The organism is Devosia indica (assembly GCF_003056405.1).
In the GTDB taxonomy this organism is placed as follows: domain Bacteria; phylum Pseudomonadota; class Alphaproteobacteria; order Rhizobiales; family Devosiaceae; genus Devosia; species Devosia indica.
Genome location: NZ_PYVZ01000018.1, coordinates 57,047 through 103,180, shown reverse-complemented (window position 1 = coordinate 103,180; position 46,134 = coordinate 57,047). Strand labels below are relative to the sequence as shown.

Annotated in this window: 42 protein-coding genes, 1 other RNA gene and 1 pseudogene (1 of these 44 running past the window's edge); 16 read left to right on the top strand and 28 right to left on the bottom strand. The window is 61.8% G+C overall.

All coding sequences use genetic code 11. From position 1 onward, the window contains the following. Positions 1-159: 159 nt before the first annotated feature. Positions 160-321: pseudogene (locus DDE76_RS19960) on the bottom strand (helix-turn-helix domain-containing protein); the annotation flags it as partial. A gap of 163 nt (positions 322-484) precedes the next feature. Here DDE76_RS19960 and DDE76_RS16280 point away from each other — a divergent pair. Next, positions 485-1,636: a toll/interleukin-1 receptor domain-containing protein gene (locus DDE76_RS16280; RefSeq protein WP_104893831.1), complete on the top strand. Its 1,152-nt coding sequence runs from the start codon at positions 485-487 to the stop codon at positions 1,634-1,636. A 791-nt stretch (positions 1,637-2,427) separates the two neighbouring features. On the opposite strand, the gene DDE76_RS16275 is transcribed toward DDE76_RS16280, so the two are convergent. The 10 genes from DDE76_RS16275 to DDE76_RS16225 all read right to left on the bottom strand — a co-directional run bounded on the left by DDE76_RS16275 (position 2,428) and on the right by DDE76_RS16225 (position 11,152). Then, positions 2,428-3,714, bottom strand: a complete 1,287-nt coding sequence (locus tag DDE76_RS16275; protein WP_104893830.1) for a saccharopine dehydrogenase family protein — start codon at positions 3,712-3,714, stop codon at positions 2,428-2,430. 45 nt (positions 3,715-3,759) lie between these two features. Next, entirely contained in the window at positions 3,760-4,860 is a 1,101-nt protein-coding gene (locus DDE76_RS16270; protein ID WP_104894979.1) for a carboxynorspermidine decarboxylase, read from the bottom strand. 147 nt (positions 4,861-5,007) lie between these two features. Then, positions 5,008-5,157 carry a hypothetical protein gene (locus DDE76_RS16265; RefSeq protein ID WP_157955861.1) on the bottom strand — a complete coding sequence of 50 codons (150 nt, stop codon included), beginning with the start codon at positions 5,155-5,157 and terminating at the stop codon, positions 5,008-5,010. Positions 5,158-5,291: 134 nt separating this feature from the next. Beyond that, an RNA gene (rnpB, locus tag DDE76_RS16260) (RNase P RNA component class A) lies at positions 5,292-5,675 on the bottom strand. Between the two features lie 32 nt (positions 5,676-5,707). After that, complete coding sequence (locus tag DDE76_RS16255; protein ID WP_104893828.1) at positions 5,708-6,454, bottom strand: J domain-containing protein; 747 nt, start codon at positions 6,452-6,454, stop codon at positions 5,708-5,710. A 90-nt stretch (positions 6,455-6,544) separates the two neighbouring features. Continuing rightward, a complete protein-coding gene (locus tag DDE76_RS16250) occupies positions 6,545-7,267 on the bottom strand; it encodes a hypothetical protein (protein WP_157955860.1) in 723 nt (240 codons plus the stop codon). Between the two features lie 129 nt (positions 7,268-7,396). After that, positions 7,397-8,290 (bottom strand): methylenetetrahydrofolate reductase [NAD(P)H], encoded by an 894-nt coding sequence (gene metF / locus DDE76_RS16240; protein ID WP_104893825.1) that lies wholly within the window; start codon positions 8,288-8,290, stop codon positions 7,397-7,399. Between the two features lie 3 nt (positions 8,291-8,293). Beyond that, complete coding sequence (locus DDE76_RS16235) at positions 8,294-9,253, bottom strand: ArsR/SmtB family transcription factor (protein WP_104893824.1); 960 nt, start codon at positions 9,251-9,253, stop codon at positions 8,294-8,296. Positions 9,254-9,754: 501 nt separating this feature from the next. Then, positions 9,755-10,531 carry an SDR family oxidoreductase gene (locus DDE76_RS16230; RefSeq protein ID WP_104893823.1) on the bottom strand — a complete coding sequence of 259 codons (777 nt, stop codon included), beginning with the start codon at positions 10,529-10,531 and terminating at the stop codon, positions 9,755-9,757. A 48-nt stretch (positions 10,532-10,579) separates the two neighbouring features. After that, positions 10,580-11,152, bottom strand: coding sequence for a carboxymuconolactone decarboxylase family protein (locus DDE76_RS16225; protein WP_108463710.1), 573 nt, complete (start codon positions 11,150-11,152; stop codon positions 10,580-10,582). A 100-nt stretch (positions 11,153-11,252) separates the two neighbouring features. Between DDE76_RS16225 and DDE76_RS16220 the strand changes: the two genes are divergently transcribed. Continuing rightward, positions 11,253-12,185, top strand: coding sequence for a LysR family transcriptional regulator (locus DDE76_RS16220; RefSeq protein WP_104893821.1), 933 nt, complete (start codon positions 11,253-11,255; stop codon positions 12,183-12,185). A gap of 116 nt (positions 12,186-12,301) precedes the next feature. On the opposite strand, the gene DDE76_RS16215 is transcribed toward DDE76_RS16220, so the two are convergent. Both DDE76_RS16215 and katG read right to left on the bottom strand, forming a co-directional pair. Then, positions 12,302-13,426: a DUF2336 domain-containing protein gene (locus DDE76_RS16215; protein ID WP_104893820.1), complete on the bottom strand. Its 1,125-nt coding sequence runs from the start codon at positions 13,424-13,426 to the stop codon at positions 12,302-12,304. 206 nt (positions 13,427-13,632) lie between these two features. After that, positions 13,633-15,819: a catalase/peroxidase HPI gene (gene katG / locus DDE76_RS16210; protein WP_104894978.1), complete on the bottom strand. Its 2,187-nt coding sequence runs from the start codon at positions 15,817-15,819 to the stop codon at positions 13,633-13,635. Between the two features lie 97 nt (positions 15,820-15,916). Here katG and DDE76_RS16205 point away from each other — a divergent pair, with 97 nt between their 5' ends. Further along, a complete protein-coding gene (locus DDE76_RS16205) occupies positions 15,917-16,819 on the top strand; it encodes a hydrogen peroxide-inducible genes activator (RefSeq protein WP_104893819.1) in 903 nt (300 codons plus the stop codon). Here DDE76_RS16205 and rarD read toward each other — a convergent pair. Further along, entirely contained in the window at positions 16,816-17,760 is a 945-nt protein-coding gene (gene rarD, locus DDE76_RS16200; RefSeq protein ID WP_104893818.1) for an EamA family transporter RarD, read from the bottom strand. The genes DDE76_RS16205 and rarD overlap by 4 nt on opposite strands. 197 nt (positions 17,761-17,957) lie before the next feature. Here rarD and DDE76_RS16195 point away from each other — a divergent pair, with 197 nt between their 5' ends. Continuing rightward, positions 17,958-18,407 (top strand): host attachment protein, encoded by a 450-nt coding sequence (locus DDE76_RS16195; RefSeq protein ID WP_157955859.1) that lies wholly within the window; start codon positions 17,958-17,960, stop codon positions 18,405-18,407. Positions 18,408-18,566: 159 nt separating this feature from the next. On the opposite strand, the gene DDE76_RS16190 is transcribed toward DDE76_RS16195, so the two are convergent. From DDE76_RS16190 to ettA, 5 genes are all read right to left on the bottom strand, one after another. Further along, entirely contained in the window at positions 18,567-19,409 is an 843-nt protein-coding gene (locus DDE76_RS16190) for an alpha/beta fold hydrolase (RefSeq protein WP_104893816.1), read from the bottom strand. Then, positions 19,406-19,744, bottom strand: coding sequence for a hypothetical protein (locus DDE76_RS16185; RefSeq protein ID WP_104893815.1), 339 nt, complete (start codon positions 19,742-19,744; stop codon positions 19,406-19,408). The genes DDE76_RS16190 and DDE76_RS16185 overlap by 4 nt, the downstream gene beginning before the upstream one ends. Positions 19,745-19,868: 124 nt before the next feature. Further along, positions 19,869-20,237, bottom strand: coding sequence for a response regulator (locus DDE76_RS16180; protein WP_245892012.1), 369 nt, complete (start codon positions 20,235-20,237; stop codon positions 19,869-19,871). Beyond that, entirely contained in the window at positions 20,230-21,672 is a 1,443-nt protein-coding gene (locus DDE76_RS16175) for a sensor histidine kinase (protein WP_158672413.1), read from the bottom strand. The genes DDE76_RS16180 and DDE76_RS16175 overlap by 8 nt, the downstream gene beginning before the upstream one ends. Before the next feature lie 160 nt (positions 21,673-21,832). Beyond that, a complete protein-coding gene (gene ettA / locus DDE76_RS16170) occupies positions 21,833-23,488 on the bottom strand; it encodes an energy-dependent translational throttle protein EttA (RefSeq protein WP_104893812.1) in 1,656 nt (551 codons plus the stop codon). A 148-nt stretch (positions 23,489-23,636) separates the two neighbouring features. On the opposite strand from ettA, the gene DDE76_RS16165 reads away from it, so the two are divergent. Together DDE76_RS16165 and DDE76_RS16160 are read left to right on the top strand one after the other, a co-directional pair. Continuing rightward, the gene (locus tag DDE76_RS16165) at positions 23,637-24,458 is read left to right on the top strand and encodes a sugar phosphate isomerase/epimerase family protein (RefSeq protein WP_104893811.1); all 822 of its coding nucleotides are present in this window, start codon (positions 23,637-23,639) and stop codon (positions 24,456-24,458) included. A 66-nt stretch (positions 24,459-24,524) separates the two neighbouring features. Beyond that, a complete protein-coding gene (locus tag DDE76_RS16160; protein WP_104893810.1) occupies positions 24,525-26,156 on the top strand; it encodes an alpha-amylase family protein in 1,632 nt (543 codons plus the stop codon). Here DDE76_RS16160 and DDE76_RS16155 read toward each other — a convergent pair. The 8 genes from DDE76_RS16155 to DDE76_RS16120 all read right to left on the bottom strand — a co-directional run bounded on the left by DDE76_RS16155 (position 26,153) and on the right by DDE76_RS16120 (position 37,148). Beyond that, entirely contained in the window at positions 26,153-26,836 is a 684-nt protein-coding gene (locus DDE76_RS16155; protein ID WP_157955858.1) for a DUF2461 domain-containing protein, read from the bottom strand. The genes DDE76_RS16160 and DDE76_RS16155 overlap by 4 nt on opposite strands. After that, positions 26,833-29,004 (bottom strand): FdhF/YdeP family oxidoreductase, encoded by a 2,172-nt coding sequence (locus DDE76_RS16150; RefSeq protein WP_198650935.1) that lies wholly within the window; start codon positions 29,002-29,004, stop codon positions 26,833-26,835. Before DDE76_RS16150 ends, DDE76_RS16155 begins: the two co-directional genes overlap by 4 nt. Before the next feature lie 65 nt (positions 29,005-29,069). Further along, entirely contained in the window at positions 29,070-29,885 is an 816-nt protein-coding gene (locus DDE76_RS16145) for an ABC transporter permease (protein WP_104893809.1), read from the bottom strand. Next, a complete protein-coding gene (locus DDE76_RS16140; RefSeq protein ID WP_245892010.1) occupies positions 29,882-30,673 on the bottom strand; it encodes an ABC transporter ATP-binding protein in 792 nt (263 codons plus the stop codon). The genes DDE76_RS16145 and DDE76_RS16140 overlap by 4 nt, the downstream gene beginning before the upstream one ends. 137 nt (positions 30,674-30,810) lie before the next feature. Next, complete coding sequence (locus DDE76_RS16135; protein ID WP_104893808.1) at positions 30,811-31,842, bottom strand: ABC transporter substrate-binding protein; 1,032 nt, start codon at positions 31,840-31,842, stop codon at positions 30,811-30,813. A 141-nt stretch (positions 31,843-31,983) separates the two neighbouring features. Continuing rightward, positions 31,984-32,487 (bottom strand): Lrp/AsnC family transcriptional regulator, encoded by a 504-nt coding sequence (locus tag DDE76_RS16130; RefSeq protein ID WP_104893807.1) that lies wholly within the window; start codon positions 32,485-32,487, stop codon positions 31,984-31,986. A 376-nt stretch (positions 32,488-32,863) separates the two neighbouring features. Continuing rightward, positions 32,864-33,793, bottom strand: coding sequence for a response regulator transcription factor (locus DDE76_RS16125; protein WP_104893806.1), 930 nt, complete (start codon positions 33,791-33,793; stop codon positions 32,864-32,866). Further along, positions 33,780-37,148 (bottom strand): hybrid sensor histidine kinase/response regulator, encoded by a 3,369-nt coding sequence (locus tag DDE76_RS16120; protein WP_104893805.1) that lies wholly within the window; start codon positions 37,146-37,148, stop codon positions 33,780-33,782. The genes DDE76_RS16125 and DDE76_RS16120 overlap by 14 nt, the downstream gene beginning before the upstream one ends. A gap of 235 nt (positions 37,149-37,383) precedes the next feature. Here DDE76_RS16120 and urtA point away from each other — a divergent pair, with 235 nt between their 5' ends. The 5 genes from urtA to urtE all read left to right on the top strand — a co-directional run bounded on the left by urtA (position 37,384) and on the right by urtE (position 43,300). After that, positions 37,384-38,679: an urea ABC transporter substrate-binding protein gene (gene urtA / locus DDE76_RS16115; protein ID WP_104893804.1), complete on the top strand. Its 1,296-nt coding sequence runs from the start codon at positions 37,384-37,386 to the stop codon at positions 38,677-38,679. Between the two features lie 164 nt (positions 38,680-38,843). Then, the gene (urtB, locus tag DDE76_RS16110) at positions 38,844-40,463 is read left to right on the top strand and encodes an urea ABC transporter permease subunit UrtB (RefSeq protein WP_104893803.1); all 1,620 of its coding nucleotides are present in this window, start codon (positions 38,844-38,846) and stop codon (positions 40,461-40,463) included. A 169-nt stretch (positions 40,464-40,632) separates the two neighbouring features. Further along, positions 40,633-41,844, top strand: a complete 1,212-nt coding sequence (urtC, locus tag DDE76_RS16105; RefSeq protein ID WP_104893802.1) for an urea ABC transporter permease subunit UrtC — start codon at positions 40,633-40,635, stop codon at positions 41,842-41,844. A 5-nt stretch (positions 41,845-41,849) separates the two neighbouring features. Then, positions 41,850-42,599, top strand: coding sequence for an urea ABC transporter ATP-binding protein UrtD (gene urtD, locus DDE76_RS16100; RefSeq protein ID WP_104894974.1), 750 nt, complete (start codon positions 41,850-41,852; stop codon positions 42,597-42,599). Continuing rightward, on the top strand, positions 42,596-43,300 hold the full coding sequence (urtE, locus tag DDE76_RS16095; protein WP_104893801.1) for an urea ABC transporter ATP-binding subunit UrtE: 705 nt from the start codon (positions 42,596-42,598) through the stop codon (positions 43,298-43,300). Before urtD ends, urtE begins: the two co-directional genes overlap by 4 nt. A gap of 56 nt (positions 43,301-43,356) precedes the next feature. Here urtE and DDE76_RS16090 read toward each other — a convergent pair whose 3' ends face one another. Then, a complete protein-coding gene (locus DDE76_RS16090; RefSeq protein WP_104893800.1) occupies positions 43,357-43,692 on the bottom strand; it encodes a hypothetical protein in 336 nt (111 codons plus the stop codon). Between the two features lie 78 nt (positions 43,693-43,770). On the opposite strand from DDE76_RS16090, the gene DDE76_RS16085 reads away from it, so the two are divergent. From DDE76_RS16085 to DDE76_RS16065, 5 genes are all read left to right on the top strand, one after another. Then, the gene (locus DDE76_RS16085) at positions 43,771-44,613 is read left to right on the top strand and encodes an urease accessory protein UreD (RefSeq protein ID WP_245892008.1); all 843 of its coding nucleotides are present in this window, start codon (positions 43,771-43,773) and stop codon (positions 44,611-44,613) included. Between the two features lie 9 nt (positions 44,614-44,622). After that, positions 44,623-44,925 carry an urease subunit gamma gene (locus DDE76_RS16080; protein WP_104893799.1) on the top strand — a complete coding sequence of 101 codons (303 nt, stop codon included), beginning with the start codon at positions 44,623-44,625 and terminating at the stop codon, positions 44,923-44,925. Between the two features lie 11 nt (positions 44,926-44,936). Further along, on the top strand, positions 44,937-45,515 hold the full coding sequence (locus DDE76_RS16075; RefSeq protein ID WP_104893798.1) for a HupE/UreJ family protein: 579 nt from the start codon (positions 44,937-44,939) through the stop codon (positions 45,513-45,515). 10 nt (positions 45,516-45,525) lie between these two features. Next, a complete protein-coding gene (locus DDE76_RS16070) occupies positions 45,526-45,831 on the top strand; it encodes an urease subunit beta (protein WP_104893797.1) in 306 nt (101 codons plus the stop codon). Between the two features lie 94 nt (positions 45,832-45,925). After that, positions 45,926-46,134, top strand: partial view of a hypothetical protein gene (locus tag DDE76_RS16065; protein WP_104893796.1) — the 5' portion only. Its footprint extends 193 nt past the window's final position; 209 of the gene's 402 nt are visible here — the first part of the coding sequence; it begins with the start codon at positions 45,926-45,928; the stop codon falls past the right edge of the window.

Genomic DNA, 46,134 nt, shown 5'->3' with positions numbered 1-46,134 from the left:
AAAATGCCGCCACGTGAATGGTCCATGGCCAAGGCGCAGTTCGCTGTAATCTTCGGCGAGCGCTTCATCCGAGCCATGGCGGCGTAATATGCAATCGCCCGCCACACACGAAATTACTGACAGTCCCTGCTCCAGCGCCACCGGGGTCTGGCGTGGGCTCGTATGGGGCCGGCGTGAACGATCCTGAGCACCTTCCCCGGCTCGCAACCGCGCCAGCCAGACGTAACCCGTTTGCCGACTGATGCCAAAGCGCTGGCACAACGCCGACACATTGGCTCCTTCCAATTCCGCCAACTGGCAAAACGCCACCCGCTCATCCATGACAGACCTCGCCAACCATGCCATCGACACCTCCAAACACTGCGAACAGTGTCAGGCATGTCTGAGAACATCTGTCAGGTATCTATCAGGGCTGAACACTTGAGCCGAGGGCTCTGCACTTTGTTGGCAGGTATGGGGTGGGCAGCGGACTGGCGGCTTGTGGATGAGCCACCCGCAACAACAGACATTAAGCGGCGGGCAAAGCGGAGCCGGCTCTCATGATTGGCTTGGCCGCGCCACGTGTGATTTAACTACGCGCGAACAGCGAACATGCGGGGCACTCTTGAGTAAATCGGTATTCGTAAGCCATGCGACCAAGGATACTCCCTTGGTCGCTTCACTCGTTGACCTCATAGAGGACGGCATTGGCGTTCCCGAGGGAGAGATATTCTGCTCCTCGTTGCCAGGGTATGGCATCCCAGCAGGGGAAAACTTCGTCGGCTACATGCGGGATCAGATGGTCGCACCTAATGTCGTCGTCCTTGTCCTTACCCAGAACTATTTCCAGAGCCATTTCTGCCTAAGCGAACTTGGCGCTGCGTGGGTCAAAGGTCATAAGATTTTCCCTATCCTCGTCCCTCCCCTAAGCTATTCAGACGTAAAAGACGTGCTCCTTGGAACTCAGGTGATCCGGGTAGACGACGATGTCGCGTACAATCAGCTACGGGAAGCGTTGGAGGAACACGAGCTTGCAAATAAGTCCGACACGAAGTGGGACACGAAGCGAAAGCTGTTCCTCCAGAAATTGCCCGACCTGATCGCATCACTACCGACCCCGACGGCAATAGACCCAGCAGAGCACGCTGCTGTGCTGGCTAAATTGAGCGAGGCGCAAGATGAACTTTTGAACTACGAGGCGGAGGCCGACAAGCTAAAGCAATATATTTCGCAGCTAGAAAAAGCCAAAGACGCCATCAGCGTGGCGACATTGAAGGCAGAACTAAGCGATACTGATCCACTACTGGACTTCGATAATGCGACTTCCGCAGTTGCTAAGATGTATTCCAAGGTCGGAGGTACGGAGGTTCTTAAGGCAATGATCGCGGACCACTACGGACACCACTATGCGATAGACATGTTGAACTTCGGCCATGAGTACCAGGAAGCTGCGTTGAAGCAGTTGGTCAATTTGGAAACAAGGCAGGTGCTCTGGCATGCAGCCAGAGCGAAAGAACTCGCGAAGCATCTAGCTGCTGTTGACGCGATGCTAGATGATCCTGACGCATATGCGGTGATTGCCAAAGAGTTTTCCAGCAAAGACGTTCCACTTGAGCCAGGCAATCTGGAGTTTTGGCAGGAATTTTACGGGGTGTAATGAGTTGACTTGGCATCCCGCAAGCACCTTTGCTTGCCCGATACGGACTGCTTTAGCGGCGGCTTTGGACCGATGGCAAAGTCGGCTAATTGGGGACTCAGTAAGCAAGTGGAACGACCATAATGGGGTCGGTTTCTGCCTCTCGGCGGCACGAGGCACCCCCACCCGGCCTCCCCCTGAAACAGGGGGAGGTTAGGTGGGGGTATTCACTAGAAATGATGTCGCGGAACTCGAAAACGACAACCCCCACTGACTGTCACCCCGGGCTTGACCCGGGGCCCATCCTGAAATGCTTTCCGACCCAATGCGAGCGGTGACTGGATACTAGGTTTCAAGATAGGTCCCGGCCAGAGTTTATCCTCGGGCGCGCGGCGACCCGGGGGCCGGGATGACAAGCGGTGGTTGGGAGCAGAATGTGCCCCACAACTTTATCCCCGCGCCCAAAACCTCCCTTATCCTCCCCCCATCTCTCCCGCGATGGGCGGACTGCAGCGAACAGTTGCGGGAGGAGCCGGTGAGACTGGATTCGCTCCAGGGCTCGCCTGCCAGTCGGGCCACCTTGCGACGAGCGATCAATAGGGGCCACGACGGCAGGAGAAACCCGGTATCCCGAGGCGGCGACGTCTCTATTACTTAGTTTTACTGAGACGCACGCGCCTCGGGATACGTCCACTTCAAACCCGGAGGCTCAGGGCCATCCGGCCCTTCGGCATGCCCTGACGCATCGCGGAACGCTCTTTGAATACATGCAGAAAAGAAAAAACGGCCGGGAAAACCCGGCCGCTTCGATCTTAAGCCTGGCGCACCTTTGGCCGCGCCTGTCGGGTCTCGCCGAACTCGGCGGGATCGAACGCGCGATCACCCTTTTCGTCGCGGATGCGGGTCGGCAGGCCGATCCGGCCCAACAGGTCCAGGAACGGCACGGGCGGCAGTTCCTCGATATTGGCCATGCGATGGCATTCCCAATCGCCCTTGGCGATCAGCATCGCCGCGGCAATTGCCGGAACCCCGGCAGTATAGGAAATCGCCTGGCTGTTGGTTTCGGCAAAGGCGTCTTCGTGGTCCGAGATATTGTAGACCAGCAATTCGGTCTCGATCCCGTCGCGCTCGCCCTTGATCAGGTCGCCGATAAAGGTCTTGCCGGAATAATCGGGCGCCAGCGACATCGGGTCGGGCAACACGGCCTTGACCACCTTGAGCGGCACCACTTCAAGGCCCTCGGCGGTGGTGACAGGCTGCTCGGAGAGCAGGCCGAGCTTGTTCAGCACCGTGAACACGTTGATGTAGTGCTCGCCAAAGCCCATCCAGAAGCGGATATCGGGCACGCCAAGATTGGCCGAGAGCGAATGGATCTCGTCATGGCCGGTCAGATAGGTCGTGTGTTCGCCCACCACCGGCAGATCGTCGGTGCGCTTGACCTCGAACATCTTGTTCGCCGTCCACTGGCTCTGTTGCCAGCTCCACACCGTGCCGGTGAATTCCCGGAAATTGATCTCGGGGTCGAAATTGGTCGCAAAATAGCGGCCATGGCTGCCCGCATTGACATCGATGATGTCGATGCTGTCGATCCGGTCGAAATAGGCATTGGCGGCCAGCGCGGCATAGGCATTGACCACACCGGGGTCGAACCCGGCGCCCAGAATGGCAGTCACGCCCTTGCGCTCGCAGTCCTCGCGGCGCTTCCACTCGTAATTGCCGTACCAGGGCGGCGTCTCGCAGATCTTTTTGGGATCCTCGTGAATGGCCGTGTCGATATAGGCAACGCCCATGTCGATACAGGCGCTGAGCACGCTCATATTGAGGAAAGCCGATCCTGCATTGAGAACGATCTGGCTCTTGGTCTGCCGGATCAGGGCCTTGGTCGCTTCGACATCCATGGCGTCGAGCTGGTGGGCGGCCAGAATGCCCGGGCGCTTGAGCGCCTTTTTCTCGAGAATGCCGGCGACCAGCGCCTCGCATTTCGCGACCGTGCGGGAGGCAATGTGAATGTCTCCGAGCACATCATTGTGCATTGCTGCCTTATAGGCAGCGACTTGCGCGACACCTCCGGCGCCGATGATCAACAGGTTCTTTTTCAATTGGCACGAAACACCTTTTTCTTGGGTGACGGGATCAGCCTGCCACTATGACAGACTGGCGACATAGTCGGCATAATCGAAGCTTTGCACAACCTCAACTGCGCCGTTTTTTCTGCGGATGGCTATAGCGGGCATTGCCACGCCATTGAACCAGTTTTTCTTCACCATGGTATATCCCCCTGCATTCAAAAGGGAAATACGGTCACCGACCGCCAGTGGATTAGGAAAATCGAAGGTGCCGAAAACATCGCCGGCAAGGCAGGACTTCCCGGCAATTTGATAGCGATGCGGGCCCTCATCGGGCGCAACGGCGCCGCTTTCACGATAGACCAGAAGATCCAGCATATGGGCTTCCACGGCACTGTCGACAATGGCCACGGACATTTCGTTCTCGACGATATCGAGCACGGAGACTTCCAGCGTGGTGGTGTCGGTCACCACCGTATCGCCGGGCTCGAGATAGACCTGGACCCCGAATTTTTCGGCAAAGGCCTTCAGCCGGGCCGCCAGGCCATCAATATCGTAGCCGTCCTTGGTGAAGTGGATGCCCCCGCCCAGGCTCACCCATTCGAGGCGCGACAGCAGGTCGCCAATCTTGTCCTCGATCTGGTCGAGCAGGGTAGAAAAGGCCTCGACCGAGTCGTTCTCGCAATTGCAGTGCAGCATGAAACCGGAGACCCGATCCATCGCCGCTTCCACTTTCGCCCGATCGCTCTCGCCGAGCCGGCTGAACTTGCGGGCCGGATCGGCCAGGTCAAAATGGGAATGGCTGACGCCGGGATTGACGCGCAGGCCAACTGGCAGGTGGGCGGCCTTTTCACCGAAGCGGTCGAGCTGGTTTGCCGAGTTGAAGATGATCTTGTCGGCATTGGCGATGGCTTCATCGATTTCGCCGTCCGACCAGGCAACCGAATAGGCATGGGTTTCGCCGCCGAATTTTTCGCGGCCCAGCTTCAGCTCATTCAGCGAAGACGACGTCGTGCCATCCATATGCGGCGCGATCTGCGGAAAGGTTGACCAGGTCGCAAAGCACTTGAGTGCCAGCAGGCACTTCGCGCCCGATGCAGCGCACAGCGCATCGACACGCTCGAGGTTCCCGGCCAGCGCGGTTTCGTCGATCAGATAGTAGGGGGTGGCCAAAGGCATCGCGCTGACGTCAAGCTCCATAAGCGGAAAGCCGCACGATGTAGCGGCCTCGCCCGTCATGATCAAGGCCCTTCAAAACAGGCAATCCCCGAGGCCAGGCCTCGGGGATAAGTCATGTTCAGAGATTGCAGGCGCGGGCGCGCACAATCAATCGTCAGAGGTGTCGTCCGTCAGCGTCACCACGTCGCACATCGATTTGTCGGAGAACGGGCAAGTATCGCCGGTCCAGGCAAAAGCAGGGGCTGCAACACCGGCGACGATGGTCAGGGCGAGAATGGCAGAGAGGATCTTTTTCATTGTGGGGCTCCGTGTTGTCTTGAACACGAAGGAACTTGCCATCACCCGCATTGCGGCAACATTGCCGCGAGCTATCCGTTGCTTGCCGCTGCGTTAAACTACGGTCATCAAACGGAAAGTCACACCCGGGAGGCAACGCCAGTTGACCTGTAAGCCGGGTTCTGTAGGGCCGCGTTGCCGCGACGTGGTGACCATTCATCTGAGGCGGCTGTTGCTAGCGCGCTCGTGCAACCAACCCGGACAACATGGCCTCGAAACAGGCTGGGCCGAAGCCCGCGTCATCCCTATTTGGTCTTGCTCCCGGTGGGGTTTACCGTGCGGTCCCTGTCGCCAGGCACCCGGTGCGCTCTTACCGCACCCTTTCATCCTTACCCCGGCATGCCGGGGCGGTTTGCTTTCTGTGGCACTTTCCCTGGGGTCGCCCCCGGCGGCTTTTCGCCGTCACCGTGTTTCGATGGAGCCCGGACTTTCCTCCAGCGGACAGTTACCCATCCGCCAGCGGTCACCCGGTCAACTGGCGCCGCCTATGTGCGGGAGTGGCGCCGCGCCGTCAAGCCAGCAGCGGTTGCGGCTTGGGCCGCGTGATCGCCTGATAGGCCAGATTGATCGCCGACATGCGCGCGGTGGCCACGTCGATCAACTCCTCGGGCACGCCCTTGGCGATAAGCCGGTCGGGGTGATGCTCGGCAACCAGCAGGCGATAAACCCGGCGCACTTCCTCGGGCGGGGCGTCGTGGCTGAGGCCCAGGACGGTATAGGGATCAACGCCGTCCTCAAGCATGACGTGCTGAGCAGCAATCTGTTCGAACCGTGCGTCGTCGAAGCCGAAAATTCCGCTGACCTCGCGCAGATAGTCCAGTTCCGCTTCGTGCACGAGGCCGTCAGCGGTGGCGATGAAGAACAGGCTGTCGAGCACGTGCTCCAGCGTGTCCGGCGTATCGGAGAAGAAGCGGGCGACCCTGCGGGCATAGGCGTCGTAGCCGGCCACATCCTGCTTGGCGAGGTTGAACAACTTTTCCACCTGCTGCTCATTCCCCTTGGTGACTTCCACGGTCGCGTTGAAGGCACGGACTTCGGAAGCTGTTACCGCGCCATCGGCCACGGCCATCTTGGCGGAAAGGGCGATCAGGGCTAGGGTGAAGGCGGCATCGCGTCCCCCTGGGAGCCAGGTGTCGGGGTCCAGAATATTGGCGACATGACCGGCCACGCCGGTGCGCTGGGAAAAAGATCCCAGGAAGGCAGCGAATTTCTGCCAGACGTCACGATTGTCTTCGGCCTTGCGGACGCAACACAGCATTTTCGGGGCTTCCCTTTCCCGCCGGGCCATCAGAATTACCCCGTCTTGCCGTTTTGGTCCATGGCCCGCGCGGCATGGCGGCTCTGCGGATCACTCAAAGGCATAGTCGTCATAGCTATAGGCCCGTGGAAAGCGGTTGACCCTGGCGCTGGAATTCGGGCCCTCGTCGAGGAAAAAACCGTCCGGATCGTAGTCGGACGGGACCGGCGCTGGTCGAGCCTGCTGGCGGGCGAGAAACTCCGAGAGCGGACCACTCTCCCAGTCTTCAAGGTCCTCGGCCGTCACCACGATTTCTGGCTGATCGATGACCAGCGGTGGCTGAGTGATGACCGCGCTGCGGGGAACGGGCGCTGGGCGCTGGGAAACCGGGGTTGGGAAAGTCACGGCCTTGGTGGGCAAAGCCGCAACAGGCTCAGGCTCGGGCGTGGCTGCTGGCTCGGCCACGGTCTCGTCGGCGGATGTCTCGGCTGGGGTGACGGCAGCAGTTTCGGTGCGCTGCCCTCGGTTGCCGTCGCTGATATAGCTGGGCAGGTCGCGTCCCGATTGGAGGAAGCTGTCCACGGCATCGCTTTCGGCAGCTTGCGGGCTGGCAGTGGCGGTCGATACCGGATCGGGTTCGGGCTTTGGCTCAGGTGTTTCGACGGGTTCCGGCTCCACGGCAGGCGCGGGCTCGGGCTGTTCCTCGACCACGGCGATCTGCGGGGGGTCGTTTGGGCCGAACTGGCGCAATGCGGCGTCTGCGGCCGGTATGGCAATAACGAGCACGGCGCCAGCCCAGGCCAGGCCATTGGTGATACGGCGATCAATCTGCATCGAAAAGGTCTTCCAACAAGCTCCGCCCGAGCGCGGGGACATCGCCCCTTTTCATGGCCATAATATGAAAGGCCAATTTGCCACGAGCCTGAACCCTGTTGCCTGAACGCAGGCTGAACGGCGCTCCCCTCAGGTCCGCCGCCCCAGGAGCCGCGCCAGGGCGAGGACCAGGTTGGAGCGGTTGAGGGTATAGAAGTGGAACTCGGTGACGCCCTCATCGAGCAGCTCGGTGACCTGCTCGGCGGCGACGGCAGCGGCCACCAGCGCGTGGGTTTCCGGGTCGTCATCGAGGCCCTCGAAGCGCTCGGCCAGCCAATCGGGGATGGAGGCGCCGCAGCGGGCGGCAAAGCCGGCAATCTGCTTGAAGGAGTGGATGGGCTGAATGCCCGGCACGATGGGTGCGGTGATGCCGGCCTTGCGGGCGCGGTCGAGATAGCGCAGGAAATCGGTATTGGAAAAGAACATCTGGGTGATGGCGCGATCGGCGCCGGCATCGATCTTGCGCTTGAGATTGTCGATATCGGCGTCCCAATCGGCGCTTTGCGGATGCTTTTCGGGATAGGCGGCAACCGAAATGTCGAAATTGCCCAGGCGGCGAATGCCGGCCACAAGATCGGCCGCGTTCTGATAGCCATCGGGATGCGGGGTGAAAGGCTGGCCGACGCCTTCTGGCGGATCGCCGCGCAGGGCGACGATCTTGTTGACGCCGGCCTCGGCATAGCCGCGCACCACTTCATCGACCTCATCGCGGGTGGCACCGACGCAGGTCAGGTGCGCCGCGGCGGGCACGCCGGTATCGGTGGTGATGCGGCGCACCATGCGCAGCGTGCGTTCGCGGGTCGAGCCACCAGCGCCATAGGTCACCGAGACGAAGCGGGGGCTGAGCGGGGCGAGCTTGGCAATGCTGTCCCAGAACCGCTCTTCCATGGCGTCGGTCTTGGGCGGGAAGAATTCGAAGGAAAGCTGCAGGTCGGGGCGCTGGTCAGCAGTCTTGCGGCTGGCGCGCAGATTATCGTCGATCATGGTCTATTCCGTCTTGCTGCGGTCGCCGAGGTGCCAGAGGCACACGGTGAGCCCGCGATCCTTGCTGTCACTGGGAAATTCGCGCGCGGCGCGCACATCGAGCCCGGCCAGGGCCGCCCAGTCGTTCATCTGCTCCCGCGACAGGCCAAGCCGCCGATGGGCGTGCTCGGTGCGCAGGAATTCGAGTTCATGAGGGGCAAAATCCACGATGAGGATTTCCCCGCCCGGCTTGAGCAGGCGGCGCGCCTGGGCCAGCATGCGGCCCGGATCGTCGAAATAGTGCAGCACCTGGTGGATGACGATGACATCGGCCAGGCCGATGGCCGGATCCAGCCCGCCAATATCGCCCAGGCGGACCTGTGCATGGCTGATGCCGGCAGCCGCCAGGCGCGAGCGCGCCACGGCCAGCATCTCGCGGCTGGAGTCAACGCCAATGCCACGCGCATAGGCAGGAGCGAGCACTTCGAGCATGCGGCCGGTGCCGGTGCCCAGGTCGACCAGCAGATCGACCTTGCGCCCACCCAGCTCGGCCAGTACCGCCGCTTCCACCGCGGCCTCGGGCACATGCAGGGTCTTGAGCAGGTCCCAGCTTTCGGCGACCTTGGCGAAATAATCGGCGGCCTGGGCCTGCTGGGCGGCGCGCGCCTCGGCCTGGCGGGCCTTGTCGCGCTGACGCTCGGGCGCATCGGGATCGACCCGCGCGGTCAGCCAGCGCGCCAGATCCGCCCCTTGCCCCTCCGGCGCCAGCCGGTAATAAGCCCAGGCCCCTTCGGCGTGGCGCTGCACGAGGCCGGCATCGGCAAGGAGCTTCAAATGACGCGAGACGCGCGGCTGGCTCTGGTCGAGGATTTCGGTGAGATCCTTGACCGAATGGTCGCCATCGGCCAGAAGCGCAAGCAGGCGCAGCCGGGTACTTTCCCCCGCCGCCTTCAAGACCCCGACCAGTTTGTTCAATCCGCTCATCGCACCCTCAGATATAAAGATATCTTTATATCTAATTCCAATGTGAGGTCCAGCGCATTCTTGCGGGCGTGAACGCGCGCCGCCCCGGCTTTGCTGCCCTGCGGTTGTGGCATTGGACGTGTTCCGAGGCGCGTGCGTCTCAGTAAAACTAAGTAATAGAGACGTCGCCGCCTCTCGCCATTCGAGCGTAGCTCTCATGGCCTTCTCACTTCAAATCTCTCCGCCGGAGAGATTTGCCCTGTCGGGACAGATCGAAGCGGGTTTCTCCTGCTGTCGTGGCCCCTATTGATCGCTCGTCGCAAGGTGGCCCAACGAGCAGACGAGCCCTGGAGCGAATCCAGTCTCACCGGCTCCTCCCGCAACTGTTCGCTGCAGTCCGCCCATCGCGGGAGAGATGGGTGGAGGATAGCGGAGGTTTTGGGACCGTGGATAACTGTCCGCCTGACCTCCTCCACCTTAGCTTTTGCTCCAGCAACCGCCTCCCTCAATATGTGCAGCTCCCTACAATCCGGTCTGGATTAGCGGCAAACCGACCGCCCGGCGCCCCACATTCGTTTTCAACGAGAAGTCCAAACCGAGATACGGGTCCGCTTCCGCCGTTGTCAGCCAGGCGATCGCTTTCGCGACCCATGCGGCGGGAATGTGTGCGGACCAGTCGAGCTGACTGACCGGATTGATGCCTGAGGCACGGATCTGCTCCTGCATCTTCGTCGCCACCGTTCCGGGACTGAGGCCAATGACGCGCAGGCCCTTGTCGCGATATTCCTTGTCCGCCACACCGGTCAAAGACAAGACTGCCGCCTTGGTCGCGCAGTAGTGGCTCCATCCCGCAAGAGCCGAGGTCGCCGCCCCCGAAGAGATATTGATGATCGTGCCACCGCCTTGATCTACCATCAACGGGATTGCATAGCGCAGCCCGTAATAGACGCCCTTGAGATTCACATCGACGATCCTGGACCACTCTTGCGGTTCGCTGTCGGCCAACAGCGCTATTGGATCAATCAGCCCTGCATTGTTGACCAGCAGGTCGAGCCTGCCGGATATGCCCTTGGTCTCCGAGATCAGACCCATCACCTGCCCAGGGTCAGACACGTCACAGGAGACAGCGTGCGCGGAGGCGCCCTGCGCCCTGAGCGCCATCGCAATCTCTCCGATACGGCCTGCGCTTCTGGCAGCCAGAACGACATGTGCCCCCAGTGACGCAAAGTGCATCGCAGCAGCTTCGCCAATACCGCGACTGGCTCCGGTTATCACGACCACCTTGTCCTTGAAATCCATTCTGTTTCTCCCCTTGAGGACCGGGATGTCGCCACCCCGGTCCGGCTGTCACTCGGCAGCGATTGCCACTGGTGCGGTCCACGCCAGGGCAGGATCCGACATGAAGTCTTCGTTGGGTACACCAGCAAGAGCTGCGCTGTAATTGGCGATCACCTTGGTGGCGATGATGGCAACCACGTCGAGAACATTGGCCTTGGTGAAGCCTGCCGCCAGAAAAACCGGGACGGTCTCACGCGCCTCTCCCCGCGCCGCTGCGACAGTGCGCGTGAATGTCCAGAGTGCAGCCAGCCTGCGGTCCTCCGGCGGCTCACCAGCGCGCAGTCGGGTGATGGTTGCCTCGTCCATGCCGGCCTGCCGCGACAGGAAGGTATGGCCCATCGTGCAGTAGCCGCAGCGATGGAAAACGTTGACGGCCTGATAGGCCACCTGTTGTTCCACAGCATTCAGCGTCGAATTTGCAAGCTGCTCCCAAAGGGTCTCATAGCCCACCAGAGCGCTTGGACTCTCCGCCAGGGTAGCGTGCATTTTGGGCGTGAAGCCCCATGCTGCCCTAACTGTTTCGAGCGTGGCTCTGGACCCTTCGGGAGCAGTTTCAGGGGTGTGCAGTGTAAAGTCTGGCATCGGTGTCTCCTGTTGCCGCGTTGACCGAGAACAGGTTATTGCAGCCTCTAGGGCGGATAAACGACGTGACTATCCGTATATTGCTGCATATTCTGCAGGAATGAATTTTGCAGATTTGACACTGATTCAGGACGTTGCGCGTCATGGCAGCTTCGCGGCAGTGGCCCGCCAACGCGACGTGGATCCTTCTTCCATCGGGCGGATCATCGCGGCAATCGAGGAGGAGCTTGGCTTCCGTCTCTTTGCGCGAACGACACGGCGGATGGAGGTAACCGAGGCCGGGGCCCTCTACCTTTCCCGTATCGGTCCGCTGAGCGAGGAACTGGAACGGGCCGTCGACGAATGCAGGGCGATGCAGGTCGAACCACGAGGCACCCTGCGTATCTCGGCGTCTGCGACCTTTGGCCAAAGATTCATCGTGCCCCGCCTGTCAGCATTCAGGGAAGCGTATCCGGCTGTGTCAGTCGAGGGGATTTTTTCCGATGATACCATCGACTTGGTGTCGGAACGCGTCGACCTTGCCATTCGTCTGGCACCGTCGATCGATGGCGATTATGTCGTAAGCAAGCTCATGGACACCCGATACAGCGTGGTCGCGGCGCCGAGCTATCTGCGCCAAGCGGCCCCTTTGGAAAGACCCGAAGACCTGGCGCATCACAGGGCCATCCTCTTTCCTTACCGGGACTACAGGTCCAGATGGACCTTCCGCGACGCCGATGGGACCGTCACTGAGCAGAATGTCGAAGGCGACCTGATTTTGTCTCCAGCAGGCGCCATAAGAGATGCCGCACTGGCCGGTCTTGGACCGGCGCTGCTCCCCGACTGGCTGATCTCGGACGATGTCGATCGGGGGACACTGAGGACCTGCATCACCGGCTGGAATGTTACCGCGACAACCTTCGATACCGCCGCCTGGCTGATTTATCCTAGCCGCAGTTTTCTACCCGCAAAGGTGCGGGCGATGATTGAGTTTCTCCGCGGCTCAATGGGCAAGGGCGCATATCGAGAGACCCCACATCCGCCAAAGCCATAGAATTGCCTCATCCGGTTCAAGGTCCGACACCCATCCATCAGTGGGCAACCGACAACAATACACCCTCGGAAAACTCCCGAGGGTGTCGTAATTCTGGTTCTGTGAGCCGCCCTGCCCTAGGCCGTCTGGCGGTCTTCGCCCATGGCGCGTTTACGGAAGGAATGGGCGCGCCAGAGTTCGAAAATGTGCTTGGCATCGTCCCGGTCGAGGGCGTCGAAGCGGGAGAGAACCATTTTCTTGTCAGCGTCGCTGGGCAGGTCGCGCCAGGGGAGCGTGGCGACGATGGCCTCGAACAGGTCGGGTGCCATGCCGGTGGCGCGCAGGGCCACGATGACAGCGACATAGTCCTGCCCGGCCAGCCATTTGACGACGATTTCCGGGGCCACCTGCAGCATGACCGCCATGGCGGCGGCGGCGTGGTGGCCGTAACCGAAGCGGGCGAAACGCGCCAGGGCACGGTCGTCGAGCTGCTTGCGGTCGGCCAGGCCCTTGACCTGGTTATAGGCCACCTTCCACTCCTGCGCGTTGAAGCCGGCGCGGTTGCGGATGCGGTTGTAGACGACAGTGTTGATCTTGCCGGCGGCGACCGGATCGACCTGGCGGTCGAGATTGCCCAGGGTCTGCAGCACCTTGCCGGCGACCTGGTCGATTTCGCCGCGCAGCGACTTCCAGTCGATATCGCTGCGGCCGCGCAGATCGGAGGCGATCTCGGCGTCTTCGGTGGCGCGCTTGACCAGCTTTTCCAGCGTCGCGCGGTCGAACTCGGCCTTGGGATTGCGCACCAGCCGCACCACCGAGGCCGTCTCGCCATGGTCTACCAGCGCATCGCCGACCCGCTCGGTGAGCATGGACCGGCCGGCAATGGCCACCCGATGGTCTTCGGTCTGCCTGGTGATGATGTCGATCAGATCGTCGTCGCTGAGCACGTTGGAAAATTCGAGCAGCGGCCGGGCCACCTCGATGACGTCATTGGCCAGCTTGACGATGACCGTGCCGGGCGCCCTCTCGAGCGGGGCCAGCAGCTTGGCCACATGGACCCGTGCCTCGACCTCTACCAGCTCGGCGAGCTGGCACAGCACCTCATCATATTGGGCAACCTGGTCGTCGTCGCAACGGTCCGAAACGTAGCTGAAAAGCTGCGCCGTGGTGCGGAACAGTTGCTCGCGTTCCATCTGATTGTCGTCGCCATTGAGAACGCGGAAATTCGCGAACGCACGGTGGCTTTCATCGAGCTCTGTCATGGTCGATCTCCCGGCTTCTGCCGCTTGGTTCGGGTCAGACTGACGCCGACATGCTTGTGGGGGCTGAAGGCGGGAGATCGGATTTGATTCAAATTCTATGCAATTGCCGCTTTGCCCTTGTGCACCTGACCTTTTGCGCGATGCGCGAGACAAAAAAGCCCCGGGGAAAACCTCCCCGGGGCCGGCAGGACTGACCCTGAACGGATTTAGCGCAGGTCGAAGCGATCCGCGTTCGTCACCTTGGTCCAGGCGGCCACGAAATCCCGGGTGAACTTGGGCGCCGAATCGGCCTGGCCATAGACTTCGGCAAAGGCGCGGAGCTGGGAGTGCGAGCCGAAGATCAAATCGACTCGTGTGCCGGTCCATTTCAGCTCGCCGCTCTTGCGGTTCCGCCCCTCATAGACACCCTCTTCATCCGCCTTGGGCGCCCAGACAATGTCCATGGTCAACAGGTTGCGGAAGAAGTCATTGCTCAGCGTTTCCGGGCGATCGGTGAGAACACCGTGTGCGTTGAGTCCGGTCTTGAGCACGCGCAGGCCGCCGAGCAGGACGGTCATCTCCGGACCGGTCAGACCCAGGAGCTGGGCGCGATCGACCATGGCCTCTTCGGGTTGCATGAAGGTGCGCTGGCTGTAGTAGTTGCGGAACGCATCGGCGCGCGGCTCGAGCGCGGCAAACGAGGCCGCATCGGTCTGCTCCTCCGAAGCGTCCATGCGACCCGGCGTGAACGGCACGGTGATGGCCTGGCCACCGGCATGTGCGGCCCGCTCGATCGCGGCACAACCCGCCAGCACGATCAGATCGGCCAGCGAGATCTTCTTGCCGCCCGCGGCCGAAGCGTTGAACTCGGCCTGAATGGTTTCGAGCTGTGCCAGCACCTTGGCGAGCTGGGCCGGCTGGTTGACCTCCCAATCCTTTTGCGGGGCGAGACGAATGCGCGCGCCATTGGCGCCGCCGCGCTTGTCCGACTTGCGGAAGGTCGAGGCCGAGGCCCAGGCAGTCGAGACCAGTTCGGAGACGGACAGCCCCGAAGCCAGCACCTTGGCCTTGAGATCGGCGATATCGGCGTCGTCGACCAGCGGATGATCGACAGCCGGGATGACGTCCTGCCAGATCAGGTCCTCGGCCGGCACTTCCTTGCCCAGATAGCGAACCTTGGGGCCCATATCGCGGTGGGTCAGCTTGAACCAGGCGCGGGCAAAGGCGTCGGCGAACTGATCCGGATTTTCCAGGAAGCGGCGCGAGATCTTCTCGTAGGCCGGATCGAAGCGCAGCGACAGATCGGTGGTCAGCATGGTCGGGCGATGCTTCTTTGAGGCATCGAACGCGTCGGGGATGACGGCATCATCGGTCTTGGCGACCCACTGCTTGGCACCGGCCGGGCTCTCGGTGAGCTCCCATTCATAGCCGAACAGGTTCTCGAAGAAGAAGTTGGACCACTGCACCGGGGTCTGCGTCCAGGTGACTTCCGGACCGCCGGTGATGGCATCGGCACCAACGCCAGTGCCGTGCGTGGACTTCCAGCCCAGGCCCTGATCTTCTAGATCTGCGCCTTCCGGATCAGCACCCACCAGCGATGGATCGCCGGCGCCATGGGTCTTGCCGAAGGTGTGGCCACCGGCGATCAGCGCTACGGTCTCTTCGTCGTTCATCGCCATGCGGGCAAAGGTCTCGCGGATGTCGCGCGCCGCCAGCACTGGATCTGGATTGCCGTTCGGACCCTCGGGATTGACGTAGATCAGGCCCATCTGCACGGCAGCCAGTGGTTCCTCAAGCTGGCGTTCGCCCGAATAGCGGCTATCGCCCAGCCAGGTGCCTTCCGGGCCCCAATAGAGCTCTTCGGGCTCCCAGACGTCGGCGCGGCCACCGGCGAAACCGAAGGTCTTGAAACCCATGGATTCGAGCGCGACATTGCCGGTCAGGATCATCAGGTCGGCCCAGGAAATGGCGTTGCCATATTTCTGCTTGATCGGCCAGATCAGGCGCCGGGCCTTGTCCAAATTGGCATTGTCCGGCCAGGAATTGAGCGGCGCAAAACGCTGCTGGCCCATGCCGGCGCCACCGCGCCCGTCGGTGATACGATAGGTGCCGGCGCTGTGCCAGGCCATGCGGATGAACAGGCCGCCATAATGCCCGAAATCAGCCGGCCACCAATCCTGGCTGTCGGTCATCAGGGCACGGAGGTCTGCCTTGACCGCATCGAGATCGAGCTTGCTGAATTCCTCGGCATAGTCGAAATCCGGGCCCATCGGGTCGGACAGGGGCGAATTGGTGTGCAGCACCTGCACATCCAGCGCCTCGGGCCACCAGTCGCGATTCTTCGGGCCACGCCCTGCACCACCGTGCGGGAACGGGCACTTGCCGGCTTCGGGTTTGGGATTGGGATCGGTCATGGCGGGGGCCTCCTGAATAGACATGAACGCGTTATAGGGGGGTGACAACCATTAGGCCAATCGATAATTCTTCCTAATCCAATAGGAAAAACTAATTGTGACGATCACCCTGAAACAGATGCGCTATGCGGTCGCTGTCGCCGAGGCCGGTCACTTCGGCCGCGCCGCCGAGGCGTCATCGGTCACCCAACCGGCATTGTCTCAGCAAATTCTGACGCTTGAAAGTCTTTGCGGCACACCCCTGTTCGACCGGCTCAAGGCGGGGGTGCGCCCCACCCCGTTTGGGCGGGAATTCGTCACCATGGCCCGCGAAACCCTCAAAAGCGCCGAAGCGCTCGAGGCCTTCGCCATTGGCCGCACCGGCAAGCCTGCCCGTGCCCTGCGCTTCGGCCTGATCCCGACCGTCGCGCCCTACCTGCTGCCGGAAATCTTTCCCGCCCTCACCCGCGATCTGCCCGGGCTCAAATTCACCATCAGCGAAAGCCGCACCGAGGCCCTGCTCGATAGCTTGCGTGATGGAAGCCTGGATATTGCCCTGATTGCCACCGAACCGGGCGGGGCCGGGCCGCGCCTCGTGGACGCACCGCTGTTCGAGGACAATTTCGTGCTGGCAACGCCCAGCGGCGAAACGACGAAGCTTCCGGTCAGTCTGGCCGCCCTGCCCCCGGAGCGCATCTTGCTGCTTGATGAAGGCCACTGTTTTCGCGATCAGACAATCTCGGCCTGCCGGCTGGACACCGAGCGCGGTGCCAAGACCTTTGCCGCAACGTCGCTGTCGACCATCGTGGAATTCGTCGCCAATGGTCAGGGCGTGACCCTGCTGCCCCAGATTGCCCTGCGCAAGGAAGCCAGCGATCCGCGCATCGCCGTGCATCCGCTGAACGACCCGGCAGCAGGCCGGCAATTGCGGCTGGTCTGGCGCGAGGCGACGCCCTTTGCTGCGACCTTCCAGCAGATCGCCGATGTGATCCGCAGCATGCGCGGCGAACCGGCAGGCTAGGCAGTCATGCGACGGCGCTGGCTATAGCTGTCCCAGGAAAACACGATCAGCGACACCCAGATCAACGCAAAGCTCAGCAGGCGCAGCGCATTGAGCTCCTCGCCGAACATCAGGATCGCCAACAGAAACTGGATCGAGGGCGCCAGGTACTGGAACATGCCAATGGTGGTCAGCCGCAGCCGCCGGACGCCATAAGCAAACAGCAAGAGCGGCACAGCCGTTGCCGGGCCGGTGGCGATCAACAACAGCATCAGGGTGGGATCAGCGTGAACACCCACACCATTGCGGACGATGTCGAAGATGACATAGCCCATGGCGAGTGGCGCAACCACGAGAGTTTCAGCGAACAGCCCCGTCGCCGGGCCGGTTTGTGCGGTCTTGCGAATGAAACCATAAAAGCCGAACGAGAAGGCCAGGCCCAGGGCAATCAGCGGCACGCGCCCGATGCCGGCGGCCTGGATCAGGATGGCCACGATGGCAATGGCAATGGCGATGGTCTGCATGCGGTTCTGCCGCTCGCCCAGGAAAACCATGCCGATGGCCACGCTGACCAGCGGATTGATGAAATAGCCGAAGCTGGCCTCGAGCACCTGCCCGGTTTCCACCGCCCAGACATAAAGCAGCCAGTTGCACACCAGCAGCAGCGCCGACACAGCGATCACCCGCATGCGCCGGAAATCCATCAGGACCGACCGGATTTCCGCAAAACCCGCGGTAACGGCGAGAACAATCGCCAGTAGGACCAGCGACCACAAGGTCCGCTCGGCGACAATCAGCACCGAGCCGGCCTGGTCGAGAAGGTGAAACAGGATCGGCAGAAAACCCCAAAGCAGATAGGCGGACAGAGCGGCAACAACGCCTTTTCGCGTCTCGGCGGCATCGGCCTGCCGCTGCGTGACGGTCTCTGCAGCCAGCTCGGGCGCTTGTTCTGGAAGGGTCATGGCGGGACTCCGCACCACGATGCGGGTGCCCGTTCCTGTACCAACCCGAAGGCGCCATGGCCAATCAGAGTTTGTGATCGGCAACCCTTGCAAAGGTGATGGCGAAGTTCCAACCTTTGCCGGTGTCGGACGTTGGCCTTGAGAAGCGCCGGCAATGCTCGCGCGCTTCGGACCCGTCCCTATACGAGGAGCAGCAGATGAAAAAGACAGTGACCTGGATCCTGATCGCCGATGGAACACAGGCCCGCGTGGTGGAGCACCTGGGTCCCGGTAAGGGACTCACCACCGTCAAAGGTCTTGATTGGTCCATTCGGCCGCTCCAGACTCAGGATATCAACGCTGATCGACCTGGCCGCAGCTTCTCTTCGGTCGGACCTGGTCGCAGTGCGATGGAGCCCAAGACAGACCCCGCAGATCATCGCGAGGCCGAATTCGTGCGCTCGGTCGCCCATGTCATGGAAGACAAGGCCAAGGCCGGAGCCTATGACCGATTGATCATCGCCGCCGCGCCAATTGCACTGGGCAATCTGCGCAAGGCGCTGTCCGATCATGTCAAGAAAACCGTTGTGGCCGAGCTCGACAAGGATTTGACCAATGTCCCCACGCCACAATTGGACAAGCATCTGGACGGCATCATCGCCGTCTAGGCGGCGAGCGTAACTTCTTTAACGAATTACAGAGCCTTACCGCGCTTTCCGGAATCAGTCTCGACAAGAGTTGAATCAGATTGTCAGGGCGCAGATTCAATCTCTGAGGCACTTGAATCAGAACCAAAGCCAGGCGGCGCGATCTCTTGCATCGCGCCGCTAGTCGTCTGTTTCGTCGTCGCTTTCCTCGCCCGAAAAGGCATCGAGAAACTGTAGCAGCACCGAATTGACCAGCCCCGGCTTCTCAATGCTGGGAATGTGCGCCGCTCCTTCCAATACCACGCCGATGGCGTTGGGCATGGTCTCTGACAGGGTCTCGTGCCGCTCGACCAAGGCGGTAAAATCCTCATCCCCGACAATCAGCAGGGTGGGCGCCGCCACGGTCTCCATCCGGCTCCAGGCGTCCGGCGAAACCTCTTCCTGGGTCAGCTCCGGCTTGCTGAGCACAATAGCGTTCATATCCAGGAACAGCTCGCGTACGGCGCCACCAACTCGGCCATTCTGGCTGCGTGGCCCATCGAGCCATTCATGGGCCTGAACGCGATTGAGCAGATCAATGTCGCCGCGTTCCCAAGCGTCTTCCTCGGCCATTTCGATGGCGCTTTCTTCCGCTGTGGCACTCCAGGGGGCACCGTTGATCGACGTGCCTATCAACACCAGCCCGATCACGCGCCCGGGATAGGCGAGTGCAAAATCGACGGCCAGCCCGCCACCCATGGAACATCCCACCAGAATGGCGGCATGGATATCCATTTCCTCGAGCAGGGCCTCAAGATCTTCGAGATGGCTGAACGGCTCGTCTTCACTGGTGGTTTCGCCATAACCGCGCCGGTCATAGGCAATGGCGTGCCAACCCCTGGCGGCGACCGCGTCCATCTGGTCGAGCCACATGCGCTTGTCGCAGACACCGGCATGGAGGAACACGACCGGAAGCCCCTCCCCCTGTTCGAGACCGCTCAGCGTAGCGCCGCCGATCTCCAGAGTGAAAGGCTCGGTGCTCATTGCTCCAGGGCCGCGCAGAATTTCGTGCCGTCCTTGTCGCCCAGCCAGCAGCCTGGCTCGCCCTCGACGGGCACAAACCGGCCCAGTTCCTCGGGGTAACGGCCCGGTTGTGGTTCAGCGGCAATGAGATAGCCCAGGCCCTCGCCATCGGCTTCATGCGCAAACACGAAAGTTTCTCCACTCGGCAGGGCAAAGGTAATGCCACCGCCATCGACAGTCACGTCGCAATCAAAAGGATCCAGGCCCGTGATTGAGCATTGCCCCGGCGCAGCAAGTGCCGGAACGGCGAGGGCAAGGCTGACCAGCAGCACCGCCCCCGTCACCAAATTCTTCATACAGTCCCCCAAGAACCGATCTGCAAGGAGCTTGGCTCCATTCAGGGCACTCTATTGCAGAAAGCCCAACAAACCCAACGCTTTTCACATGTCAATGGAGGATTGGTAAAGGCCGGCCGGCAAGTTAGACGTCTGCCCCGAGCAGACGATCCAGCGCCCGTTCAATATCGGCCTGGCTATAGGGCTTGGCGATGACGGCATGATCCTGCCATTCCGGCGGCAGGCCGTCGCGTCCATAGCCGGTGGCAAACAGGATCGGCACCCCGCGCTCGCGCAGGATTTGTGCTGCAGGGAACACCTTGGCGCCGCCGATATTGACGTCCAGAATAGCGACATCGAGGGCTTCGACACTGCTGGCCAGCCGCTCAGCTTCGGGCAAGCGCATGGCCTGAGCCGCAATGCTCCAGCCGAGTTGCTCCAGAATATCCTCGAGATTGATCAGAACCAGCGTCTCATCCTCGACGACAAGTACGCGGCGTCCGGCACTAGTCAAATCGTGCCTCCTGCTCAGCATAGGCCGTCGCAGGGATCGACAACCGCGCCCGAAGTCCGTTCTGATCATAGTTCAAATCCAGGCCGCCACCCAATTCGCCTGTTACGACCATGCGCAAGAGCCGGGAGCCGAAACCTTGCCGCACCGTCTCGGCCGGTGTTGGCCCATTGCGCTCTATCCATTCGAGGACGAGCTGCCCCTCTCCGTCCCGATGCCAGCGAACAGCCAGATTGCCCTCGGGCACCGAAAGGGCACCGTGCCGGGCCGCATTGGCCGCCATTTCGTGCAGCACCAAAGCCAGCGCCACGGTCGTCTTGGCGTTCACCACCAGCGCAGGGCCGCCATAGTCGACTTGTTCGTCGCCAAAAGCACTCAACTCCTGGCATACCAGGTGCCCGAGTTCGGCATCATGCCAGTGGCGATCGCTCAGCATGGTATGGGCGTTGGAAAGCGCCATGATCCGGGCCTCGAGCGATCGCCGTGCCTGGGCGAAATCGCTGGTGCTGCGCAGGGTCTGGCTGGCAATGGACTGTACGGTTGCCAGGGTGTTTTTCACCCGGTGGTTCAACTCATCAATCAGCAGACGCTGCCGGCGGGCGGCCCGCACCGCCTCGGTACGATCCATGCCCTGCACGAAAACGCCGGTAATATTGCCCGCGCCGTCGCGGATCGGATTGTAGGAAAAATCGAGGAAGGTTTCCTTGGCCGGCTGTCCGGGTTCGTTTTCCAGCATCACGCGCGCGCTTTCGGCGGCGTGCACGTGGCCTTCGGCATAAACCCGGTCGAGCAGCGCTACAAAACCCTGCTCGACCACCTCGGGCATGGCCTGCGCAATGGCCTGGCCAATCACGTTCCGCCCCCCGATCAGCTTGATGTAGGAATCGGAGGTGAAGGTGAAGACATGGCTAGGGCCGGACAGCACGGCAAAAAAGGCCGGTGCCTGCTGGAACAGCCGGCGGAACTCGGCGCTGGACGCCTCGGTCTCGCGCGTGCGCTCGATCAGGCGCGTGGCCGCCGAAATCGAGCCATAGGGCAGCGTCGTCGCTTCGCGCATTCGCACCAGTTCGGTGACATCCACCGTATTCTGCATCACATGCTGCACGGTGCCGTCAGGACCGGTGAGCGGCACATGCACGGCAGTCCAGTAGCGATTGGTGACAGTGCCGTCGGCTTCGGTGATAGGATAATTGATATAGGCCAGCGTGTCCGGCTCGCCTGTGGCCAGCACCCGCTCGAAGGATTGGCGCAGGCGCTTGCCGGCTTCGCCCTCATTGGGAAACAGCGCAAACAGGTTTTGCCCCTTGAGGCGGTCGAACGGCGTTCCCACCACCTGCTGGTAAGCCGCATTGGCGGCGACGTAGCAAAGATCGCGATCCAGGATCATGAACGGGCTGGGCAGCGCCTCGAATATGCGCGCGAAATCCAGCTCAGCCATATATCGGTTATCCCCCATATGCATGCCGGGAACTGCATCCCGATCAAGGCAATTGAACGCGGCGGCATCCAGCTGGTTCCATCGTGAAGAAGATTTTCTTCCCGGCACTGGGATGATGGCAAGAAAACGGAGCGCAGCTTTCGCCGCGCCCCGTTGTGATTTACCGCGTCAGCGGCTTGTAGGTTGCCCGCCGTGGATTGACGGCATCGGCGCCCAGGCGACGGACCTTGTCGGCCTCGTAGTCCTGGAAATTGCCCTCGAACCATTCGACATGACTGTCCCCTTCAAAGGCCAGCATGTGGGTGGCAAGGCGATCAAGGAACATGCGATCGTGGCTGATGATGACGGCGCAACCGGCGAATTCCTCAAGCGCTTCTTCGAGCGCGGCCAGGGTTTCGGTGTCCAGATCGTTGGTCGGTTCGTCGAGCAGCAGGACGTTGGCGCCGGACTTGAGCATCTTGGCCAGGTGAACGCGATTGCGCTGCCCGCCCGAGAGGTTGCCCACCTTCTGCTGCTGGTCACCGCCCTTGAAATTGAAGGCCGAGGTATAGGCGCGGCTGTTCATCTCGCGCTTGCCCAGCATCAGGATGTCGTCGCCTTCGGAGATTTCCTCCCAGACCGTCTTGTTGGGATTGAGCGCATCGCGGCTCTGGTCGACATAACCCAGATGCACGTTTTCGGCGACAGTGACGGTGCCGCTATCGGGCTTCTCCTGGCCGGTGAGCATCTTGAACAGGGTCGTCTTGCCAGCGCCATTGGGGCCGATAATGCCCACAATGCCGCCGGGCGGCAGCTTGAAGGAAAGATCATCAATCAGCAGCCGGTCGCCAAATGACTTGGATAGGTTCTCGACCGTGATGACATTCTGCCCGAGCCGCTCGCCGGGCGGGATGATGATCTGTGCGGTCTGGGACTGGGTGCGGGCCTCGTTGAGCTTGACCAGCTCGTCATAGGCCTTGATACGCGCCTTGGACTTGGACTGGCGCGCCTGCGGGGACTGGCCCATCCATTCGCGCTCACGCTCGAGCACCTTGGCGCGGGCCGCGTCCTCGCTCTTTTCCTGCGCGAAGCGCTTCGCCTTGGCCTCCAGATAGGCCGAGTAATTGCCTTCATAGGGCACGCCGCGGCCGCGATCGAGTTCGAGAATCCAGCCCGTGACATTGTCGAGGAAGTAGCGGTCGTGGGTGATGATCAGCACCGCGCCCTCGAACTCGCGCAGGTGCCGTTCGAGCCATGCCGTGGTCTCGGCGTCCAGATGGTTGGTCGGCTCGTCCAGCAGCAGCAGGTCGGGCTTGGACAGGAGCAGCGCGCAGAGCGCCACGCGGCGCTTTTCACCGCCCGAGAGGTTGGTGACGTCGGCGTCGCCGGGCGGGCAGCCAAGTGCCTCCATGGCAACCTCGACCTGGGATTCGAGATCCCACAGATTCTGCGCGTCGATGACGTCCTGAAGCTGGGTCGCCTCGTCGGCGGTCTCGTCGGAATAATTCATCATCAACTCGTTGTAGCGGTCGACGATGTCCTTCTTTTCCTTGACGCCCATCATCACATTGCCCAGCACGTTGAGCGCCGGATCAAGCTGCGGCTCCTGCGGGAGGTAACCAACCTTGGCGCCATCGGCAGCCCAGGCTTCGCCCGAAAACTCGGTCTCGATGCCGGCCATGATCTTGAGCAGGGTCGACTTGCCCGAGCCATTGGGGCCGAGAATGCCGATCTTGGCGTCGGGGTAGAAGGACAGATGGATATTATCCAGCACCTTCTTGCCACCGGCATAAGCCTTACTCATTCCGTGCATGTGATAGATGAACTGGCGCGCCATGGGCGATGAACCTCTTGAAGGGTGTTCGGGGATTGGCGCCTATGTAGGCCAAGCGGCCTTGCGGAGCAACGGGGGCCATGTGGTCACGGAGGCGTCATCTGCGCCCACTAAGCAGGTCCCGCCCGACACACTGCTCACGAGCCTTGCCATGACCCGACCGTTGCCCACAATTGGCGCCGCCCTTTTTGTCGACGATCTGGAAACGCTTGCGCCCTGGCTGATCGAGGGGCAGCGCGACGTGGAAATCCAGGACTTCATTTTTCCCGAGCGGCTGGACGGCGACTGGCAGATGCAGGTCGATCGCGCCCGCACTCTGCTTGACGGGCATACGGGCCGCCTGGGTATCCACGGCCCCTTCATGGGCTTTTCCATTGCCACACCTGACCCCGCCATTCGCGCGGCGGTAAAACAGCGCCTGCGCCAGGGTCTCGACATCGCCGTGGCCCTGGGTGCCACGCAAATGGTCGTCCACAGCCCCTACACCACCTGGAGCTACAACAATCTCGACAAGGATTTCGGGGCCCGCACGCGGATGACCGAATATTGCCACCTGACCATGGGCGATGCTGTCAGGCAGGCGGAAGACCATGGCATTACCTTGGTCATCGAGAATATCGAGGACAAGGACCCGATGGACCGGCTGCATCTGGCCAATAGCTTCGAAACGGACGCGGTTGCTGTCTCTATCGATACCGGCCATGCGCACTATGCCCATGGCACCACCGGCGCGCCCCCGGTTGACTATTTCGTGACGGCGGCCGGTGACCGTCTGGCCCATGTCCATGTGCAGGACGCAGACGGCTATGCCGACCGCCATTGGCGGCCAGGCATGGGCACGGTCAATTGGCACGCGGTTTTTGCGGCCCTTGCCACCCTGCCACAGTCGCCGCATCTGGTGCTCGAACTGGCCGATAACAGCCAGTTGCGCGCCGGGGCCGACTGGCTGATCGCGCAGGGGCTGGCGCGCTGACAGCAAGGCCAGGTGGAACAAATCCACCCGCGCGTCGGTTTGTCCTGAAAGCGTCAGGACCTATGCATGGCCAATCTCTGGTACAAGAACGCAATCGTCTATTGCGTCGATGTCAAAAGCTTCATGGATGCCAATGGCGACGGCACCGGCGATTTCGTCGGGCTGGCCGACAGGCTCGATCACCTCGAGCGGCTGGGCGTCACCTGTATCTGGCTCAATCCATTCTACCCGTCACCACGACGCGACAATGGCTACGACATCTCCGACTATTACGGCATCGACCCCGCGCTTGGGACGCTGGGGGATTTCGTCGAGTTCATCGAAGCGGCCAAAGATCGCGGCATGCGGGTGATTGTCGACCTTGTCGTCAACCATACCTCCGACCAGCATCCCTGGTTTCAGGCTGCCCGGACCGACCCGAACTCGCCCTACCGCGACTGGTATGTCTGGCGCGACGAAAAACCGGACAATATCACCGACGGCATTGTCTTTCCCGGTGTGCAGAAGGCCACCTGGACGTATGACCGGACCGCCAAGGCCTGGTACATGCACCGCTTCTACAAGTTCCAGCCGGACCTCAATACGGCCAATCCCGCCGTGCGGCAGGAAATCCTCAAGATCATGGGGTTCTGGCTGGCGCTGGGCGTGTCAGGCTTTCGGGTTGATGCCGTGCCGTTTCTGATTGAGCCGCGCGGCGTGCTGACGGACAAGCCGGTCGTCGACCCCCATGCCATGCTGACCGAGATCCACGACTTCCTGTCCTGGCGCAAGGCCGAAGCCATTCTGCTGGCCGAGGCCAATATCAGCTACGAAGAAGCACCCGACTATTTTGCCGCCGGAGACCGCATGACAATGGTTTTCGACTTTGTCGGCAACCAGCAATTGTTCCTCTCCCTGGCCCGCAAGACCGCCGCTCCCCTGCGCCGTTCGTTGGCCGCGCGGCCCGACCCGCAAGGCATGGGCCAATGGGCCGTCTTTCTGCGCAACCATGACGAGCTGAACCTGGGGAACCTTACCGAACAAGAGCGCGAGCAGTGTTTCGCCGCCTTCGGGCCCGAACCGGACATGCAGATCTATGACCGCGGCCTGCGGCGCCGGCTCGCCAGCATGTTCGATGGGGACGAGACGCGCCTGAAAATGGCGTTCTCGCTATTGCTGGCCCTGCCCGGCACACCTGTCATCTGGTATGGTGACGAGATCGGCATGGGGGAAGACCTGGCCCTGCCCGAACGCGAAGCCGTCCGTACGCCGATGCAATGGTCGCCAGGGCACAATGGTGGGTTCTCGGAGGCGCCGAAAGACGAGCTTGTCCGGCCGGCGATCGACAGCGGCAAGTTCGGCTATCATCACATCAACGCCGCGATGCAGACCCAGCACCGCAATTCGTTCTTCCATGCCATTGCCGATATGGTGTCGGCACGCCGCTCGTCGCCGGAAATCGGCTGGGGTGGTGTCGATATTGTTGATGTGGGGGACGATGAATTGCTCGTGCTCTCCAGCCACTGGCGCGGCAATCGAGTGATCACCGCCCATAATTTTGCCGGCACGCCCAAATCATTTCATCTGGCCGATGAAGGTATCGAAGAACTCATGCCGATGCTGACCGATTCACCGACCGGACCGATCAAGGGCGATGGCGAAATCGCGCTGTCCGCCTATGGCTATTGCTGGCTGCGCTGCAATGGCGAGCGACGCTAAAGTTCGGTCTTGAGCCACTGCCCGATCGGCCAGGTGGCAGCGAAATGCTGCGCGCAGAGATCGGCAAAGCCGGGCGCAAAGGCTACCGCGCCGGGCAAGGTGATGGTCGCGGTCAGCCCTTCAAACAGCAGATATTCGGCCCGGTCCGGATCGGCCTCGAAACCGCGCGGCGGCCTCTTGCGGGTTTTCTCGCCAATCTCATACGCGCCTGCGGCCCGCACCGCCGTGATGGCGGCCTGCAGCGCTTTGCCCGAGCGAGGCAGCACCACGGCATGGCGGAAGCTGTCGAGCGTGTCCTTGTCGAAGTGGTGCATGCCGGTACCCAGCAGCACCTGGTCGGGCGTAATGCGCAGATAAAAGCCGGGATTGGCCCAGCCCTTCTTCTCGCCATGCCAGAACCAGAAATCGAGATGGGTCTTGTAGGCCCGCTTGTCCTTGGAGAACCGCACATCGCGATTGACCCGCATGATCGAGCCATTGATGCGCGGCTCGGCATGAACCTCGGGCGATATCGCTTTGAGCCTTGGCGCCATTGCCTGAACGAACGCCTTGCCCGCTTCCACGTAGCTCGTGTCGTAGAGCGCCCGGTTTTCCTCAAACCAGGCCTTTTCATTGTGGTCCGCGATGCCGACGAGAAACTGTCTCGTCTCCTCGGGAAAATGCTCGAACTGCGCGCTCACCCTGCCGATACCTCCACGGGCACGGACTTGAAGGCGGGGGTCTTGCTGCGCGGATCGACCGCCTGCCCCACCAGGACGTTGGCTTCCGGATAATAGGCCAGCACAGAGCCCGGCGGCAGATCGAAGCGGGTGGCAATGCCGCGCATTTCTCCGGCGTCCGACCGGACCATCACGGCCTGCCCCTCGACCAGTCCGCGCGCGGCCATATCCTCTGCACTGAGAAAAATCGATTGCCGCCCGGCCTGGCCACGATAGCTGTCGGTTTCCTCGTAGATGATCGAATTGAACTGCCCCTCGCTGCGCATGCTGGCCAGCATCAGGCGGCCAGGCCTTTGCTCGGGTACAGGGGTCACCACGAAATGCGCCTTGCCATCTGCCGTGCCGAATGTCGGCGCATGCAGCACCCGATTGCGAATGTGGAACTCGCGCTTGGCCACATCGATATCGGCCAATTCCTCCATGCCAGGCACAATGGCAGCGATGGCATCGCGCAGTTTTGCATGAGCGGAGAAGGCAGAAAAATCTATGGGCGAATGCGGCAGCATGCGCTTGCCCAACTGACCCAGGATCCAGCTTTCCGGGCGCACGGTTTCGATGCGCCGAATGCCGCCATCGGACAGGCGCACGAAGTTGAACATGGATTCCTGCGTGGTCGGCTCCCATTCCTCGTCGCGCGCCGTGACCGGCAGGATCATCATCTCCCCCTCGCCCACGCCATGCACATGGCCCTGATTGAGCGTGGTGGTGAGAAACAGCTTGAAGCCGATATTGGCCATGGCGCGGCTGGAAAATGCCGTATCCGGCGTCGCGGCCCAGAGATTGCCACCCATGATGACAGCGGCGTCGATCTCGCCGGCAGCGGCCTTTTGCATGCAGGCCATGGTGTCGAGCCCCTTTTCCTCTGGGAAGTTGACACCAAAGGCCTCCTGCATGCGATCGAGCACATCGCGCGCCAGCACCGGCTTGACGCCAATGGTGCCGATGCCCTGCACATTGGAATGGCCGCGCAGGGGCAACAGTCCGGCAAAGCGGCGCCCGATCATGCCGCGCAGCAGCGCCAGATTGGCGATGGCCTCGACATTGGCGACGCCATGGACATGGTGGGTCATGCCCATGCCCCAGGCAAACACGGCATTGTTGGCGCGGCCATAGGCGGCGGCCACGCGTTCGATTTCGGACCGGTCGAGGCCACAGGCGGCGGTAATTGCATCCCAGCTCAGCGCATCCAGATCCGCCTTGAAGCCCGCGAAATCCTCGGCGTGCGCCGATATGAATCCGCGGTCTTCCGTCCCCTGTTCGAGGACGGCCTTGCAGAGGCCCTTGAACAGCGCAATGTCGCTGCCGATGCGCGGCTGCAGATAGTCCGACGCGATCTCGCTGCCGCCCTTGAGCATGGACATTGGCGATTTCGGCACAGCGAATTTCACCAGCCCCGGCTCCTTGGCCGGATTAATGACGATGACCTGCCCGCCCCGCTCGCGGCAGTTCTTGAGCATGTGGATGAAACGCGGATGATTGGACGAGGGATTGGCGCCGATGACGAAGATCAGGTCGGCGCCGGTCAGGTCTTCGAGCTCGATGGTCGCCGTGCCGGTGCCGATCGTTGTCTTGAGCCCCTCGCTGGTGGCTTGGTGGCAGTAATAGGAGCAATTGTTGACATTGTTGGTGCCATAGGCCCGGGCGAGAAGCTGGAACAGGAAACCCGCCTCGTTGGAGGAGCGGCCCGAGGAATAAAAGAAGCTGCGCTGCGGATCGGTCTCGGCCAGCCGATGGGCGGCATGGTCGAGCGCCGCATCCCAATCCAGTGGTTCGAAGCGACTGGCGCCGGCGCGCCGGAACAACGGCGTGCCCAGTCGACCCAGAGATTCCATTTCCTTGCCGGTCAACTCGGCCAGATCGTCAATCGTATGCTCGAAAACCAGCGCGGGAATGGGCGGCTGGATATCGGTGGACTGGGCCTGCACCGACTTGTTGCAGACCGACGGAAATTCGCCCAGCTCATTGGTCATGCCACCCTGCTGACCGCCCATGCCATAGGCACAGGCCTTGCAGGTGTTCCTGGCGGTCAGCGCCTTGGTGGCCTTGCCCACCCCGATCCGGTTGATGGTCGAAAGGGTATAAAGCACCTTCTTGGGGCCGCCGCCCACGATATGGCTGGTATCGGTCAAATCATTTCTCCTCGCCCCATTGTTCGCCAGCGGCGGGCATTGGGGCAAGGGAAATGCTTGCGCGATCAGTTCGACATTGTCGAGCGGTGGGCCCAGCCGGTCATGCGTTTTTCGATCCAGGCCATCAGCGCATACATGGCGATGCCTTCAACGGCCAGCATCAACAGGCCCGCAAAGACCAGCGGCACGTTGAAGTTGGACTGCGCCGACGCCATCATCTGACCCAGCCCCGAATTGGACGCGACTGTTTCGCTCACCACCGAGCCGACAAAGGCCAGGGTGATCGCCACTTTCAGCGAGCCGAAGAAATAGGGCATGGAGCGCGGTATGCCGACCTTGAGCATGATGTCGAGCTTCTTGGCGCCCAGCGCCCGCAACACGTCTTCGGTTTCCGGCTCGATGGTGGCGAGGCCCGTGGCGACATTGACCACGATGGGGAAGAAGGAAATCAGGAACGCGGTCAGCACCGCCGGCACCGTGCCGATGCCGAACCAGATCACCAGGATCGGTACCAGCGCCACCTTGGGAATGGCATTGAACCCCACCATGATCGGGTAGAGCCCGGCATAGATGGTCTTGGACCAGCCGATGAACAGGCCAATGCCGAGCCCGGCCACAATGGCAATGAGGAAGCCGAGCACGGTGGTGTACAGCGTCTGCACCGAATTCTTCCAGATCGGCGACCAATATTGGAAAATGGCTTCGAACACCCGCGTGGGGGTGGGCAGGATGGTGTGCGGCAGGCCGGAAATGCGCGCGCCCAGCTCCCAGATGACGAAGAGGCCAATGGTGTAAATGACGGGGGACAACCGCACCCAGTCTATCTTGAGGGCCGGCTTTGGCGCCGCCGCGACAGGCGTTGTGGTTTCTGTTGAGCTCATGCTGCGGCCCTCGCGGTGGCAATTTCCCCGTGCAGCTTCTGCACCATGTCGTTGAAGGCCGGCTCATAGAGCAATTCGAGCTGGCGCGGCCGCTCGAAAGGCACGACATGCTCGGAGATGATGCGGCCCGGACGCGCGCTCATCACCACGACCTTGTCGGCCAGAAACACGCTTTCGCGCAGATCATGGGTCACCAGCGCAATGGTGACATCCTGGGTCGCATGCAGATCGCGGATGACGCACCACAATTCTTCGCGGGTGAAAGCGTCGAGCGCGCCGAAAGGCTCGTCGAGCATCAGGAGTTCGGGTTCATGGATCAGCGCGCGGCAAAGATTTGCCCGCTGCTGCATGCCGCCGGACAATTGCCAGGGGAATTTTTCGCCAAAGCCCTTGAGCCCGACGGTTTCGAGCAGTTTTTCTGCCTTGGCGACATATTCCGCCTTGTGCGCACGCAGGCGGTGGCGATGTCGCTCGACGATCTCGAGCGGCAACAGGATGTTTTCCAGCGTCGTGCGCCAGGGCAGCATGGTGGGGTTCTGGAACGCCATGCCCACGATCGAGACCGGCTTGGTCACCTGGCTATTGGCCACGATGACCGACCCAGCTTGCGGAATATGCAGCCCCGTCGTCAGCTTCATCAGGGTGGACTTGCCGCAGCCCGAGGGGCCGACAACGGCGACGAACTCGCCGCGTTGTATTTTGAGATTGAGCCCACTCACCGCCAGCGTGCCATCGGGCCCGCCATAGCGCATGTCGACATTTTCAATTGAAACCAGTGGCGAGGCCATAGGCGTCTCCAGTCAAGGCAGAACAGGTCCAGTCAAGGCAGAACAGGACCGCCCCGAGACCATTCCCGTTCCCTCGGAAGAATGGCTCGGGGCGGATGACCCGGGCGTCCCTTATCGCCCGGGAATGCAGGCCGCCATCAAGGCAGCATGCGTTCCTCTGCCGGGGGCAGATACTGCGCATCGAAGATGTCGGCGGCAGTCACATTGCCCTGCAGTCCCATGGAGATCTTGAGCGTTTCGATCGACGCAGCCAGGCGCGCCTCGTCGATGCCGCCAAAGCCGTTCTCGACCACATAAGGGGTCTTGATATTCATCTCATTGGCCATGACCAGGCGCTCGGTTTCAGTGTCGATATTGAGCGTCTCATTGCGCATCAGGACCGCCGCAGCACCGGCGGCCGGATCAGCTACGGCATCGGCAAAGCCCTTGGCCAGTGCACGGAGGAACCCCTTGACCGCTTCTGGATTTTCGTCCGCGAAGGCCTCGTTGACCATGATGGCATTGCCATAAAGATTGAGGCCGTGATCTGCAAAGAGCAGCGGCACGATATCATCTTCCGGCACGCCATTGGCCTTGAGGTTGAGGATCACCGAGAAGGCGAAGCCAAACACGCCGTCCACATCGCCGGAGGCCAGCATCGGCTCGCGCACCGGGAAGCCAATCGATTCAAGGGTTATGGCGCTATCGTCGATCCCGGCCACTTCCTTGAAGGCGGGCCATTGGGCAAAGGCGCCATCCGGCGGCGGCGCGCCCAGCTTCTTGCCTTCAAGCGATGCCGGGTCTTCAGTGATGCCGAGCGACCTGCGGCCGACAACCGAGAACACCGGCTTGTCATAGACCATCATCACGGCCTTGACCGGCTGGGACGGGTCTTCGTCCAGGAACTTGATCAGCGAGTTGATGTCGCCAAAGCCAAGCTGATAGGCGCCTGTCGCGACGCGTGGAATGGCCTCGACCGAGCCATTGCCGATATCGATGGTGACGTTGAGCCCTTCATCAGCGAAATAGCCATTGTCCTGGGCCAGGAGAAAGCCAGCGGCGGGACCCTCGAAGCGCCAGTCAAGTGTGAGCTTGATGTCGGTCTGCGCCAGGGCAGGCAGGGCCAGGCCGGAAACGGACAGGCCCGTTGCCAGAGCCAGTGCTGCGGTAAAGTGGCGGCGAGAAAGCATGATTTTGACGTCCCCAGTTTTGTTATGGGGAGAAATCAAGCGCAGCCACCGCCCGCGCGCAAGTATTTTCTGACTATTTTGGCATCAGACAGCATTGCTGCCCAATTTCTCAGCAACCTGCTGCCTCTTTCTCAGCCAGCCTCAGATGGGTAGCCCCGAGCGCGCCTTGACCCGCCGAATACTCATATTGGAATGAATGCGCGCCACCCCGGGCAGCCGCGCGCTCAACCGGCGGTGCAGATGTTCGAAGTCCTCGTGGTCGCGGCAGATCACCCGCAGGATATAGTCGGACTGGCCGGCCATCAGATGGCATTCGAGCACTTCGGGAATGTCCTGCACGGCGGCCTCGAAGGCATCGAGCGCCGCTTCGCTCTGGCTGGTCAGCCCCACCTCGATGAAGAATTGCATGGCAAATCCCAGAAGGCCGGCATCGAGCTCGGCGCGATAGCCTTGCACGAAACCTGCATCTTCCAGCGCCTTGATACGCCGGTGGCAGGCCGAGGGCGACAAGCCAACCGTCTCTCCAAGAACCTGTACACTGCGATGGGAATCGCGCTGCAGTTCACGCAATAATTTACGGTCAGTTGCATCGGGCTGTAGGGGCAAGGCGCGGTTCTCCGGCAGGACGAGCAATAATTCGACCATGTAACCCACCGCGATGTCCTGACAAGGACCGCGCGGCTTATCCCCCGCCACACCCACAAATGGGCAGGAATCTGGTAAACAAATACTCTCGAAATTCGTCCGCTTTTTGTCCGGAAATCCGCACCAATCCGATTGCACCGGTGCAAAAAAACAGGGCGCGAAACCGAAGTCTCGCGCCCCTCCGGGGCGGCCAACAAAGGAGCGTCAACCTTTGCGACCGACCGCCGATCGGATGGTGGAGGCTCTGTTGGCGGTCCACCATAGATTGGTCCGGATTGATCTGCGTCCGGTTCGCTTGCTCAACGACCGGACGCGCAGGCGGTTCCCGCCAAACAGGCTCACATCGCTTTTGTGATCGAAGAACGACGCGCAGCGGCTAGAGCTCGAATGGCGCCTGTAGCGACTGGATCGCCTTGATGGCGGCCGAGGCACGATTTTCGACGCCCAGCTTGGCATAGACCTGCTCAAGATGCTTGTTCACCGTGCGGGGGCTGAGGCCCAGAATATCGCCAATATCCTTGTTGGACTTGCCGCGCCCGATCCAGAGCAGCACTTCGCTTTCGCGCTGCGTCAGGCCGAATTGCTGGCGCAGGATCTCTTCCTGACCCTCCTCCTGGGCGCGCGCGATGCGGAACAGATATTCATCTCCGCCCACCACGCCCAGAAAGGCAAAATGCAGACCGGTGCTTTCGCCTGTGTTGAGATCGAACCCGCCCCCCGGCGTAGGCCGCTCGCCTTCCGCCAAACGCCAGTCGACAAAGCAGCGCGACATGATGCGCTGGGTGCCCTGCTCAATTCCGGACCGCTCCAGCAACCGATTGGCCTGAGGCGTTGACCACAGCACCGCGCCATCTGATCCAAAGGCCACCAAGTGCCGGCCGGCAGCATCCAGGGCGATGCGGGCACTCTGCGCCCGGCGGGCATTGGCCAGGTGCACCCGAATGCGCGCCCGCAACTCGTCCACATTGATCGGCTTGGAGAGATAATCTACCCCGCCGCTTTCGAGCGCGTGCACCACATGCTCGGTTTCGGTCAGCCCGGTCATGAAGATGATCGGGACATGGACCAGTGGCGGCATGGCCTTCATCTGCTGGCAGGTCTCAAAACCATCCAGCCCCGGCATCACCGCATCCATCAGCACCACATCCGGCGTGACCCGCTCAACGATCTTGAGCGCTGCCTCGCCGCTGCGGGCGACAAGCACCGTGACACCCGCTTGCTCGAGAGCGGTTGTCAGAAAACCAAGCGACTCCGGCGAGTCGTCGACCAGAAGAACGATGTCCTGCTCCTGCTCAATCCGGCTCATGGCCCACCCGCTCCAGCGTTTCGGCGAAACCATCGAAATCAAAATTCTGCATATGCTGCCTTAGCGCCTCGACAAGTGGCAGATTGGCCGGATCGGCCGCCAACTCGGCCAGCTTGTCGTCAATGCCCCTGACATGGCCGATTTGACTGAGTGCGGCCAGGTCGCGCAAGTGCTCTGCGCCCGGAGAGCGCATTTGTCTATCGCGTGGTGCGGGCTTGTCAGGCACCTCATGGACCCATTCCAGTCCGAGATGCGTGCCCAGCCTGTCAACCAATTGGTTGAGATCGAACGGCTTGGCCAGCGTATCACTATGCCCGGCGTCGGCACTGGTGGGATTGGCGCCATCCCCGATATTGGCCGAGAGCATGATCATGGGCGCCGTAACGCCACGCGCGCGCATGGTCTGCACCAGCTCCCAGCCGCTCATGCCCGGCATGCGGATGTCGACAAAGAAAAGATCGGGCCGCGCCGTCTCGATCGCCGCAAGACAGGATTGACCATCGACCGCCGTAAGAACTGTAAAGCCGAGCGGGGCGAGCATCTCGAGCATCAACTGGCGGTGGTCGGCATTGTCATCAACGACCATGATGGTGCGCCGCCTGCCCTGATAGCCAATGATCTGCTGCACGGGGGCCATGCGCTTGGCCGGCCGCTCAACCTTGGAGAGCATCAGCCGGGCCTGAAAACGCGTGCCCTCTCCCACGACGCTGGACACGGTGATCTCGCCACCCAGCGTTTCGGTCAGCAGCTTGGTGATGGTGAGGCCCAGCCCCAGCCCCGGCGTAAAGCGATTGCGTTCCGCCTCGCCGCGGACAAAGGGCTCGAAGACATGATCGAGATCGGCCGCTGCAATGCCGCTGCCGCTATCCTCGACCGTGAACGTGGCCACCTGCATGCGGTAGCCGACGCTGAAGCTGACATGACCGGCACTCGTGAACTTGATGGCGTTGGACAAGAGGTTGACCAGAATCTGCCTTAGCCGCTTCTCATCCGTCCGCACGTAATCAGGCAGCGCGCGGGCGCGCTCATGACGGAATTCGAGCCCCTTGGCCTCGGCCTGCAGTCGGAACATGTCGACGATCTGATCCAGGAAGTCCTGAATGTTGACCTCGCTGGTATAGACCTGCAGCCGCCCCGCCTCGATCTTGGAAATATCGAGCAAGCCGTCGATCAGTCCCGACAGATGCTCGGCGCTGCGTCGAATGACCTGCGCCGAACCGCGCCGGTTTTCCGGCAATTGCCCATCGCGTTCGAGAATTTGCGCATAGCCCATCACCGCATTGAGCGGCGTGCGCAATTCATGGCTGAGGCCCACCACATAGCGGCTCTTGGCCTGATTGGCAGCCTCGGCCTTCTCCTTGGCGCGCTGCAATTCGGCGTCGGTTTTCGAGTGCGCGTCGATTTCCTTTAGAAGCAGCGTGTTCTGGCGTGAGCTTTCCTCCTCGGCCACCAGGCGACTATCATGCGCCAGCACCAGGAACCAGGTCATCACGCCCGCAGCCACGGCAAAGACGAAGAACACCACCAGCAGCGTGCCCCCCACGACATCGGCCGTATTGGGCGCCGAGCCAATGGCAAAGTAGTAGATCAGCCCCAGAATGCCGCCCAGGATTGCCGTGGCTATGGCCATGGAAATGCCATAGCGCCCCAGCCGGGTCTGCAACTTGTCGATGGCCCATTGCGGCAGGATGCTGGCCGCCACGGCATGGGTCTGCGCGCGGAAATGCGCATGCGGCTTGCACATGTCGTGGCAGCGCGCATCGAGCGAGCAGCAAAGCGAACAGATCGGCGCTGCATAGGCCGGGCACCAGGCCATGTCCTCAGGCTCGAAGGGATGCTCGCAAATCGAGCATGTAAGGGTTTGCCTGGACTGCCACTGCTTGCGCGGCTTGCGGGCGAGGTAATATTTGCCCTTGGTGGCCCAGGCGATGGCCGGTGAGGCGACGAAGCAGACGATCAAGGCGATATAGGGCGAGAGCGCCGACGCCATCTCGCCAAAGGCCCCGAAATGGGCGGTCAGGGCGATGACCACGGACAGCAACATCGAGCCGACGCCGACCGGATTGATGTCATAAAGATGGGCGCGCTTGAACTCGATGCCCGGCGGCGCCAGGCCCAGGGGCTTGTTGATGAACAGATCCGCCGAGATCGAGCAGAGCCAGGCCATGGCAATAATCGAGAAGATGCCCAGTGTCTCTTCGAGCAGCCGATAGATGCCTAGCTCCATCAAGAGGAGCGCAATGGCGACATTGAACAGCAGCCAGACCACACGCCCCGGATGGCTGTGGGTCAGGCGCGAGAAGAAGTTCGACCAGGCGAGCGAGCCGGCATAGGCGTTCATCACATTGATCTTGAGCTGGCTGACGACGACGAACACCGCCATCAGCATCAGCGCCACGAACTCATTGGGGATCATGTAGCCAAAGGCGACGGCATACATATGGCCCGGCTCGGAGGCATGTTCGGGCGAAACGCCCACCGAGAGCGCCAGGAAAGCCAGGAACGAGCCGGCAATCAGCTTTGGCGCACCGACCACCACCCAGCCGGCGCCTGCCAGGAAGATGCCGATCTTGTGCCGCCATTTCGGCGCCCCCTCGGCCGGCAGGAAGCGCAGGAAGTCGACCTGCTCTCCGATCTGGGTCATCAGGGCCAGGATGACCGCCGAGGCCGCGCCGAACTTGGCGATCTCGAATGGCGCGAGACTGCCCGCGGCGCCGTCCGGCTCCCCCAGCCCGGCAAAGGCGCGCCAGAGATCAAACTTCTCCCAATCCATGAAGGCGATGAAGAAGAAGGGCAGAATGTTGAGAATGATCCAGATCGGCTGGGTCAGCATCTGGAAGGACGAGATCATGCGGATGCCATGCGTCACCAGCGGGATCACCACCAGCGCCGAAATGATATGGCCGATCCAGAGCGGAATGCCGAAGGCCAGCTCCAGCGCGCTCGACATGATCGAGGCCTCTATGGCGAAGAGGATAAAGGTGAAGCTGGCATAGATCAGCGAGGTGATCGTCGAGCCGATATAGCCAAAGCTGGCCCCGCGCGTGAGTAGGTCGACATCGACGCCATGCCGGGTCGCGTAGCGCGAGATCGGCACGCCAACCAGCAGGATAGCGATGGAGGCGACCAGAATCGCAATCAGCGCATTGGTGGTACCGTAGGAGAGCGTTATCGCCCCGCCGATCGCCTCCAATGCCAAAAAGGAAATGGCGCCGATGGCGGTTTGGGAAATCCGGTCATTGGAGAAGCGCCGAGCCGACTTGGCAGTGAAGCGCAGCGCATAGTCTTCCAGCGTCTGGTTGGCCACCCAGCGATTATATTCGCGCCTGACCGGAATGATCCGCTGCCGTGCCATGCAAGCCTAAGCCTTAACCAATTCGCCGCGCTGCCCAAAAAATCGCCACCCCTTCAATAGCATGAAATCGGGAGAAATCACGCGGTTTTTCAGGGCCTTCCGCCAATAGCCGGAATCAACGCGGCAGGCAGTTACGTCAATCGACGTATAGGGCGATCGTTAAGAGATGTCCCAGTGTGCTCCCAGGACGCCTCCCGGTGTCTTGAGGGACTCAACAGGTCTAGAGGGACAACACATGAAAAACTTCAGCGCGAAAAGCGCTCTGCTCGCCGCCGCACTTGCCGGCAGCGTCTCGCTGTCTGCAGTGCCGGTCATGGCGCAGGACGACACCATCAAGGTCGGCATTCTGCACTCGCTTTCGGGCACCATGGCGATTTCGGAAACCACGCTCAAGGACACCATGCTGTTCCTGATCGAACAGCAGAATGCCAAGGGCGGCGTGATGGGCAAGATGCTCGAACCCGTCGTGGTCGACATTGCCTCGGACTGGCCGCTGGCCGCCGAGCTGGCCCGCCAGCTCATCGAAGTCGATGAAGTCGACGCAGTGTTCGGTTGCTGGACCTCGGTCTGCCGCAAGTCGGTTCTGCCGGTCTTTGAAGAACTCAACTCGCTGCTCTTCTACCCCGTCCAGTACGAGGGCGAAGAATCCCAGCGCAACGTGTTCTACACCGGTGCCTCCCCCAATCAGCAGGCCATTCCTGCTGTCGACTACCTGATGAATGAAGAAGGTGTCGAACGCTGGGTGCTTGCCGGTACCGACTATGTCTATCCCCAGACCACAAACAAGATCCTCGAGCAGTACCTGCTCGACAAGGGTGTGGCGGCCGAAGACATCATGATCAACTACACGCCGTTCGGTCATTCCGATTGGCAGACGATCGTTTCCGACATCGTCGCCTTCGGCTCGGAAGGCAAGAAGACCGCCGTGGTCTCCACCATCAATGGTGACGCCAACGTGCCGTTCTACCGCGAACTGGGCAACCAGGGCGTCGCTGCCGAGGACATCCCCGTGGTGGCCTTCTCGGTGGGCGAAGAAGAACTCTCCGGCTTCGACACCACCCCGCTGGTGGGCCACCTGGCCGCCTGGAACTACTTCATGAGCGTGGATACCCCGGAAAACGAGCAGTTCATTGCTGACTGGCAGGCGTTTATCGGTTCGGAAGACCGCGTCACCAACGACCCGATGGAAGCTCACATGATCGGCTTCAACCTCTGGGTCAAGGCCGTGGAAGCGGCCGGCACCACCGATGCGGACGCCGTCATCGACGCCATTGTCGGCCTCGAAACCCCGAACCTGACCGGCGGCATGGCCACCATGCTCCCCAACCACCACATCACCAAACCGGTGCTGATCGGTGAAATCCAGGATGACGGCCAGTTCTTCGTGGTCTGGGAAACCGAAGACCTCGTCCCGGGCGACGCCTGGTCCGACTTCCTGCCCGAGAGCGCCATGCTCGAGGCCGATTGGACCGCGCCCATCAACTGCGGCAACTACAACACCGAGACCGAGAGCTGCGGCTCGGCGATGTAGGACGCTACCCCCACCTAACCTCCCCCTGAAAAGGGGGAGGAACGGGCTGGTGGCTTAGGCAAGATTTTGCCTCTCACGCATTCTTCCCCTCCCCCTGACAGGGGGAGACCGGGTGGGGGTTAACCCCCACAATTTCCTGAAGAACGACAAGGACTTGCCCTGCGATGCTGATCCTCCGCGCTCTCCGCCTGGTGCTTCTGGCCCTGCCGTTCCTGTTGTTGCCGTCCAACGCCATCCGCGCGCAGGACGCGGCAACTGACATCTCCGCCGCGATCCAGGCCATGGGTGAGGCCAATCTGCGCGAACTCGAACAGATCGTTGCCGACCTTGCCGCGACCGGGAGCGACACGGTCGTTCCGGTTCTGACCGCCCTGGGCGATGGCAATCTCTATCTTGAGGAAACCTCCGGCGCCGTCCTGATTGAACGCGGCTCGGCCTATCTCGACCCGCTCTCAGGTGAGCCCGTCGAACTGGGTGCCGATGCTGACCTCTCAAAGATCCGCGTCAATAACGGCCTCAGGCGCGACATTGCGGCCGCCCTCGCCGGCATGACGCTGATGAGCGACAACCCGGCCCGCCGCCTGACTGCCGCACAAGGATTTATGGCCAACCCCGATCCGGCCAATATCCCGCTGCTCGACGAAGCCATTGCCGCTGAGACCGACGCCAATGTGCTTGCCGCCATGCAGGCTGCCCGTGCCGTCACCATCCTGGGCGATGAGGAGCAAAGCGTCGCGGATCGCCAAGCCGCCGTGCCGCTGGTCGCCTCGGGCGGCGGCCGCAATGCCCTGACTGTCCTCAATGCGGCGCTCATTGACGCGCCTGAAGAGCTGGCGTCCACCATTCAGTCGGCCATTGCCGGCCTCGAGCAGGAGCGCGCCATCTGGAGTGCTCTGCAGAATGTCTGGTTCGGCCTCTCGCTCGGTTCGGTCCTGCTGCTCGCGGCCATTGGCCTCGCCATCACCTTTGGGGTGATGGGTGTCATCAACATGGCGCATGGCGAAATGGTCATGCTGGGGGCCTACACCACCTTCATCGTCCAGTTGGTCATCCGCCAGAACTTCCCCGGCCTGCTCGATTATTCCCTGCTCATCGCGCTGCCCTGCGCCTTCCTGGTCACCGGCGCAATCGGGGTGGGCATCGAGCGCGGCATCATCCGGTGGCTCTATGGCCGCCCGCTCGAAACCCTGCTCGCTACCTGGGGCCTGTCGCTGATCCTGCAGCAGACCGTGCGCTCGATCTTCGGCCCCACCAACCAGATGGTCATCGCCCCGACCTGGATGTCCGGCTCGACCGAATTCTTCGGTCTCTCGATTACCTATGGCCGGTTCTGGATCGTCATCTTTGCGCTGATCGTGTTCTTCATGCTGCTCTTGATCCTCAACCGCACGCCGCTCGGACTGCAGATGCGGGCGGTGACGCAGAACCGCCGCATGGCCTCGGCCATGGGCATCCGCACACCCTTTGTCGACGCCATGACCTTCGGCCTCGGCTCGGGCATTGCCGGCCTGGCCGGCGTGGCCCTGACCCAGATCGACAACATCTCCCCCAATCTGGGGCAGAACTACATCATCGATAGCTTCATGGTCGTGGTCTTTGGCGGTGTCGGCAATCTCTGGGGCACGCTGGTCGGGGCGATCACCCTTGGTGTCGCCAACAAGTTCCTCGAACCTTATGCCGGCGCGGTGCTGGGCAAGATCCTGATCCTGGTGCTGATCATCCTCTTCATCCAGCGGCGTCCAAGAGGGCTGTTCGCGCTCAAGGGAAGGGCGGTGGAACAGTGAGCGCCCTGTCCTTTAAGCCCCCCTCATCCGGCGCTCCGCGCCACCTTCTCCCACAAAGGGAGAAGGGAAACTCGGCACTCGTCTCAATCTCGATGCCCCCCTCTCCCCTTGTGGAAGAGGGTGCCCGAAAGGCGGGTGAGGGGTTTCTTTCTACGCACGGAGACATCCCATGCTGACCCAAGCCCTGTTCCGCGCGCTCGACAAGAAGGCCATCTGGGTCATTGCCATCTTCCTGGCTGTCGCCGTACTCGTGCCCATGGCCAATCTGCTGATCCCACCGGGGCAGTTCGGTCATGTGCCCACCTATCTCGTCTCGCTGATGGGCAAGTACCTGGCCTATGCCATCCTCGCCCTCGCTCTCGACCTTGTCTGGGGTTATTGCGGCATTCTTTCGCTGGGGCATGGCGCCTTTTTCGCCCTGGGCGGCTATGCGATGGGCATGTATCTCATGCGCCAGATCGGCACCCGCGGGGTCTATGGACATCCAGTGCTGCCCGACTTCATGGTGTTCCTGAACTATTCCGAACTGCCCTGGTTCTGGCTGGGCATGGACAATTTCTGGTTCGCCATGCTGATGGTCGTGTTCGTGCCGGGCCTCCTGGCCTTCGTATTCGGCTTCTTTGCCTTCCGCAGCCGGGTTACGGGCGTCTATCTCTCCATCATCACCCAGGCGATGACCTTTGCCCTGCTGCTGGCTTTTTTCCGCAACGACATGGGCTTTGGCGGCAATAACGGGCTGACAGACTTCAAGGACATCCTGGGTGTGTCCGTACAGGCGCAAAGCACCCGCGCCACACTGTTCGCCGCCACCGCCATTGCCCTGGCACTCTCGGTGCTGGTCTGTTCGATGATCGTCAATTCCAAACTCGGCAAGGTGATGGTCGCGGTCCGCGATGCGGAAAGCCGCACGCGCTTCCTTGGCTATCGGGTGGAGTATGTAAAGCTCTTTGCCTTCACCGTCTCGGCGATCATGGCCGGCATTGCCGGGGCGCTTTATGTGCCGCAGGTGGGCATCATCAACCCGTCCGAGTTCGACCCGGCCAATTCCATCGAAGTGGTGATCTGGACGGCGGTGGGTGGACGCGGCACGCTGATCGGCCCGATCATCGGCGCCATCGTGGTCAATCTGGGCAAGTCCTGGTTCACCACCACCCTGCCCGAGCTGTGGCTGTTTGCCCTGGGCGCGCTGTTCGTCTTTACCACCCTGTTCCTGCCCAAGGGCATTGTGGGCCTGTGGCACCAGGCGCGGGACAGGATGCGCCGCAGAACCGAGCCCGAGGAGAGGCCCGAGCCCCCCACGCCTGCCCAGTCGGCGGATATCGAGCGCGGCGAAGACCCCGCCAGCTTCGGCCACGAAGCCCAACCCAAACCGGCGGAGTGAAGGCCATGAGCGCGCATACCGACACCATGCTCTATCTCGACGGCGTCTCGGTGGCCTTTGACGGCTTCAAGGCCATCAACAACCTCGCCATTATCGTCAAGCCGGCCGAGATGCTGGCGATTATCGGCCCCAATGGCGCGGGCAAGACCACGATGATGGATATCATCACCGGCAAGACCCGGCCCGATGCTGGTCAAGTGCTGTTCGACGGCCGCACTGACCTGACCAGGCTGGACGAAGCCGCCATCGCCAATCTGGGCATTGGCCGCAAGTTCCAGAAACCGGCCGTGTTCGAGAGCCATACGGTCTGGGACAATCTGGAGATGGCGCTGAAAAAGCCGCGTGGCATCTTTTCGACGCTGTTCTACACCGCCAGTGACGACGATGTGGCGCGGATCACCGAAATCCTCGAAACGGTTCGGCTCATCGCCCGCAAGGACGAGTTCGCCGCCAATCTCAGCCACGGCCAGAAGCAATGGCTCGAAATCGGCATGCTGCTGGCACAGGACCCCAAGCTGCTGCTTGTGGACGAGCCGGTGGCCGGGATGACCGACAGCGAAACCGAAGAAACCGCCAAGCTGCTACGCGAGATTTCAAAGACCCGTTCGGTGGTCGTGGTGGAACACGATATGAGCTTTGTCCGTGACCTCGGCTCGCGCGTCGTCTGCCTGGCCGAGGGGTCGGTCCTCGCCGAAGGCTCGCTCGACCAGGTCAGCGCCAATCCGGTTGTCATTGAGAGGTATCTGGGACGATGACCACTGCCCTGTCCGTCAACACCATCGATTTGCACTATGGCGCTGCCCAGGCGCTCAAGGGCATATCCATCACCTGCCAGCCGGGCAAGATCACCGCTGTGCTGGGCCGCAATGGGGTGGGCAAATCCTCGACCCTCAGGGCAATCACCGGCATCAACCACATCTCCGCCGGCGATATCACCTTTGGCGATGATGTGCTCAAGCGCTCCCCGCCCTATAAACGCGCCCGCATGGGCATCGGCTATGTGCCGCAGGGCCGCGAGATCTTTCCGCTGCTCACGGTCAAGGAAAACCTGGAAACCGGCTATGCCGGCCTGGCCCGGTCCGAGCGCAACGTCCCCGAATACATCTTCGAGCTGTTCCCGGTGCTCAAATCCATGCTTGGCCGGCGGGGCGGCGACCTTTCGGGCGGGCAACAGCAGCAATTGGCCATCGGCCGCGCGCTGGTTACCCGGCCCAAGGTGCTGGTGCTGGACGAGCCCACCGAGGGCATTCAGCCCTCGATCATCAAGGATATCGGCCGCGCGCTGCAATTCCTGCGCGATGAGAAGGGCATGACGATCCTGCTGGTAGAACAGTTTCTCGATTTCTGCCGGGAAATTGCCGACGACATCTATGTCATGGATCGCGGCGAGATCATGCATACCGGCCCCGCCAGCGACCTCGACCTGCCCGAAGTGCGCAAGCACTTGATGGTCTAGAGACAAAAAAAAGCGCCCGGCCAAAACCGGGCGCCTCGAAAACGGAAGTGATCCAATTACATGTCGAACCAGCCGTCGGCCTCACATTCAGCAAGGGTAATGATACCCAGGTCGACAGAAGTGGCCGTTTCGGAGTCTGTGGCGGGGACGTCGCCGATCGCGGCATCACCGGCCACCGAATCGTCTTCGCTGCTATCGGAGTCTTCTTCAGAGCCCGAAGACAGCGACTCGGTCTCGGCCGCGAGCTGCAGGTCGGCGCAGCGGGCCGCAACGGCCTCGACATCGGTTTCGGCGACGGTCTGGGTGCCGATCATCATGCCCTGGGCAAAAGCCGGGGTTGCAATCAGGCCGGCGGAAAGGGCGATAACGGAAAGTGCAGACTTAATGGTCATTTGGTATAACCTTTTGAAAATCATCTCTGAAAGAGCGTTTGCTCAACCCCATAACGGCGGTTTGCCAGGATCGTTGCAGTGAAATTTGCCGAAGCGAAAAATGTGAACGGCCCGGCGCTGCAACGGGCGCGCGGCATCGGACGCATCGCGGCCAAGCAGGTCGGCGAACGCACGCGCCTGGACACTTTGTTCCAGGAAGGGTGTGGCAAGATCCGCCTGCCCAATACCCATTCGAGCAGCCTGGAGGCGGTGCTGATCAATACGGCGGGCGGCATTACCGGTGGCGACCATCTGCACTGGGGCGCCGAGCTGGCACCGGGCGGCCACATGGTCCTGACCACCCAGGCCTGCGAGCGCAGCTATCGCTCCACCGGCGATTTCGGTCGCGTTGAGACCAGGCTGAAAGTCGGTGCCGGTGGCCATCTCGACTGGCTGCCCCAGGAGACCATACTGTTCGCTGCCAGCAAGCTGGACCGCCGGCTGGAGGTGGATCTGGACGAAGGCGCCACTCTGACCGCGATCGAGGCGGTGCTGCTGGGCCGGGATGCCATGGGCGAGGATGCCGCCGACGCCCTGCTGCGCGACAATTGGCGTATCCGTCGCAATGGCCAACTGATCCACGCCGAGGCCACCCAATTGCACGCAACCGCTGAGGAGCGGCAAAGTCTTTCGCTATTGAATGGAAACCGGGCCTTCGGCAGCGTCCTGCACATTGCCGCGACGCCGGACCGCGCCAGCGCCATCGGCAACCGGGTCCGCGCCATGCTTCCGGCGGACAGGGCGATCGGCATCAGCGTCAATCAATCGCGTCTGGTCATACGTGCCATGGCCCAATCCGGGCTTGCCCTGCGCCGCATGATCGTACCAGTCTTGCTCGAACTCACCGCCGCGGGCAGCCTGCCCCGCCTCTGGCATCTCTAGGACCGGAAGATGAATCTCACGCCTCGCGAAAAAGACAAACTGCTCATCTCGATGGCCGCCATGGTCGCGCGCCGGCGCCTCGAACGCGGCGTCAAGCTCAACCATCCCGAAGCCATCGCGCTGATCACCGACTTCGTTGTTGAAGGCGCGCGGGACGGCCGCGCCGTCTCCGAACTCATGGAGGCCGGCGCTCATGTCATCACCCGCGACCAGGTCATGGAAGGCGTTGCCGAAATGATCCACGACGTGCAGGTCGAAGCCACTTTCCCCGACGGCACCAAGCTCGTCACCGTCCACCAGCCGATCCGATAACGAGGCCACCCATGCTCAAGCGCAGCCTGCTGACCCTGGCAATTTCCATCGCCGCAACCTTGCCGGCCTTTGCCCATCTAGACCCGGCTGAACATGGTTCGTTTGCCGCCGGCTTCAGCCACCCCCTGTTCGGCCTTGACCATATCCTGGCCATGGTCGCCGTCGGCCTTTGGGCAGCCACGCAGGGTGGCCGCGCGCTCTGGCTGGTTCCGGCCGCCTTTGTCGGCACCATGGCGCTGGGTTTTGCCGCCGCCATCGCCGGCATGCCATTGCCCTTTGTCGAACCGGTTATCCTGGCGTCGGTGATCTTTATCGGCATTGCGATTGCACTGGCCCTGCCGGTTCCCACCTCCGCAGTCGCCGCCATGGTCGGGTTCTTCGCTTTCTTCCATGGCCATGCCCATGGCGGTGAACTGGGTGGGGCCGGCGCCTGGGAATTCGCCATTGGCTTTGTTATTGCCACCGCCGCACTGCATGCGACGGGCATCGGCGCTGGCCTGATGCTGGCGCAGTTCAGCGGCAAGGTCCTGACCCGCATCGCCGGCGCAGCAACGGCGCTGGGCGGTCTGTACCTGGCAATCGGCGGCTGAGGAGACGCGCATGATCCCCGGAGAAATCATTCCCGCCAATGGCGATATCGAGCTCAATGCCGGCGCAGAACAGATCGTGCTGGAAGTCGCCAATACCGGCGACCGCCCGATCCAGGTCGGTTCGCACTATCATTTCTTCGAAGCCAATGCGGGTCTGCGCTTTGACCGCGCTCAGGCGCGCGGTATGCGCCTCGATATCGCGGCGGGCACGGCGGTGCGTTTCGAGCCCGGCCAGGCGCGCGAGGTCCGGCTGGTGCCGATCTCGGGCGACCGGCGCATTTTCGGTTTCCGGCAACAGATCATGGGAGATCTCTGAACCCTGTGGCCGGGCGCGATATTGTCCCGGCGGGGCATGGCGCAGCCAGGTGAAAGCTGGTTAAAGGGCACGTCTCGAAAAAGAGGATCGTGCCATGACCACCGAACCCAGCAAGGAAGCCCAGTTCAAGCAACGCTTCATTTCCGTCGTGGCGGATCTGCGGCAGAACGGCATCAATGACCCGGAAGCCATGGCGCATATCGGAGGACTGGCGGTCGAACTGTCCGATGCGCTCAAGCAGAAGAGCTGGGTCGCGGTCAAGCAGAGCATGACCCCGGCCATCTATGACGAACTGCTCGCGAC

What these genes read in the sequence shown, in the direction of transcription:
- DDE76_RS16165 (WP_104893811.1), top strand. Translation starts at nt 23,637, where the DNA reads ATGACCCGACCGTTGCCCACAATTGGCGCCGCCCTTTTTGTCGACGAT.
- DDE76_RS16215 (WP_104893820.1), bottom strand. Translation starts at nt 13,426, where the DNA reads ATGACAGAGCTCGATGAAAGCCACCGTGCGTTCGCGAATTTCCGCGTT.
- metF (WP_104893825.1), bottom strand. Translation starts at nt 8,290, where the DNA reads ATGATCGACGATAATCTGCGCGCCAGCCGCAAGACTGCTGACCAGCGC.
- DDE76_RS16265 (WP_157955861.1), bottom strand. Translation starts at nt 5,157, where the DNA reads ATGAAAAAGATCCTCTCTGCCATTCTCGCCCTGACCATCGTCGCCGGT.
- DDE76_RS16070 (WP_104893797.1), top strand. Translation starts at nt 45,526, where the DNA reads ATGATCCCCGGAGAAATCATTCCCGCCAATGGCGATATCGAGCTCAAT.
- DDE76_RS16195 (WP_157955859.1), top strand. Translation starts at nt 17,958, where the DNA reads ATGAAAAAGACAGTGACCTGGATCCTGATCGCCGATGGAACACAGGCC.
- DDE76_RS16160 (WP_104893810.1), top strand. Translation starts at nt 24,525, where the DNA reads ATGGCCAATCTCTGGTACAAGAACGCAATCGTCTATTGCGTCGATGTC.
- urtB (WP_104893803.1), top strand. Translation starts at nt 38,844, where the DNA reads ATGCTGATCCTCCGCGCTCTCCGCCTGGTGCTTCTGGCCCTGCCGTTC.
- DDE76_RS16255 (WP_104893828.1), bottom strand. Translation starts at nt 6,454, where the DNA reads ATGCTGTGTTGCGTCCGCAAGGCCGAAGACAATCGTGACGTCTGGCAG.
- DDE76_RS16250 (WP_157955860.1), bottom strand. Translation starts at nt 7,267, where the DNA reads ATGCAGATTGATCGCCGTATCACCAATGGCCTGGCCTGGGCTGGCGCC.
- DDE76_RS16145 (WP_104893809.1), bottom strand. Translation starts at nt 29,885, where the DNA reads ATGAGCTCAACAGAAACCACAACGCCTGTCGCGGCGGCGCCAAAGCCG.
- DDE76_RS16280 (WP_104893831.1), top strand. Translation starts at nt 485, where the DNA reads ATGAGCCACCCGCAACAACAGACATTAAGCGGCGGGCAAAGCGGAGCC.
- urtC (WP_104893802.1), top strand. Translation starts at nt 40,633, where the DNA reads ATGCTGACCCAAGCCCTGTTCCGCGCGCTCGACAAGAAGGCCATCTGG.
- DDE76_RS16080 (WP_104893799.1), top strand. Translation starts at nt 44,623, where the DNA reads ATGAATCTCACGCCTCGCGAAAAAGACAAACTGCTCATCTCGATGGCC.
- DDE76_RS16130 (WP_104893807.1), bottom strand. Translation starts at nt 32,487, where the DNA reads ATGGTCGAATTATTGCTCGTCCTGCCGGAGAACCGCGCCTTGCCCCTA.
- DDE76_RS16120 (WP_104893805.1), bottom strand. Translation starts at nt 37,148, where the DNA reads ATGGCACGGCAGCGGATCATTCCGGTCAGGCGCGAATATAATCGCTGG.
- katG (WP_104894978.1), bottom strand. Translation starts at nt 15,819, where the DNA reads ATGACCGATCCCAATCCCAAACCCGAAGCCGGCAAGTGCCCGTTCCCG.
- DDE76_RS16075 (WP_104893798.1), top strand. Translation starts at nt 44,937, where the DNA reads ATGCTCAAGCGCAGCCTGCTGACCCTGGCAATTTCCATCGCCGCAACC.
- urtE (WP_104893801.1), top strand. Translation starts at nt 42,596, where the DNA reads ATGACCACTGCCCTGTCCGTCAACACCATCGATTTGCACTATGGCGCT.
- DDE76_RS16175 (WP_158672413.1), bottom strand. Translation starts at nt 21,672, where the DNA reads ATGGCTGAGCTGGATTTCGCGCGCATATTCGAGGCGCTGCCCAGCCCG.
- urtD (WP_104894974.1), top strand. Translation starts at nt 41,850, where the DNA reads ATGAGCGCGCATACCGACACCATGCTCTATCTCGACGGCGTCTCGGTG.
- DDE76_RS16225 (WP_108463710.1), bottom strand. Translation starts at nt 11,152, where the DNA reads ATGCCAGACTTTACACTGCACACCCCTGAAACTGCTCCCGAAGGGTCC.
- DDE76_RS16140 (WP_245892010.1), bottom strand. Translation starts at nt 30,673, where the DNA reads ATGGCCTCGCCACTGGTTTCAATTGAAAATGTCGACATGCGCTATGGC.
- rarD (WP_104893818.1), bottom strand. Translation starts at nt 17,760, where the DNA reads ATGACCCTTCCAGAACAAGCGCCCGAGCTGGCTGCAGAGACCGTCACG.
- DDE76_RS16270 (WP_104894979.1), bottom strand. Translation starts at nt 4,860, where the DNA reads ATGCCTTTGGCCACCCCCTACTATCTGATCGACGAAACCGCGCTGGCC.
- DDE76_RS16190 (WP_104893816.1), bottom strand. Translation starts at nt 19,409, where the DNA reads ATGAGCACCGAGCCTTTCACTCTGGAGATCGGCGGCGCTACGCTGAGC.
- DDE76_RS16090 (WP_104893800.1), bottom strand. Translation starts at nt 43,692, where the DNA reads ATGACCATTAAGTCTGCACTTTCCGTTATCGCCCTTTCCGCCGGCCTG.
- DDE76_RS16185 (WP_104893815.1), bottom strand. Translation starts at nt 19,744, where the DNA reads ATGAAGAATTTGGTGACGGGGGCGGTGCTGCTGGTCAGCCTTGCCCTC.
- DDE76_RS16135 (WP_104893808.1), bottom strand. Translation starts at nt 31,842, where the DNA reads ATGCTTTCTCGCCGCCACTTTACCGCAGCACTGGCTCTGGCAACGGGC.
- urtA (WP_104893804.1), top strand. Translation starts at nt 37,384, where the DNA reads ATGAAAAACTTCAGCGCGAAAAGCGCTCTGCTCGCCGCCGCACTTGCC.
- DDE76_RS16220 (WP_104893821.1), top strand. Translation starts at nt 11,253, where the DNA reads ATGAATTTTGCAGATTTGACACTGATTCAGGACGTTGCGCGTCATGGC.
- DDE76_RS16235 (WP_104893824.1), bottom strand. Translation starts at nt 9,253, where the DNA reads ATGAGCGGATTGAACAAACTGGTCGGGGTCTTGAAGGCGGCGGGGGAA.
- ettA (WP_104893812.1), bottom strand. Translation starts at nt 23,488, where the DNA reads ATGGCGCGCCAGTTCATCTATCACATGCACGGAATGAGTAAGGCTTAT.
- DDE76_RS16125 (WP_104893806.1), bottom strand. Translation starts at nt 33,793, where the DNA reads ATGAGCCGGATTGAGCAGGAGCAGGACATCGTTCTTCTGGTCGACGAC.
- DDE76_RS16230 (WP_104893823.1), bottom strand. Translation starts at nt 10,531, where the DNA reads ATGGATTTCAAGGACAAGGTGGTCGTGATAACCGGAGCCAGTCGCGGT.